At 69.1% G+C, this 56,704-nt stretch carries 49 protein-coding genes, 1 tRNA gene and 4 pseudogenes (1 of these 54 cut by a window edge); 25 read left to right on the top strand and 29 right to left on the bottom strand.

Annotated elements, in window-relative coordinates; all coding sequences use genetic code 11:
* From AB0F13_RS20815 to AB0F13_RS20835, 5 genes are all read right to left on the bottom strand, one after another.
* Positions 1 to 3,468: the 5' portion of a hypothetical protein gene (locus AB0F13_RS20815; RefSeq protein WP_362084160.1), read on the bottom strand. The gene continues 777 nt to the left of window position 1, outside the view; the window shows 3,468 of its 4,245 coding nt (coding positions 1-3,468); its start codon is at positions 3,466 to 3,468; its stop codon lies beyond the left edge, outside the window.
* A gap of 3 nt (positions 3,469 to 3,471) precedes the next feature.
* Positions 3,472 to 7,161: a hypothetical protein gene (locus AB0F13_RS20820; protein ID WP_362084163.1), complete on the bottom strand. Its 3,690-nt coding sequence runs from the start codon at positions 7,159 to 7,161 to the stop codon at positions 3,472 to 3,474.
* Between the two features lie 160 nt (positions 7,162 to 7,321).
* Positions 7,322 to 8,545 (bottom strand): GDSL-type esterase/lipase family protein, encoded by a 1,224-nt coding sequence (locus tag AB0F13_RS20825; protein ID WP_362084166.1) that lies wholly within the window; start codon positions 8,543 to 8,545, stop codon positions 7,322 to 7,324.
* Between the two features lie 76 nt (positions 8,546 to 8,621).
* Positions 8,622 to 9,260, bottom strand: a complete 639-nt coding sequence (locus AB0F13_RS20830) for an NAD(P)H-binding protein (RefSeq protein WP_362084168.1) — start codon at positions 9,258 to 9,260, stop codon at positions 8,622 to 8,624.
* Between the two features lie 5 nt (positions 9,261 to 9,265).
* Positions 9,266 to 10,141, bottom strand: coding sequence for an EamA family transporter (locus AB0F13_RS20835; protein ID WP_362084171.1), 876 nt, complete (start codon positions 10,139 to 10,141; stop codon positions 9,266 to 9,268).
* Between the two features lie 112 nt (positions 10,142 to 10,253).
* Between AB0F13_RS20835 and AB0F13_RS20840 the strand changes: the two genes are divergently transcribed.
* Entirely contained in the window at positions 10,254 to 10,751 is a 498-nt protein-coding gene (locus AB0F13_RS20840; RefSeq protein ID WP_362084174.1) for a MarR family transcriptional regulator, read from the top strand.
* Between the two features lie 130 nt (positions 10,752 to 10,881).
* Here the strand turns inward: AB0F13_RS20840 and AB0F13_RS20845 are convergent, their stop codons facing one another.
* Complete coding sequence (locus AB0F13_RS20845) at positions 10,882 to 11,115, bottom strand: hypothetical protein (RefSeq protein WP_362084434.1); 234 nt, start codon at positions 11,113 to 11,115, stop codon at positions 10,882 to 10,884.
* Positions 11,116 to 11,635: 520 nt separating this feature from the next.
* Here AB0F13_RS20845 and AB0F13_RS20850 point away from each other — a divergent pair.
* Complete coding sequence (locus tag AB0F13_RS20850; RefSeq protein ID WP_362084177.1) at positions 11,636 to 12,583, top strand: glycosyltransferase; 948 nt, start codon at positions 11,636 to 11,638, stop codon at positions 12,581 to 12,583.
* Between the two features lie 175 nt (positions 12,584 to 12,758).
* Positions 12,759 to 13,388, top strand: a complete 630-nt coding sequence (locus AB0F13_RS20855; RefSeq protein ID WP_362084179.1) for a hypothetical protein — start codon at positions 12,759 to 12,761, stop codon at positions 13,386 to 13,388.
* Between the two features lie 101 nt (positions 13,389 to 13,489).
* Here the strand turns inward: AB0F13_RS20855 and fabV are convergent, their stop codons facing one another.
* Both fabV and AB0F13_RS20865 read right to left on the bottom strand, forming a co-directional pair.
* Positions 13,490 to 14,704: an enoyl-[acyl-carrier-protein] reductase FabV gene (gene fabV / locus AB0F13_RS20860; RefSeq protein WP_362084182.1), complete on the bottom strand. Its 1,215-nt coding sequence runs from the start codon at positions 14,702 to 14,704 to the stop codon at positions 13,490 to 13,492.
* Positions 14,705 to 14,953: 249 nt separating this feature from the next.
* A pseudogene (locus AB0F13_RS20865) lies at positions 14,954 to 15,106 on the bottom strand (site-specific integrase); the annotation flags it as partial.
* A 147-nt stretch (positions 15,107 to 15,253) separates the two neighbouring features.
* Between AB0F13_RS20865 and AB0F13_RS20870 the strand changes: the two are divergent.
* Complete coding sequence (locus tag AB0F13_RS20870) at positions 15,254 to 16,567, top strand: serine hydrolase domain-containing protein (protein WP_362084185.1); 1,314 nt, start codon at positions 15,254 to 15,256, stop codon at positions 16,565 to 16,567.
* A gap of 286 nt (positions 16,568 to 16,853) precedes the next feature.
* Complete coding sequence (locus tag AB0F13_RS20875; RefSeq protein WP_362084188.1) at positions 16,854 to 17,954, top strand: PP2C family protein-serine/threonine phosphatase; 1,101 nt, start codon at positions 16,854 to 16,856, stop codon at positions 17,952 to 17,954.
* A 96-nt stretch (positions 17,955 to 18,050) separates the two neighbouring features.
* Here the strand turns inward: AB0F13_RS20875 and AB0F13_RS20880 are convergent, their stop codons facing one another.
* The 6 genes from AB0F13_RS20880 to AB0F13_RS20905 form a co-directional block, all read right to left on the bottom strand.
* Positions 18,051 to 19,193, bottom strand: coding sequence for an ATP-grasp domain-containing protein (locus AB0F13_RS20880; protein WP_362084191.1), 1,143 nt, complete (start codon positions 19,191 to 19,193; stop codon positions 18,051 to 18,053).
* Between the two features lie 138 nt (positions 19,194 to 19,331).
* Positions 19,332 to 20,543, bottom strand: coding sequence for a cytochrome P450 (locus AB0F13_RS20885; RefSeq protein ID WP_362084194.1), 1,212 nt, complete (start codon positions 20,541 to 20,543; stop codon positions 19,332 to 19,334).
* Positions 20,544 to 20,600: 57 nt separating this feature from the next.
* On the bottom strand, positions 20,601 to 21,332 hold the full coding sequence (locus AB0F13_RS20890) for a class I SAM-dependent methyltransferase (RefSeq protein ID WP_362084197.1): 732 nt from the start codon (positions 21,330 to 21,332) through the stop codon (positions 20,601 to 20,603).
* Between the two features lie 27 nt (positions 21,333 to 21,359).
* Positions 21,360 to 22,610 (bottom strand): MFS transporter, encoded by a 1,251-nt coding sequence (locus tag AB0F13_RS20895; RefSeq protein WP_362084200.1) that lies wholly within the window; start codon positions 22,608 to 22,610, stop codon positions 21,360 to 21,362.
* Between the two features lie 43 nt (positions 22,611 to 22,653).
* Positions 22,654 to 23,094, bottom strand: a complete 441-nt coding sequence (locus AB0F13_RS20900; RefSeq protein WP_362084203.1) for a pyridoxamine 5'-phosphate oxidase family protein — start codon at positions 23,092 to 23,094, stop codon at positions 22,654 to 22,656.
* A gap of 72 nt (positions 23,095 to 23,166) precedes the next feature.
* Positions 23,167 to 24,477 (bottom strand): SUMF1/EgtB/PvdO family nonheme iron enzyme, encoded by a 1,311-nt coding sequence (locus tag AB0F13_RS20905; protein WP_362084206.1) that lies wholly within the window; start codon positions 24,475 to 24,477, stop codon positions 23,167 to 23,169.
* A 714-nt stretch (positions 24,478 to 25,191) separates the two neighbouring features.
* Between AB0F13_RS20905 and AB0F13_RS20910 the strand changes: the two are divergent.
* A pseudogene (locus AB0F13_RS20910) lies at positions 25,192 to 25,495 on the top strand (aldo/keto reductase); the annotation flags it as partial.
* On the opposite strand, the gene AB0F13_RS20915 reads toward AB0F13_RS20910, so the two are convergent.
* Positions 25,452 to 26,534 carry a DUF5937 family protein gene (locus tag AB0F13_RS20915; protein ID WP_362084209.1) on the bottom strand — a complete coding sequence of 361 codons (1,083 nt, stop codon included), beginning with the start codon at positions 26,532 to 26,534 and terminating at the stop codon, positions 25,452 to 25,454. The pseudogene AB0F13_RS20910 and the gene AB0F13_RS20915 overlap by 44 nt on opposite strands.
* Positions 26,535 to 26,623: 89 nt before the next feature.
* On the opposite strand from AB0F13_RS20915, the gene AB0F13_RS20920 reads away from it, so the two are divergent.
* Positions 26,624 to 26,697, top strand: a tRNA-Met gene (locus tag AB0F13_RS20920).
* Positions 26,698 to 26,862: 165 nt separating this feature from the next.
* Here AB0F13_RS20920 and AB0F13_RS20925 read toward each other — a convergent pair.
* A complete protein-coding gene (locus AB0F13_RS20925) occupies positions 26,863 to 27,138 on the bottom strand; it encodes a hypothetical protein (protein ID WP_362084212.1) in 276 nt (91 codons plus the stop codon).
* Positions 27,135 to 27,857, bottom strand: coding sequence for an HNH endonuclease family protein (locus AB0F13_RS20930; protein WP_362084215.1), 723 nt, complete (start codon positions 27,855 to 27,857; stop codon positions 27,135 to 27,137). The genes AB0F13_RS20925 and AB0F13_RS20930 overlap by 4 nt, the downstream gene beginning before the upstream one ends.
* 367 nt (positions 27,858 to 28,224) lie before the next feature.
* On the opposite strand from AB0F13_RS20930, the pseudogene thrS reads away from it, so the two are divergent.
* Positions 28,225 to 29,457, top strand: a pseudogene (gene thrS / locus AB0F13_RS20935) (threonine--tRNA ligase); the annotation flags it as partial.
* A 320-nt stretch (positions 29,458 to 29,777) separates the two neighbouring features.
* Here thrS and AB0F13_RS20940 read toward each other — a convergent pair.
* On the bottom strand, positions 29,778 to 30,401 hold the full coding sequence (locus AB0F13_RS20940) for a LysE family translocator (protein WP_362084218.1): 624 nt from the start codon (positions 30,399 to 30,401) through the stop codon (positions 29,778 to 29,780).
* A 302-nt stretch (positions 30,402 to 30,703) separates the two neighbouring features.
* Between AB0F13_RS20940 and AB0F13_RS20945 the strand changes: the two genes are divergently transcribed.
* Positions 30,704 to 31,483: a ferritin-like domain-containing protein gene (locus tag AB0F13_RS20945; protein ID WP_362084221.1), complete on the top strand. Its 780-nt coding sequence runs from the start codon at positions 30,704 to 30,706 to the stop codon at positions 31,481 to 31,483.
* A 191-nt stretch (positions 31,484 to 31,674) separates the two neighbouring features.
* Here the strand turns inward: AB0F13_RS20945 and AB0F13_RS20950 are convergent, their stop codons facing one another.
* Positions 31,675 to 31,869, bottom strand: a complete 195-nt coding sequence (locus AB0F13_RS20950) for a DUF2795 domain-containing protein (RefSeq protein WP_362084224.1) — start codon at positions 31,867 to 31,869, stop codon at positions 31,675 to 31,677.
* 316 nt (positions 31,870 to 32,185) lie between these two features.
* Here AB0F13_RS20950 and AB0F13_RS20955 point away from each other — a divergent pair, with 316 nt between their 5' ends.
* On the top strand, positions 32,186 to 32,692 hold the full coding sequence (locus tag AB0F13_RS20955; protein ID WP_362084227.1) for a DUF5709 domain-containing protein: 507 nt from the start codon (positions 32,186 to 32,188) through the stop codon (positions 32,690 to 32,692).
* Between the two features lie 42 nt (positions 32,693 to 32,734).
* Here the strand turns inward: AB0F13_RS20955 and AB0F13_RS20960 are convergent.
* A pseudogene (locus tag AB0F13_RS20960) lies at positions 32,735 to 33,335 on the bottom strand (SDR family oxidoreductase).
* Here AB0F13_RS20960 and AB0F13_RS20965 point away from each other — a divergent pair.
* On the top strand, positions 33,288 to 33,530 hold the full coding sequence (locus AB0F13_RS20965; RefSeq protein WP_362084452.1) for a hypothetical protein: 243 nt from the start codon (positions 33,288 to 33,290) through the stop codon (positions 33,528 to 33,530). The pseudogene AB0F13_RS20960 and the gene AB0F13_RS20965 sit on opposite strands and share 48 nt — an antisense overlap.
* Before the next feature lie 257 nt (positions 33,531 to 33,787).
* Positions 33,788 to 34,276 carry a YbaK/EbsC family protein gene (locus AB0F13_RS20970; protein WP_362084230.1) on the top strand — a complete coding sequence of 163 codons (489 nt, stop codon included), beginning with the start codon at positions 33,788 to 33,790 and terminating at the stop codon, positions 34,274 to 34,276.
* 25 nt (positions 34,277 to 34,301) lie between these two features.
* Here the strand turns inward: AB0F13_RS20970 and AB0F13_RS20975 are convergent, their stop codons facing one another.
* Both AB0F13_RS20975 and AB0F13_RS20980 read right to left on the bottom strand, forming a co-directional pair.
* The gene (locus AB0F13_RS20975; protein ID WP_362084233.1) at positions 34,302 to 34,919 is read right to left on the bottom strand and encodes a LysE family transporter; all 618 of its coding nucleotides are present in this window, start codon (positions 34,917 to 34,919) and stop codon (positions 34,302 to 34,304) included.
* Positions 34,920 to 34,993: 74 nt separating this feature from the next.
* Complete coding sequence (locus AB0F13_RS20980; protein WP_362084236.1) at positions 34,994 to 35,767, bottom strand: 2OG-Fe dioxygenase family protein; 774 nt, start codon at positions 35,765 to 35,767, stop codon at positions 34,994 to 34,996.
* 156 nt (positions 35,768 to 35,923) lie between these two features.
* Here AB0F13_RS20980 and AB0F13_RS20985 point away from each other — a divergent pair, with 156 nt between their 5' ends.
* The 6 genes from AB0F13_RS20985 to AB0F13_RS21010 all read left to right on the top strand — a co-directional run bounded on the left by AB0F13_RS20985 (position 35,924) and on the right by AB0F13_RS21010 (position 40,458).
* Positions 35,924 to 36,112, top strand: a complete 189-nt coding sequence (locus tag AB0F13_RS20985; protein WP_362084239.1) for a DUF4232 domain-containing protein — start codon at positions 35,924 to 35,926, stop codon at positions 36,110 to 36,112.
* A 59-nt stretch (positions 36,113 to 36,171) separates the two neighbouring features.
* Entirely contained in the window at positions 36,172 to 36,978 is an 807-nt protein-coding gene (locus AB0F13_RS20990; RefSeq protein WP_362084242.1) for a class I SAM-dependent methyltransferase, read from the top strand.
* 375 nt (positions 36,979 to 37,353) lie between these two features.
* On the top strand, positions 37,354 to 37,710 hold the full coding sequence (locus AB0F13_RS20995; protein WP_362084245.1) for a hypothetical protein: 357 nt from the start codon (positions 37,354 to 37,356) through the stop codon (positions 37,708 to 37,710).
* Positions 37,711 to 37,792: 82 nt separating this feature from the next.
* Complete coding sequence (locus AB0F13_RS21000; protein WP_362084248.1) at positions 37,793 to 38,377, top strand: TetR/AcrR family transcriptional regulator; 585 nt, start codon at positions 37,793 to 37,795, stop codon at positions 38,375 to 38,377.
* Positions 38,374 to 39,789, top strand: a complete 1,416-nt coding sequence (locus tag AB0F13_RS21005; RefSeq protein ID WP_362084251.1) for an MFS transporter — start codon at positions 38,374 to 38,376, stop codon at positions 39,787 to 39,789. The genes AB0F13_RS21000 and AB0F13_RS21005 overlap by 4 nt, the downstream gene beginning before the upstream one ends.
* Before the next feature lie 156 nt (positions 39,790 to 39,945).
* A complete protein-coding gene (locus AB0F13_RS21010; RefSeq protein WP_362084254.1) occupies positions 39,946 to 40,458 on the top strand; it encodes a hypothetical protein in 513 nt (170 codons plus the stop codon).
* Between the two features lie 253 nt (positions 40,459 to 40,711).
* Here the strand turns inward: AB0F13_RS21010 and AB0F13_RS21015 are convergent, their stop codons facing one another.
* Positions 40,712 to 42,064, bottom strand: coding sequence for a nucleotidyl transferase AbiEii/AbiGii toxin family protein (locus AB0F13_RS21015; protein WP_362084257.1), 1,353 nt, complete (start codon positions 42,062 to 42,064; stop codon positions 40,712 to 40,714).
* A 454-nt stretch (positions 42,065 to 42,518) separates the two neighbouring features.
* On the opposite strand from AB0F13_RS21015, the gene proP reads away from it, so the two are divergent.
* Positions 42,519 to 44,024 carry a glycine betaine/L-proline transporter ProP gene (gene proP, locus AB0F13_RS21020; RefSeq protein ID WP_362084437.1) on the top strand — a complete coding sequence of 502 codons (1,506 nt, stop codon included), beginning with the start codon at positions 42,519 to 42,521 and terminating at the stop codon, positions 44,022 to 44,024.
* Positions 44,025 to 44,096: 72 nt separating this feature from the next.
* Here the strand turns inward: proP and AB0F13_RS21025 are convergent, their stop codons facing one another.
* Positions 44,097 to 44,750 carry a hypothetical protein gene (locus AB0F13_RS21025; RefSeq protein ID WP_362084260.1) on the bottom strand — a complete coding sequence of 218 codons (654 nt, stop codon included), beginning with the start codon at positions 44,748 to 44,750 and terminating at the stop codon, positions 44,097 to 44,099.
* Between the two features lie 1,056 nt (positions 44,751 to 45,806).
* Between AB0F13_RS21025 and AB0F13_RS21030 the strand changes: the two genes are divergently transcribed.
* From AB0F13_RS21030 to AB0F13_RS21040, 3 genes are all read left to right on the top strand, one after another.
* The gene (locus AB0F13_RS21030) at positions 45,807 to 46,313 is read left to right on the top strand and encodes a DinB family protein (protein WP_362084263.1); all 507 of its coding nucleotides are present in this window, start codon (positions 45,807 to 45,809) and stop codon (positions 46,311 to 46,313) included.
* Between the two features lie 226 nt (positions 46,314 to 46,539).
* Positions 46,540 to 47,097, top strand: coding sequence for a hypothetical protein (locus tag AB0F13_RS21035; RefSeq protein ID WP_362084440.1), 558 nt, complete (start codon positions 46,540 to 46,542; stop codon positions 47,095 to 47,097).
* A gap of 67 nt (positions 47,098 to 47,164) precedes the next feature.
* The gene (locus AB0F13_RS21040; protein ID WP_362084266.1) at positions 47,165 to 47,635 is read left to right on the top strand and encodes a hypothetical protein; all 471 of its coding nucleotides are present in this window, start codon (positions 47,165 to 47,167) and stop codon (positions 47,633 to 47,635) included.
* Positions 47,636 to 47,798: 163 nt separating this feature from the next.
* On the opposite strand, the gene AB0F13_RS21045 is transcribed toward AB0F13_RS21040, so the two are convergent.
* A complete protein-coding gene (locus tag AB0F13_RS21045; RefSeq protein ID WP_362084269.1) occupies positions 47,799 to 48,818 on the bottom strand; it encodes an amidase domain-containing protein in 1,020 nt (339 codons plus the stop codon).
* A gap of 329 nt (positions 48,819 to 49,147) precedes the next feature.
* Between AB0F13_RS21045 and AB0F13_RS21050 the strand changes: the two genes are divergently transcribed.
* The 3 genes from AB0F13_RS21050 to AB0F13_RS21060 all read left to right on the top strand — a co-directional run bounded on the left by AB0F13_RS21050 (position 49,148) and on the right by AB0F13_RS21060 (position 52,895).
* Entirely contained in the window at positions 49,148 to 49,924 is a 777-nt protein-coding gene (locus AB0F13_RS21050; RefSeq protein ID WP_362084272.1) for a MerR family transcriptional regulator, read from the top strand.
* Entirely contained in the window at positions 49,921 to 51,159 is a 1,239-nt protein-coding gene (locus AB0F13_RS21055; RefSeq protein ID WP_362084275.1) for a glycosyltransferase, read from the top strand. Before AB0F13_RS21050 ends, AB0F13_RS21055 begins: the two co-directional genes overlap by 4 nt.
* A gap of 278 nt (positions 51,160 to 51,437) precedes the next feature.
* Entirely contained in the window at positions 51,438 to 52,895 is a 1,458-nt protein-coding gene (locus AB0F13_RS21060; protein WP_362084278.1) for a tetratricopeptide repeat protein, read from the top strand.
* Here the strand turns inward: AB0F13_RS21060 and AB0F13_RS21065 are convergent.
* From AB0F13_RS21065 to rsgA, 4 genes are all read right to left on the bottom strand, one after another.
* Positions 52,879 to 53,577, bottom strand: a complete 699-nt coding sequence (locus AB0F13_RS21065; RefSeq protein WP_362084281.1) for a class I SAM-dependent methyltransferase — start codon at positions 53,575 to 53,577, stop codon at positions 52,879 to 52,881. The two genes, AB0F13_RS21060 and AB0F13_RS21065, sit on opposite strands and share 17 nt — an antisense overlap.
* Before the next feature lie 93 nt (positions 53,578 to 53,670).
* Complete coding sequence (locus AB0F13_RS21070) at positions 53,671 to 54,315, bottom strand: hypothetical protein (protein WP_362084284.1); 645 nt, start codon at positions 54,313 to 54,315, stop codon at positions 53,671 to 53,673.
* A 147-nt stretch (positions 54,316 to 54,462) separates the two neighbouring features.
* Positions 54,463 to 54,708, bottom strand: a complete 246-nt coding sequence (locus tag AB0F13_RS21075; protein ID WP_362084287.1) for a hypothetical protein — start codon at positions 54,706 to 54,708, stop codon at positions 54,463 to 54,465.
* Between the two features lie 901 nt (positions 54,709 to 55,609).
* Entirely contained in the window at positions 55,610 to 56,644 is a 1,035-nt protein-coding gene (gene rsgA, locus AB0F13_RS21080; protein ID WP_362084290.1) for a ribosome small subunit-dependent GTPase A, read from the bottom strand.
* Between the last annotated feature and the right edge of the window lie 60 nt (positions 56,645 to 56,704).

Consider the following 56,704-nt stretch of genomic DNA (forward strand, 5'->3'; position numbering starts at 1 on the left):
GATGCCGCATCGGGTGACCAGCTCCGCCGGCAGGTGGCTGCCCGGGTCCAGGACGACGGCGAGGAGTTCGTCGTCACCCGAGGAGAACCAGGGGCGCTTGAGATACACCCGGATTCCGGCATGCCCGCGGACCTGGGTGACCTGGTGCCGTGCGCGGTCGACGGTGCGCTTCCAGCCGAAGGTGGGCACGATGTGGCTCACCTCGGGCGGCTCGGGGCGGCGGGTGCTGGGCACCGCCCAGCCGCTGCCCAAGGGCCCGGTACTCACCGGCCCCTCGCTGGTGATCAGCTCGGTCCGGTCGGTGATCGCCGGGTGGAAGTACTCCCGGAAGCGGGTGGTCGCGGTCGGGGTGTAGGTGATGTTGCGGTGCCGGGTGTCGCGGAACTCGTGGCGGACCTCGTGGCCGAAACCGCCGAGCCGGAGTTCGCTCTCGAAGGGCTCGACCGTGACCTCGCCGACGTGGGCGTGTCCGGTGATCTGCTGCGGTGCGGGCTCGGTGACATCGTCATGCCACTCGGTCCACGTCGCGTCGAGATCGATCCGGCCGGTGCTCCTGGCGTGGGAGTGCACGGTGCCGAGGATCTGGGCGAAGGTCTTCCCGGCCTCGCGGAGGAACGTCAGCTCGCCCAGGGCCGGTGGCTCCAGGGGCCTTTCCACGGCGTGCGTCAGGGTGACGTCCACCCATGGGGTGATCATCCAGTTCTCGCCGGCCGCCGCCGCGGCCGTCAGCTCGTCCTTCTTCTGCTGCGGCAGCCGCACCGGATCGTTCCACAGCGGCGAGCCGGTCAGGAGCTGCCAGATGCGGAACACGTCGAGGTCCGCGGCGTCGACCCGGCAGCTCATGCGGACGGTCGCGGTCTCCCCCTTGGGCAGGAAGACGGTCACGACGCCGTTGGGCGACGAGGCCGGCGGGCCGTTGCCCTCCTCGATCCTCAGCCGCAGGGGCCGGGCCTGCGGCCAGGTCCCTGCGAAGGCGTACGTCTCGTTGGGGTTCGCGCCCGGCAGCCCGCGCAGTGAGACGCCGCGCGCCAGGACGTCGGGCAGGTAGGGCAGCAGCAGCTGCTCGGAGTCGTGAATGACGTACTCGCCCTGCTGGAGTCCGCTGCCGCGCTGTACGGGGAGCTGGGTGAGCGGTGAGGTGTCGTGCGGGTTGTGCTTGACGACGTGGATCTTGTGCGTGGCCTTCAGGTCTCGGGTGATGCGCGGATCCTCGGCGAGGCGGACCACGGTGTCGAGGTAGGTGCCGTCCTCACGGGAGGCCGCGGCGAAGTACTCGCGGCGTACGGCGTCCGGCTTGCCGGGCCCGAAGACTCCGTCGTACTTCCCGTGCTGCTCGGCCATCAGGAGCGAGGACTTGGGCGGGCTCAGGTGCCGTTCGTCGAAGGAACGGTAGCGCCGGTCGGGCCCGTCGAGCGGATCACCCCTTTCGTGGTCCGGTACTTCGCCGTTCCTCCGCGTAGCCCACTCCAGCGGTGACATGGGCGCGCCGTGTTCGTCGACGGTGCTGCGGATCACCAGCCGGGGTTCGGACTCGCCTTCCAGGAAGGGCCACTTCGGTACGATCGCGGGCGGCGGAACGGGCTCCCACCGCGCGTAGGTGACCGGGTCGGTCGCGGTGCCCTCCACGGCCGGGGCCTCCGGGGCGAGGCTGTTGCCGGCGAGGTCGACGAGGCGGGCGCGCAGCCGGTAGGTGCGGCCGTAGCGCAGGGCGGGCAGGGTCCCGGCGGTCGGCCGGAACTTGGTGTCCAGCGGGAACGCGTCCGAGATCTCCGGGTGGGGCACCTGGGGCTGGTTGTCGGCGCCGATCGTGCGGCCGGGCGGTGGCGCGGCCAGGCTCCAGCCGTGCCAGCCGAAGAGCGCCTGGTGGACGAAGAGCTGGTTGGCGCCGGTCTTGTCCCAGGTCACGGCGGTGGCCTTGACGTGGCCCTCGTCGGGGGCTGCCGCGATCGGGACGGGGGGCTTGCCGGCCCGCCTGATGGCGTAGTCGCCGGTACGGGCGCACAGCGGGAACCATGCGGCGACGCGCCCTGTCGCATCGTCGACGACCCCGACGTCTACGCGGTAGCCGCGGACCAGATGGGCGGCGTCCAGAACCGCCGATGTGAGCGTCCGGCCGTCGGGGCCGACACCGGCGGTGTGGCGGGCGTCGGCCTCCATCTGGTCGGCCAGCGAGGAGTCACGGCCCTCGTAGAGGACGGTGAGGCCCGCCCCGTGCAGCGCGGGCAGTGCCGTGGGGTCGCCGGCAGCGGCCTTGGCCGGATCGCCCGCCCGGGTCAGCAGTTGGTCGAGGATGCGGGAGAACTCCACGTACTTCATCGCCGCGCCGTCCACGTCGAGGTCGAGGGTGTGGACCTCGTCGACGCCCAGCTTGAGCATCCGGTGGCCGTGGAGCCCGTCGTCGGCCGCGTACGCCTCGAAGCGCCGGCCTTGGGCACAGCGCAGTGCGGTCCACGGCCGCAGGCTCTCGTCGACGTTGAGCTGCCCCTGCGCGGCGGTGAAGGTCACGCGCGCCTGCCACTGGTCGGCGAGCCCCGGCGGGGGTGTGACCAGCAGGTCGAGAGCCAGGCCGAAGCGGCGCAGCAGTTCGGGGTAGTCCGCGAGCAGGGCGCAGGCCGCGTGGAAGTCGAGGTCCGGCGGCGTCGGGGGGGCAGGGGCAGGCTCGGCGGTGGCCCCGTCGTCCCGGCGGGCCGGTGGCGTCGGTGTGCGGGGCGGCGTCGCCCGGTCGTAGAACCGGTACATCTCCGCGAGGCCGAGCAGCGCGTGGTCGTCGTGGTACTGGCGCTTGGTGCGATCCATGTACACCGGCCGGTAGGGGTTCACGGCCTGGGTGGCGGCCGGCTCGTCATTGCCGGTCCTGCCGTGGATCAGGTCGTCGAGCCGGCCGTAACTGGTGGCGACCTCCCTGGAGAAGGTCCTGATGGTGCCCGTGAGGTTGGACAGGAGGTCCTGCGGCTGGGGATGGTCCCAACTGCCCTGCGCCGAGGAGGCTTCAGTGGCGGTGGCGCCGACGATGCCGAGCTCCTGGGAACCACCGCCGGCGGGAAACGCCCGGCGCCGCGCCGTGGCGGTGACCGCGGCCTCGTACAGCGTGCTGATCTGCTCGTGGACGGCCTTGCTGGGGAAGGAGCGCAGGGTGGGCGGCCCGGCGGGCCCGGCGGCGAGGGCGCCGGTGGGCCCGTTCACCTTCGTCTCGGGGCCGAACAGCTGCGGCCACAGTGCACTGTCGGCCGGCGGGAAGCGGCCGGTCCGTGGCTCGGTGGGCACCACCACGGTCCCGCCGGGCCCCTTGAATTCCACCTGAAGGGCGGCCGCGTAGGCGCGAAGGGTCGCGGGCCAGTCCCTGAAGCCGGGGAATGCCTTGAGGGTGGCCCCTCCGGTCAGGCGCGGGCTGACCAGGACGGTCAGCCGGAGCTTTCCGTCGGCGGCTTGCCCGTCGGGCAGTACGGTCCACCGGATCGTCTCGGGCATGGGTCAGCTCACTTCCGCGAAGGCGGTGCAGTACTCGGCGACGGGGTCGCGCCGGATGCCGGTGACCGGGTCGGTGTAGGGCGCCATCATTTCGGCGAAGGTGACCGGCCGGCCGGCATCGGCCGCCTCACCGGTCAGTACGGTCAGTGAGCTTCCGGAGCCCACGAACCGCTTCTCGCATTCGATCGTGACCGACTGCGACCAGAAGCCGATGTGGACGCTGATGGAGATCCGGGCCCGGCCGGAGACCGTGTTCGGCGGTTCGAAGGTCAGCTCCAGGCAGATCTCGATGGAGGCGGAGATGATGCCGAGGACGTCGACTTCGCCCCGGGCCCGGAAGTAGCCGGTGAGCCGGGACTTCCCCGAGGCGAGTTCGAGGCGGTAGTAGATGCCTGCCATCACCGACAGGCTTCCGCTGGCGACTCCGAAGTTCATCGACAGTGCGGCGCCGAATTCGAGGGCCGCCTCCAGCACGGCCACCCGCTCGGGGGTCAGTACGATGCCGAAGAAGCCGCCTCCGCCGAGCAGGGAGACCGTGAGGCGGAAGGGGGCCTGCCGGGTGCAGAAGAAGAACCCGATCTCCACGGTCCGGCCGACGAAGGGAAGGTCGAGGTAGGCGCCCAGGCGCAGGTTCTCCAGGCTGAACACCCCGATGGCGAGGTTCGGCAGCGGCAGGGCGTAGCGGGCGGTGATGCCCGAGGGGGTGACCTCGATGCCCGGCGGGTCGCTGAAGCCGTCGACCGGGATGAGCCGGCGCAGTGTCTGGACGAAGGACAGGGGCCCGATAAAGTCGACGCTCTTGAGGACGACGTCGATGTCGGGCTTCTTGCCGGCGCGTGCGCTGAAGCGGACGTGTTTGAACGACAGCCGCAGGGCGTTGAACGAGGGCACCAGGAGAAGGCTGAACCTCTCCAGGCTGCAGGTGACATCGGCCCCGGCGGACAGGTCCCGGCGCAGCGATCCGCGCAGGTCGACGACGATGGAGAACCGGCCGTCGGCGTCCGGCACGAAGACCGGGTCGTCCGACGGGTACTTCTGGATCGTCGGGCTCCATTCCAGGCGCGCGTTGACGGTTTCGGGGAGCTTGGCGCCGAGGGCTGCCTTCTCCACGGCCTGGCGGAGCGAAATGACGCCTCCGGCGGCGGTGGTCCAGGTCGCCACCTGCTGCTGGACCCGGGTCAGCAGGGCCCTGACGCCGGGGTCGGCATCGGCCGGCAGGGTGCCCAGCAGGTCGGTCAGCGCCGCGGCGAAGGCGTTGAAGGCGTCGTCGACGTGCTGCATGGTGGTCGTAGGAGGCTCGGTGCGCCCGGGGAGCCTTTGGGCGATGAAGTCGCCGACGGTCCCGACGAACTTCTCCGCGGCGTCGACGACGCGGCGCGCCGCGGCCGGATAGCGGTCGATCTCGTGGCTGATCAGCTCGCGGACACGGCTGAGGTCGGAGAGGAAACCGGTGACGGCGGTGATGGTCTCGGTGAAGAAGTTCGGTACTTTCAGGGGCTTGTCCAGCCCCTCCACCAGCTTGATCACCTTCGCCAGCGGGATCAGGCCGAGCAGATTGGGGCCGACCTTGTCCAGGAGGTCCAGCGGGCGGAAGAACTGGTCCGGCTGGAACGTGCCGTTCGCGATGAGTTCGAGCGGATCCTTGCCCACGGCGGCCGCGACACCCGAGACGGGTCCCGTCAGGCGGGACAGGCCCGCCACGATGATGCTGGGTGCCGCCAGCCCGCCGGAACGGTCGCTCTGGTTGCTGAAGTCCATTGTCAGCGGCGCGTTGGCGGGGGTGAGCAGGTTCAGGAAGACCTGGCCCTTGTTGGCCTTGCGGACGGGGTCGCCGATCAGGTCGAAGCCGGAGAGGGCATAGCGTTCGGCGTAGCCCACCGGCACGGTGGTGGCGGTGCCGGTGAGGCGGCTCACGGCGGGCACGTCGGCGTAGGCCCAGCGCAGCTGCGGGAGGAACTGGGCGTTCTTCGAGACGGCCGGATCGGCGGGAGCGGTATCGGCCAGGGCGGGCGGTGCCGCCATGCCCCACACCATCTGGGCGACGTCGAGCCGGGTGTCGTCGGGCTTGGCGGTGGGCGCGAGGGCCACGGACTGCCCGAGCAGGGCGGCGCTCGTCTCGGCGGGGAGCTCGACGGCAGCGGCGGTGGTCGCGGCCGTGGGGGGATTCATGTCCTTGCCGTTGTACTCCGATACGGCGGCGGCGAGTTCGCTGCCGGACGCCTTGGTCTCGTCCAGGAATTGCAGCGGTGTACGGAACTCCACGATCCGCCCGCCGTGGTCGACGGCCGTGACCTTGAACTGGTACGGGCTCTCGGAGCGCGTCGCGGGGAAGAATTTCTTCCGGTCCGCGGGCGGGACGAGATCCGGTGTCACCACGGTGTCGATGCGCACGCTGGTGAACGGGAACAGCATGTTCGCCAGAGGACTGGTCGCCTCGGAGCCGGCCGGCAGGCGGACTGCGGGGTCGTAGGTACGCAGGGGCTGGCGGACCACGACGAATTCCCGCTGGTTCAGACGGGCACCGCGAGGGTCGTCGAATTCACGCTCGGTGACCCTGACGTAGGCCGCCTTGTGCCCGAACGGAGCCAGGTATCCCTCCCGCATCACCCTGACGTAGTGGTCCCGGCCCGTCGTCGCGCGGTGCCGCCACTCCGAGAGGGAGATGCCCCTGGGCCGCTCGGGCCATGTTCCGAGGCTGTCCAGCCAGCCGCCGACGGCCGAGAGCATCAGATTGTCCACGTCGACGGGCTTGGGGGCATAGGGCTTCCCGTCGGGCTTGACCAGTGCCGCGTTGGACGTGAGCTCCACGATGTCGTGCCGGTCCTCCGGCAGCAGCGCCTGCCGGAAGGGGGGCGGAGGTTCGGCGGGGCCGGGGCCCCGCCCCCCTTCCCTGTCCCACACGGCGCGCACCTTCGCGCCGTTCAGCCGTGTGTGCCACAGCTCGACACGCTCGCCCGGCCCAGGGTTGTCGATCGCCCCGCGGTGGGTCCAACGACCCTTCTGTGAGGGCGAAAGGTAGAGCCGGTAGGGCAGTTCGATGCCCGTATTCGGGTGGTCGGGATCGGCGAGCGGGTCCTGGGGACCTGCTGCTGCCGCCGCGTCCGTGGGGGTCCCGGGGACGGACGTCTCGATCACCGCTCCGGCTGCGGCGGCGGCCGCGACGGTGGCATCCAGGCCGTATCGTGCCGTCAGTTCGGCGGTGGTGCGCAGCAGCCGGACCAGGGCGATGGTCCTGACCGCCGGGTCCGGGTCCTGACTGTCGCGCTCACCGGCGTCACCGGCCGTCCCCTCCGCCGCGTCACCTGCCGGCCGGATCGTCATGCCGACTGCCGTCTCGGGCTCACGGGCCGCGTCGACGACACGCAGCGGGAGCCTGCGCATGGCGTCGAGGAGCCCGTCCTCGGTGTAGTCGACGGAGTCCTGCGGCCCGACCTCGAAGACGAGCACGCTCCTGCCGCTGATGAGCGAATCCACCGGCAAGTCCCTGGCTTCGCCCGGCACCTGGTCGTTGAACGCCTGCTCCACCACATGCTGCGGACCGAATGTGACGACCAGCAGGCCGTCCCGCTGAGGGTCCGCGCGAACCAGCCGCCGCCTCCCCGTCGTGTCATCGAACTTCAGCCCGGGGAAGCCGAAGGAAAGGTCCATGAGGTCGGTTCCGCGCAGAACGCGGATCGGTGCGGGTGTACTCATCTCGCCCCCCTGTTGCCGTACGCCGGGCGGGTGCTCGTGAAGTGAGCACTGCGGTCCGGGACATCACCGGGACCGGCCGGGTACCACATGTCACATACCCCGAACAGCGCACCGCCCATTAGGCCGAATGAGCGTTCTTACGGCAGCGGCCCACGCCGTTTCAGGCGCGCCCGTCGGCGAACGGGCCGCCGGAGGCGAAGGCCAGGGCGGCGAAGCGTTCGCCGATGCGGCGGTGTGCGGCTGCGTCCGGGTGGAGCTGGTCGGGCAGTGGCAGTTCGGCGAAGTCCGCCTCCCCGTAGAGGTCGCGGCCGTCGAGGTAGTGCAGGTTCGGGTCGTCGGCTGCCCGCTGCTCCACGAGACGGGCCAGTTCGTCCCGGATGACGTTGAGGGTCAGCTTCCCGCCGGCCCGTTCCGCGGGGTCGCCCGCGGCCCGGAACTGGAGCCTTCCCGCGCTGAGGTTGCTGAAGTCCGGGGCGCTGGGGCCGGGGGTGTCCTCGTGAATGGGGCACAGGATGGGCGAGACGACCAGGAGCGGAGTGGTGGGGTGGCCCTCGCGGATGGTGTCGAGGAAGCCGTGCGCCGCGGGGCCGAAGGCGCGAAGTCGCATCAGGTCGGTGTTGACGAGGTTGATGCCGATCTTGACGCTGATCAGGTCCGCGGGGGTGTCACGCAGGGCGCGGGCGGTGAACGGATCGAGCAGGGCGCTGCCGCCCAGGCCCAGGTTGGTCAGTTCCACGCCGCCGAGGGAGCCGGCCAGCGCGGGCCAGGTCGTGCTGGGGCTCGCGGCGTCGGAGCCGTGGCTGATCGAACTGCCGTGGTGCAGCCACACCTTGCGGTCCCCCGTCGGCAGGGGCTCGACGGGGGCGTCGGTGCGCAGGGCGACCAGCTCGGTGATCTCGTTGTACGGCAGCCAGATCTCGACGTTCTTGACGCGGTCGGGGAGGCCGGAGAACCGGGCGGTGCCGACGGGGCCGGGCCGGGTTTCCGCGGACCCGGTGGTCATGTCCACCATCAGGACGTTGCCGCCGGTCACACCGGATTGCCCGGCCGGCCGGCCGTCGACGAGCAGGTCGTACACGCCGTCGGGGCGGGGCGGGGCGCCCTGGTAGGCATTCTTGGTGCGCAGTGCGTCCAGCTCGACGGCGGTGGCCCGGGTACGGAACACCAGCCGTACGCCGGAGGGCTGGGCCTCCGCCATGGCCAGCTGCCCGTCGGCGCACTGTGCGCGGGCCCGGGCGGGCAGCCGGTGTGGCAGCACCCCGTGTTCGGTGCGCTCCAGATCCAGGGCGCCGCGCAGGAGGTCCACGGTGATGGGCGTGGTGATCCAGTCCGTCGCCGGTGCTGCCGTGGCGGCGCCGGGGACGTCGTCGAGCCGGTCGTTCATGGTTGCATTCTGCTGGCCGGATGCAGGGTCCGCCCAGTGGTTTTCCCACCGCCCGCCCATGGCCTGGAGGCAGAACCTAGTACGCCACCGTGAATCTGGTCCGGTGGTGGCGGGGCCGCTCGGCCTCGTCCAGTAGGGCCACCGCGAGGTCCTCCATGGAGATGGCCGAGTTGCCCTCGGGGTCCAGGAGGAGTTCGTCGGCGCCGAGGCGGTAGGCGCCGGTGCGCTCCCCCGGTTCCAGCCGGGCGGGCGGGCTCAGGTAGGTCCAGTCCGCATCGGTCTCGGTGCGGCAGACCGCGAGCTGGTCGGTGCAGGCCTGGGCGATGGGCCGCCAGGCGGGGGGCACGAAGTCCGGGTCGTCGAGGACGGTGCGGTCGGTACCGGGCACGGTCAGGCTGCCGGCGCCGCCGACGAGGACGAGCCGTACGCCGCTCCGGGCGGCTCCGGCCAACAGCGCGCGGGTGGTCCCGGCCAGCTCCGCCTCACTGCCGGGCACGGGGCGGGTAGCGCTGATCAGCACGTCCTGGCCGGCGATCGATTCGGCCACGTCCGAGGCGTTCGCGGCGTCTGCCACCCGGACGGTGACCGCGGAGGGCAGTTGCCCCGCACGGGACGGGTTCCGCACGACGGCGGTCACTTCGTGACCTCTGGCCAGCGCCTCGGCCACCACTCGGCTTCCCACATTTCCAGCTGCTCCGAACACGGTAACGCGCATGGTTCTCAGTTCCCTTGAATCGATCGGTCGGTGAGTACGGCCGGCCGCCTGGCCGGCGAGGTGGTCTGTGCTGCCACGAGTGCGGCAAGGACGACGAGCCCGCCCAGGATCTGGACCGGGGAGAGTTCCTGGCCGAGGGCCAGCCAGCCGAGGGCCGTGGCGACCACGGGGCTGAGGAGTCCGAGGAAGGTGACGTTGGTGGGCGGCAGGGCCCGTATCCCCCGGAACCAGAGGGCGTAGGCGACGGCGGAGCCGATGCCGGCGAGGTAGCCGTACCCCGCGAGGTTCGCGGTGGTGAGCGTCGCGGGCGGTGGCCCTTCGACGAACAGTGCCACGGGCAGCAGCAACAGGCCGCCGGCGGTGAGCTGCCAGCCTGTGGACGCCAGGAGGGGGGCCGGTGATGTCCATCGTTTGCTGAGGACGACGCCGGTGGCCATGACCACCGCACCGCCGAACGCCGCGGCCACCCCGAGGCCGTCCAGCCGCGCGTCCGCCCGGAGTACGAGCAGACTGACGCCCGCCACGCCCAGGACGCCGGCCGCGGCCGTACGCGGAGACAGCCGTTCGCCGAGCAGACCCGCCGAGAGCCCGGCCGCCAGCAGGGGCTGTACCGCGCCGATGGTGGCCGCGACCCCGCCGGGCAGCCGGTACGCGGCGATGAACAACAGCGCGAAGAACACCCCGATGTTGAGGGCTCCCAGAACCATCGCCCGCCACCACCACACCCCTTGTGGCGGCCGCCGGGTGAGAGCGACCAGCACGAGGCCGGCCGGGAGCGCCCGTATCACCGCGGCCAGGAGCGGGCGGCCGGGCGGCAGGAGTTCTGTGGTGACGAGGTAGGTGGTGCCCCAGATGACGGGCGCCAGCGCGGTCGTCGACACGACCCTGGTTCGATTACTTAGCACTAAAGCAATGTACCTCAGCGCTAAGGCATCGACCGGCAGTGTGCGCCGGTGATGTATCTCACCACTAAGGCATTGTTAGGATGTCGACGTGGCAGATCACGTCGACCATGTACTGGACCAGTGGGCCGAGCGGCGCCCGGACCTGGACGTTTCACCGATGGCGGTCATCGGGCGCCTGCAACGGCTCTCGCTGCTGATCACCGCCGAGCTGCGCCGCACGTTCAGCGCGCACGATCTCGACAGCGCCTCGTTCGACGTCCTCGCCACACTGCGCCGCAGCGACCCACCGCACCGGCTGACGCCCGTCGAGCTCATGAGGTCGGCCATGGTCACGTCGGGCGCCATCACCCAACGCCTCGACCGGCTCGAAGCACGCGGGCTGGTCACACGCACCCCGAGCGAATCCGACGGGCGCAGCGTGCATGTCTCCCTCACCGACGAGGGCCGGTCCCTCATCGACAGGGCCCTGCCCGATCACATCGCCACCGAGAACCGGCTGCTCGCCGCACTCGGCACGACTCAGCGCGACGACATCGCCGACGCCCTTCGGGACCTTCTGGAATCACTGGGCGACACGAGGAAATGACGCCGGCGCAGTAAGGACCGAACACGGGCCCGGGCAGCGCGTTCCGGCGCGGGCCCGGGCAGCGCGTTCCGGCACCGCTCCCCCGCGGCGCTCCCGGACCGGGGGGATTGGCGCGGCAGCCGGGGGGGCGTCAGGCGTGGTCCGCCAGTTGTGCGTACCCCTTCGCCCGCGCGCAATGCGCGCAGCAGAAGAACAGGCCGTCGGTCTCGTGGCCGTGCCCCAGAATGCGGCATCCACAGTTGTCGCAGATCGGCGCGAGCTTGTAGGCCGCGCACTCAAAGCTGTCGAAGATGTGTACCGCTCCAGCCGCACGCACTTCGAAGGCCATGTCGTAGTCGTTTCCGCACACCTCACACTGCGCCATGCTGAACCTTTCCGGCTGGGCTTGCCGCCGGAAGCTCTGTGCTTTCCGGCGCTCGGTCGCCAGGATGCCTCTGCCGGGCCCCAGTGCTCCGTAGCGCCACGGTGAGGCGAGGAGAACTTCGTCCATGTCGCCCGTCCAGCCGGGACCCGAGCCGATCTGGGGTTCGATTGCCGCTGTCCCGAGTCGCGGCCTGTGGCAGCGCGCCTTAAGTTGTTACGACTGGGTGACCGCCATCACCCCCGGCCGGGACGCCGGGCGACACCTGGCGGAACTCGTCCGGAGGCTCGGAGCCCGGCGGGATCGCCGAGCCGCCACGGCGGCTGTGCCCGTGCAGCAGGTCTGACGGGCCCGGCCCGCCCCCGCCCCCACTGACTGCCGACGTCGCCAAAAAATGCCAGGTGGCAGGTGTCATGGCCGCCTTCGAACAGCTGCGAGCCGCCCGTCGGCAAGGCAGGCAGTGATGCCCCCCAGCCGCGTGCGTCGAGGGAGGGACCGCCCCGAGTCCGGAGGACAGAGCAACGTGACGATCAAGACCTTTTCCGGATCCGATGCGGATCCCCCCGAAGAGCTCGCCGCCGCCAAACAAGCCTGTGCGACGACCACCGGTGCGCCCCTGCGGGTGTCCGTCGTGATTCCGGCCCGGAACTGCGCCGCGACGATCGAGGGTGTGGTGACGCCGATCGTCGAGGAACTCGTGACCGCCCGCATCGTCGACGAGGTGCTGGTCGTCAACCACGACTCCTCGGACGCCACCGCCCGGCTGGCGGCCGGGGCCGGGGCACGGGTGATCGATTTTTCGGCCTCCGGGCCGATCACCGAGGTCCCGGACTCCGGCAAGGGGTCGGTCATGTGGAAGGGCATCTGGGCGAGCGACGGCGACATCATCGTCTTCATCGACGGCGATCACCTGAGGTTCGACTCCTCGAAGGTCTCCCGGCTGGTCGGGCCACTGCTGCGCGACCCCTCCCTCCACCACATACGGGCCTTCTACGACCATTACGAGGGCGGCCGCACCACCGAGGCCATGGCCCGTCCGGTGCTGTCCCTGCTGCACCCCGAGCTGGGTGGCATGCGTCAGCCGCTCAGCGGCGAGCACGCCACCCGCCGGTCCACCCTGGCCGAGCTGGTGTTCCCCGTCGGATGGGGCACCGAATTCGCCATCCTCGACCAGATAAGCCGTCGTCACGGCGCCGCGGCCATCGCCCAGGTGGATCTGCACTACAAGGAGCACACCAAAGGAGACTGGGCGCACATCTCGCTGCAGGCTTTCGAGCTTCTCTACGTGGCTCTGCGGACCGAGTTCCGCGCCCAGGGGCGGACGCTTCCCGAGCACTGGGGCAGTGTGGTCATGACACCCGGCGACCGGCCCGGCGAGGCCAACCGGCGACCGGCCCGGACAGCGGAGATGCCACCGCTCATGAGCCTGCCGAGCTGGCCGGAGCGGGAACGGCAACGCTTGCGTCCCTGATCCGGAGCCCCGGGCAGGGATCCGGAGCCCAGCCCCGGGCAGGCACCGCGACGCGACGGCGGGATCGGAGCCGTGGTGAGCCGCCGGAGGCTTGTACGCCAGGGGTACGGGAGGGTGCGATGATCACGAGACGTGCGCACGGGGTGTACGGGGAATTCGTATGGGGGTGGCGGGCGTGGAGACCTGGCAGGAACTGTCGTCAGCAGTCGAGAACCATCTGGCAGATGCTTCGATCGGCGAGCGGTGCATTTTCGCCGCAGGCGTCGCTGAACGGCTGATGCGGCGGCACGAAGGGCTGCCGGAAGAGGACCAGGAGCCGTTCACTCTGAGCCTGCGACCACTGCTGGACTCGGTCTGGGAAGGCGCTCTGGGCGACTCGACCGCCTTCACGCATATCAAGCGGGGTGTGGGCGAGTTCCTCCTCAGCGACTACTGCCACAACGACGGCCAGGACGGGCCCGACGAGGCGGACGAGTCCACCGCCGCCGCGGTGCTCCATGCGGCCGAGACGTACCTGTACGGGTGCGCCGACTTCGCGACATGGGTCAGTGAACGAGCCGTCCAGGCGGTGGATCAGCATCTCGAGTACCTCGCGGACCAAAGCGACGACGGCATCCTCGACGACCCGGACGAGGCAGTCACGAGCGAGCTCCTGCGTCAGCTGCGGGACCTCGAACTGATCGCCGGGTACGGCAAGGAACTGCGCCAGTCGAGCCGGGGGCTGTCCATCGACACTTCGGCCCGGCTCAGGGCAGAACTGCGGGCGCCCCTGTCACGCCAGGACCTGGACACTGCCGATCAGTGAGGGCGTCAGCGGCCGGACTCGGCGGGAAGGCGGTGGCCGGCACCCCTCGCGACTCGCGCCGATCAGCGGAGCGTTCCGCATGGCGGTTCTCCGTGCCGGGGTCAGGGTGTGTGGCCGGGCCAGGGGATGTCGGTGGCAACCGCGGCGGTGTAGTCGATACCCGGCACGGAGAATCCGTACAGGCGTTGGACTTCGGCACGGAACCAGGCGAGGTCGGCGAGGTCCGCGATGGTGTCGGTGGTGGCAGCCGCCCAGCGTTCGGCTACGGCCGCCTGGACGTCGTCGGTGAGTTCCCAGTTGTCCAGGCGGATCCGGTCTTCGTCGTCGAGAGCGAGCGGGGCGGTGCCGGTGAGCTGGTCCCACAGGGCGGCGAGCTGGTGTACCGGTGGGACCAGGTTCTCTCCGAGGACGCCACGCAGCAGGCCGGTGTACAGGGCGATGCCGGGGATGGCGGTGGAGGACTGGGTGACGGCGGCGCCGTTGACGGAGGTCACGGCCCGGCCGCCCACCGTTTTGTCGAGCCGCTCGTTCAGAGTGCGGGCGGTGGCCTCCAAGTGGCCCTTGGCCGCGCCGATGGTGCCCTGCCGGTAGATCGCCGCTGTCAGCGGCGAGCCGATGTACGACAGCGCGGCGGTGGCGAAGCCGTCGGCGAGCAGGCCCCGACCGGCGAGGTGGTCGATCCAGCGTTCCGAGTCCGCGCCGCCCATCACGGCCACAGCCTGCTCGACGTCATCGCCCTCGGCCGGCCCGGTCTCGACCTCGCCGACCTGGGGAACGCCCTGGTCGTCGAAAAGGAGGGTCTTGGTGCGGTTCGCCTGGCCGATCGGCTTGAGGACGGAGGCGTACGTGGTGCCGGTGCCGGGGTCGGTGCGCCGGGGCGCGGCCACCGAGTAGATCAGGTAGTCCAAACTGCCGCCGAAACGCTGCTCGATGAGGTCGGCGACCTGGTTCTTCATCGTGTCGGAGAACGCGTCGCCGTTGAGGAAGACCAGATCCCGCCCGGCGGTGCGGGCAATGTCGGCGGTGGCGGCGGTGCGGTACCAGCCGGCCGTAGCGGTACGCCGTTCGGTGGGGGCCTTCTCGAAGGACACCATGATGCCGCGGATGCCGGCACGCTTGAGTCCGGCGAGAGTGGCCGCCAGGCCGTATCCGGCCGAGGAGCCGATGATCAGAGCCACCGGCCCGGCACCCTCCTGCACACCGGCAGGGTCGGGGCATGCCTGCCACATGTCGGCCACCATCTGCTCGCAGCCCGCCGGGTGGGAGTCGAGGAAGAGGAAGCCCCGGTTGCGGGGGATGAGAACGCGCTCGCTCACGATTGCAGTCCTTGGGTCGGCTGGGACATGGACGCGGCGACCAGCCGGGCCGCCACGTCCCGCAAGTCTGCGACAGTACGGACCCGGAAAGTGGCCCCGCCAAGGACAACGATCACGAGCCGGTCTTGGAGTATTTCCCCACTTCCAGCAGAGCGAGAAGTAGCTGCGACCAGGCTCGGCATCACCGTGCAGCGCTTCGCTTGCACCCCCTGATCCGCTGCCGGGCCGGACGAACCGCCCTGCCCGCCCTCAGCGTCGGCTGTCGCCCGGGGCGAGCAGGCTGGTGAGCTCGGCGATGGCCTTCGGGGACGGCTTGAAGTAACGGCGGACGTTCTCCGGCCTCTTATGTCTCGACTTCGCCATCAGCAGCAGCATCAGCAGCGAAGCGCCCTGCTCGCCGAGCACGAAGTCCTCGCGCGCCTGGCCCCTGCGGCGGGAGCTGTCCGGACGTCTCAGGGGTGAGCTCGGGGCGGGCTCGGGGTGATCACCGATGGTCCCCACGCGTCGGGTCCAGAAGAGTGAGCGGCTGTTCGTGGATTTCCCTTCCTCATGGCAGCCATCCTCGGGAGCAGTCCGATGCACCACCGCCGTTCCACCTTCCACCGCATGGCCGTGACCGGTGTGGCCCTCGCCGCCATGACATCCGGTGCGGGCATACCCGCCGCGACGGCCGCCGCCGCGGCTTCGCGGCCGTCCGCTGCTTCCGTCGCCGCCTCGTTCGACCCGGCACCGATGCGGGGCCTTCTCGCCCGTCTGCCCGATCCCGTCGTCACCAGCGCACTGGTCAAGGTCAGCGGGGACGGGCCGGGCACACCGTGGACCGGTGCCGCTGGGAAGGTGCCGCGCGACGCCCATTTCCGCATCGGGAGCGTGACCAAGGTTTTCACCAGCACGGTGATGCTTCAACTGGTCGCCGAGCACCGGATTGCCATCGACGCTCCCGTCCGGCGCTACCTTCCCGATCTGATCCCGTACGAATACAGAACGGTCACCGTGCGCCAAATCCTGGATCACACCAGCGACTTGCCCGCCCCGGCCGGCATTCCGGGACCTGCCGATGGACCCGGTTGGTGGCTGAAGAGCATTGCCCCGCAGGATGTAGTGGGCAAGGCATTCGCAGCCGCAGCCGCAGCGAGGCGGGGAACGTCGCGACCGCCCAGGCCCGGCAGCATCCAGCAGTACAACGGCGTCAATACCTTTGTCGCCGGCCTATTGGTCGAAAAGGTGACCGGCCGAAGCTTCAAGGACGAACTCGACCGACGCATCATCCGGCCGTTGGGGTTGCGGAGCACCAGCCTTCCCTCGGCGGACGACACATCGATCCCCGCGCCTCACGCCCGCGTGCGTGTCGGTACGGACGAGGTGACCGAACAGAGCCCATGGGCCTGGGCAGAGGGCGGAATGATCTCCACCGCAACTGATCTGGACCGGTTCATGACCGCTCTGTTCCGCGGCCGGCTTCTCCCTCCTGCCCAGCAGAAGCTGGCGTTCACCGTCCCCCATGTGCCCAGCGCCCCGGCCAACAAGAACTGCATCAACGGAACGAGTTGCTTCAGCGCCGGCGGCCTGATGCGTATCAAGCTCGACAACGGCACCACCGTATGGGGCAAGACCGGCTCCCGGCCCGGCTGGACCAACGGCACATTCGTCACGTCCGACCTGAAGCGCCGCGTGATCTACTCCATCAACCCCACCGGCACCGCTTCGGAACTCCCCTACGTCCTGGCCATCATCAACACCGCCTTCGCCGACAGCCCGGACCCGGCGGTCTCCGCCGACACCAGCACGCCGGCGACGGCATACGGCACGGCGGGCGCTCGTGAGCACGCCGCCCGCCAGTGGGAACGTTCAGCCGCCGGCTAGGGTGCTCAAGCTCGTCGAGGAGGAAGACTCCGGGGCGCCGGGGCCGGGACGATGCCGACCGGCCACTCGTCCGGCGCACTGGCGTGCGAGTCCGGTCCCGCACAGCGTGCAGCCGGCCGCCCCGGCGAGGTCGCGCCCCGCGGCCCGCGCCCCGCGAGTGTCCGGTATCGGTGAACGCGGCGATGCGGCGGGTACCCATACGGCCGCCCCATGACTGGCAGCCGTGATCCGGCCCGACGATGCTTGAGCGTGTTGAAGGCACGACACGAAAGAGCGGGAGCGGTACGTGAGGGCACCGAGTGCGGGGCGCACCGCCGTGAGGCGCTGGTGCCTGCGCCGCCTTCAGCTGCTGCCCCTCCTCCTGCTCGCAGGAGGCGCCCTCCTCGACTACCGCACCTCTCCGCATTTCAGTGCCGAGGCCTTTTACACAGCCGCGCCGATGACGGCCGCCGCACTGCTGTCGTTGCGCGCGACGATCCTGGCGGGCCTCGGCGCCTGTGCCATCGACTTCACGCTGCTCACTCACTTCGGCTTCATAGGGGATTCCGGTGGGCGGAGCGAGCTGGCAGCGGTCGCGACCGTCTCGGCCTTCGCCGTCGTCGTCAACCGCCTCATGTACTACAGCGACGTGCGGCTGCAGTCCGCACGCGAAATCGCCCTCGCCGTGCAGCATGCGGTGCTGCCGCAGCCACCGGCTTCCATCGGGCCTCTGCGGATCGCCGTGCGCTACCGGTCGGCTGTGAAAGGCGCCCAGATCGGTGGTGACCTGTACAGCGTGCAGGACACGCCGTACGGCGTGCGCTGCCTGGTCGGCGATGTACGGGGCAAGGGCATGGGCGCGGTCAAGGTGGTGGATGTGGCGCTGGGGGTTTTCCGGGAGGCCGCAGAGGAGGAGCCCACGCTCGTCGGGGTCACGGCCAGGCTGGAACGGGCGCTCGTACGGGAAGCGGAGCGGAGAGCGGGACCCGAGCGGACCGAGGGGTTCGTCACCGGCGTTCTGGCCGAGATCCCGCTCTCCGGTGACGGGCTGCGGCTGGTCAACCGCGGTCACCCGGCGCCCCTGCTGTTGCACGGTGGTGTGGTGCGCAGCGCGGAACCGTCCGAGCCGACCCTCCCCCTGGCCCTGGCGGAGCTGGGCCCCGACGGGGACCGGACCGATACGGTGCCCTTCCCCCCGGGGACGACTCTCCTCCTGTACACCGATGGCCTCACCGAGGCACGGAACCATGCCGGGGTCTTCTACGACCCCGGCGTCAGGCTCACCGGGCATGACTTCTCCGGGCCGGACGCGCTCCTCGACGCTCTGCTCACCGATGTGAGCCGCCACACCGGCGGCCGCATCACCGATGACATGGCCCTGCTCGCGGTCACCCGGGGCAGGAGCTAGGGAGGGCCAGGGACTGGCCCCGAGCCGTCATCCCGCCTTGCTGGATGGAACACGGTCAACTGCCGTACGGGATCGTCAACTTCGTCCAGGGTGGACCTACTCGTCACCATGGACGTTCGGCTGATCCGCCGACGTCACCTCGAAGGCGATCCGGTCCCGGATCTGTTCAAGGCGGGCGTCGACTTCCGCCCCTGACGCACCTTCGATCACGACAAAACCATGCCGGTCGGCCGACCAGCACACCGGCGCGATCTCGTCCCCGGGCTTCACCGAGAGACGCGCTGCAATAACTTCTTGAGCGGAAACCGCGCCCTCCCACCCTGATACCGAAACAAGCCGACCAGGCGGCTCAACAATGATGTGTCGCATTCCAGCGCTTCTCGAAACGGCGGGCATGTGACTCGGCTCGACCCCCAGGGCATCGTCGACATACATTCCGTAGAGTTCCAGTCCGGGGCGCACATATTCAGCCATCGTTGGAATGAAAGCACCGCCCGGTCGTGCGTGGATCTCTCCCAGCACAACGCCTGCCTCAGTCAGCCAGAACTCGACATGAAAGAGTCCCTGGGTCAGGCCCACGGCGAGCAGGGCCCTCTCCACCTGCTCCTGTACGTCTTCCGACTGCGCAGCGGAAATGTCGGCAGGGATGCGATGTCCGGTTTCCACGAACCGCGGCCCCACGGACTTCTGCGCCAACGCAACGATGACGGGGCGGCCACCCAGCGCCAGGCCGTCGGCAGAGTATTCCGGGCCGGGAACGAACTCTTCGACCAAGAAGGGCACGCCCTCCGGGCGTCCGACGAGCGCCGATTCCAACTCGTCCGGCGAGCGAACCAGGTCGACGTTGGCGCTGCCCATTCCGTCCCGCGGCTTGACTATCCAGGGCCCGGGCGCGGTCTTTTCCAGGAACTCCTGCGCCTCCGCCCGCCCCTCGGCCAACAGTGAGGCAGGTTGCGGCAATTTGGCTCGCCGCAACTGCTCCCTGCACAGGTCTTTGTTCCGGGTGATACGCGCAGTCAGCCTACTGACACACGGAAAGGCTAGTGCCTCACCCACGGCGGCAAGTGGTTCGATGCAGAGATCGCGGAAAGCCAGTCCACCCACGATATTGGCATTGAGGGGCCGCAACGCATCGACGGCAGCGGCCGGGTCTTCCACATCACAGGCGACAACGGAGGAAAAGAGCGATATGTCGGCGTCGGTCAAGTTCGCGGGCCTGTCCGCACCGATCAGCTGCACGCCACGATCTCGGGCTTGCGCGTACAGACGCTGAATCTGATCACGGCCATGGGGAGACCGAGGACCACAGCCCATCACAAGAACAGCCGCTGACATGGGGCCTCCAGACTTCGCGGTCATCTGCCTAAAGCATTCTGCTTACCATTGCACAGGAACTTCCGAAAGCCCACCGATCAATACTCCGCTCCGCCTTGTGATTTTTTCCACCGGAACGGCGAGACGAAGTGCAGGGAAGCGCCTCAGCAACATCCTGAAGGCCGCTGCGAGTTCAAGGCGGGCGAGCGTCGCTCCCACGCAGAGGCGAGGTCCATGACCGAAGGACAGATGCGGGTTGGGATCCCGCGTGATATCGAATGCTTCTGGGTTCGAAAAGACCGAACCATCACGGTTCGCGGCCAGCGTCGACAGAAGAACCGCCTCGCCCGGCTTAACGCTCGTCCCCGCGATCTCCAGGTCTTCCCGGGCATACCTGAGGAGCGGAAGATCCGGTGACGAATACCGCAGAACCTCCTCCACTGCAGTGTCCGCCAGAGCTGGCTCGTCGTACAGGGCAGCGCGCTGCCCCTCGTTCGTCAGCAACAGCACTGCACCTTGTTCGACCTTTATCGCTGTGGTCCGGTAGCCCGCGAAGAGCAGGGAGGCGGCCACGTAAGAAAGGTCATCCAGCTTGGCTACGCTGCCCGGATCCTGTGGGGACAAATCCATCGTCCCGGAAAGAACCAGATCGCTGATCAAGTCCTCGCCAGGTGAGGTGAGTTTGTGCTGCGCAAGCTCGCGCATGTACTCCGACATGTCCTGGCGAGCATGGGTCGACCGCTCGAAGTCCGTCATGTTCGAGATGCCGTCGAACCACGCCTGAAATCGGTCATGGTCTTCGTACGGGACACCGAGCAGTTCACAGATGACGAGCAACGAGAGAGGCATGGACACGGTTTGGTGCAGATCAACCGGCGATGAGAGCTCGGCCATTTGGTCGAGAATGCGCGCGAGAATCTCCTCGGTCCGGCCACGCAGTGCCTTCATCCGCTTCGCCGAGAATGCCGGCGTGAGCCTGCGTCGGTATCTGGCGTGGTCCTCCCGCTCGGATGCATAGTTTCCGACAGGGCCTGCGGTGCTCAACGCCGACTTGCTCAGGAGTGGCGCCTCGCCGGGGACGGGGTGAGCGCGACCGAGCCGAGCGTCCGCGAGAAGGGGGCGCACATCCGCATAGCGGGTGACGAGCCATGCTTCGTCCCCTGCGGCCGTGAGCACCTTTACCGGCGACCCGCTGTGCTGCATCGCACGGAGTTCATCCGGCAGATCGAAAATACCACGCCTCGCAAACGGCAGTCTGGGAAGTGTAGTTTGCATATCAGCTTCACCTTTCAACCGCACAGGGACCACAGGATGCTGTTGTGCCTGCAGGAATCAGCTCTTGCGGTAGACCGCCACATATTCACTGGATGCTGCGGTGAAAGGCTCGGCACGCCAGCCACCCGACCGTGAAACACGAGTGAGACCTGCGAATTTCGCCATCAGGTCGAGTTCCGAGGGCCACACATATCGATACGACATCGGGTAGAACGTATTCCCGCCCTCCCTGAGCACGATGCTCTGCAGTTCGACCCGCTGCTCTGCCCGGTCATGCCGTCGCGCGGAGATGATCGCGCTCTGCTCGCCCACCTGCCGTGTGCCGGTGCTCTGCTTACCGCAGTACAGATCGTGATCGGGGACGATGGCCTGGACGACAAACAGGCCGCCGTCGGCCAGACGTTCCGCCGCGTTCTGCACGCATCGGATCTGGCTCTCCTGGGTGGGCAGCAGGAAGAACGTCTCGCTGATGCAGTAGATGAGATCGAAGGTGTCTTCGACCCGGACATCGGCAAAATCTCCGATTACTACCTCGACGGCCTCATCACTGATGTTGCGTTCGAGCCCGGCGGCCATTGAGGGGGAGCCTTCAATGCCCACTACCTTCAGGCCGCGACGGGCCAGGGGCAGCGCGACACGCCCCGTTCCGATACCCAACTCCAATGCCTTGCTGCCCGGTGCGAGTTCGGCAAGAAAGCTGCTCGCCTCGTCTTCGTCGTGCCGTAGAGCCCAGTCCATCGAGTCATAGTCCGGACGCCGTTCCCCATACGCGGCAATGTCGTAGTCCATTACGTCTCTCTTTTTCTTGAGCTGTTCTCAGGCCTGTCCGTCCGACCGCTGCAGCACAGACCCCGGCTGCGATCCAAGAATTCGCACGGCGATCAGGGACAGTGCAAGAGTGATGAAAGCCGACAGGAAGATGCTGCCTCTTCCCCCGACAACGTAGATCAGTGGGCCGGCTGCCACCAACCCCAACGGAGCGGCCAGCGTGGAAACGGTGGACCATAGGGTGATGACCGGTTGCTCCTCTTCCTCCGAGAGAAAGGTATACAGGTATGAGTACGCCACAGGTGTAAACGGCGCATAGATGACACCTGCGACAAAGAATGCGATCGACGCCGCCAGAACACTCTGTGAACTTGCAAGCCCGATCATTGTTCCACCCCAGCCTGCAATAATGCCGATCAGAAGTGGCCGCTGGGGCACCGACCGCAGATAGTTGGTGGCGAGCGCGCCCAGGATCGCGCCCGCACCGAATAGCGTCCATACAATCCCCAGAGCCCTGCTGCTGCCTTCCAGCGGACCGTCGATGAACAACGGAAGTGCGACTTCCACCGGCATGTAGAACAGGTTGTAGAAGAACACGATGACGAGCAATCGCCACGTGATGGGGAGCCTGCGGAGTACGCTCAGTCCGGATTCCGCTTTTTTCGGACCTGTGGATATCGATGGTTCACGCGGTACCGCCAGAAGCGTGGCGACGAGCAAGGGGAGGAAGGTCGCGCCGTCGATCACCAGGGCCCACTCCGGGCTGAAGACGGCAGCCACCACTCCGCCCAGGGCAGGTCCTGCCACGTATAGGGCGAACTCCTTGACCGTGGCCAGCAGTCCGTTCACCGCATATCGCCCATGGCTCGGCACCAGGCTGACCGCCGCCAGCCTGGTGCCGGAGGCCGCCAGGGAACGCAGACACGAACCCACGAGCAGCCCACCGATCAGGATTCCGATACTGAGTGATCCACCGGCAGCTGTCAGCCCAAGAGCGACAAGGGTGATACCGCGCAACAGGCAGTCCGCCACCAGGGAAACCTTCACCGGAAGACGGAATCTGCCCAGACTGAAAGGTATGGCGAGACACGTGGAAGAAACATAGGATGCGGCCGCGGCAAGGGACACCGCAAATGCGGCCGGCAGGCTGCCGTGAATCTTGAGAGCCACCAGTGGAATCGTGGCGATGAGCATGCCGTCACCGACACTGGAAAAACCGATGCCGCAGAGAAGGAAGGCTAGGCGCGGATTCCTCAACGCCCGGCTGTATGACATCTCCTGCTGTGCGGACTGCGGCATTTGAATTTCACCCTATGCGCCTGGTGTTTGCTTGGCGGGAGATTCAAGAACCGCCAATGGAAGGCTTGAATGACTGATCGGAGATCCAGAGCGTATCAGGAACCAGTTTCGCCCACCATATGTCTTTCGCGGCCCCTTCTTTGGGTGGCCTGAAGCGGTCGTCCCAAAGGCTCTCGTCCGGGCCCAGATACCTCACGAGTTTTCGACGGGCTCGATCGAAATCGAACTCCACGACTGAACCATGACCGCGTGCGATGACCTGAAGCGTCCGTCCGGTGCGTATGTCGCAGGTGTCGACGACGAGCTCGAATGCCGAATCGGAACGAAGCCGATCCGTCAATCGGGACCACTTACCACTGAAAATCCAGAAGGCCTCGTCCTCCCAGAGGAACCAGACCGGCCGGACGATCCGTTTTCCGGTGGCGACACGCGCAACCAGTGGTTGGCGAAGGAATTTTTCGACGTCGAACGGTACGTCCGTCATAGGTTCGAGGACGTGGGCCTGCCGCTTGATCTTTACAGTGGGCAAAGCAGGGTACCTCTGATCATTCTGCCGTTATGCAGGATATACGCAGCGGAAACTGATCTCGTTGTGCCGGTCGGTGATCAGATCCTTTCCGCGATAGTACGTGGTCAGGCACACCGGAGGCGACGTCCATGTTCCGCCGCGCAGCACAAAGAACGCCTCCTTCCTGTTCATGAACTCGATCGGCTTCCTGCCCTTGAGGAAGGGATCCATCTCTTCCTTGGTGTAGAAGTTCGTCGAGGTCATCTCCCATGTGTTGCCGACCAGATTGAGGGCACCGTACGGACTCGCTCCTTCCGGCAGCGCGTCCGCGGGCAGCACAGGGGATTCCGGGTATTCGGAGTGTGCCGAGAGGAGCAGCTCTTCGAGTTCGGCACGGTTCTTGGGCGAGACACCAAAGGCCCGCGAGACCTCATTGGCACACTCGGGGTTCCACTCGTTTCCCCAGGGGAAGATGCGCGCGTCCGTGCCACGGGCTGCCTTCTCCCACTCGTCCTCGGTGGGGAGTCGCCCGCCGGCCCACTTCGCGAACGCCCAGGCGTCGTACCAGTCGATTCCAACCACCGGCTGGTCAGGGGAGTTGAAGCGCGGGTCATGCCAGTGCGCCGGGGTGTGATCGTGGCCGATCGGCTGATCCGGGTGGTCGAACTCTTCCGAGTTCTGGGCATCGGCCAGGAACTCGGCGTAACGTCGATTCGTCACCGCGGTCCTGTCGATGTAGTAGGACGGCAACTCGACGGCCCGCAAGTGATTGTCCTGGTCGTTCATCTTGAACGATCCGAACTGCTTGTACACTTGTTGGATCTGTTGCTGCGACGCGCCGGCGATGAACGGTCCGCCCGGAACGAGCACTACATCGTCGTTGCTTCGCTGGCGTTTGCCGGTCGCCACCTTCTCGCGCAGCCCGGCGAAATGTTCGTCCTCAAGCCGGCGAAGAGTGTCCGGATCATCGCTTCCGAAGATCGAAATGAGAGCACGCTTGGTATAGGCGGCACCGAATCCAACCGGCTTGCTGGTGTGATCACGGGTCAGTTTGCTGGGCCACCCTGATATGCCGATCAGGTCCCGGACTGCCGTATCGACGCGCCTTTCACCTGCGGTGCGAATGGCCGTGAAGGCCACCTGATCGACAGGGTCGTGCGTGCCGTATGCGATAGCTTCCTTCGCGCCCTGGTCATCGGGGAAATGCTCACCGAGCAGCGCGATACAGGCGGCCCTTACCGGCCACTCCCTGTGCTCTCGCGCCATGTGGCAGACATCTGCAATCTTCCCCTCTTCGACGAGCTTCTCGGCAAAGGAGATCCCTTCCTTTACCTTCGTCTCATATTGGTGAGATGCCAACGCGGATCTCCTTCGTGGTCTTGGAGAAGTCTCGTGCATGGGGGCAGGTGCTGGAATCCGGTGATCCGCGTCCTGTGCCAGTGGAGAGGAATTCAGCGCGAGCTGGGTGCCACTGCCCGCAATAAGCGGGCAGTGGCACCCAGCTTAGAGGCTTAGGCCTCCCACTTTGCGGTGGTCTCGTCGTCGCCATCGCGCGACCCGAGGAAAGTCTCGTCCGACATGCCATTCACCTCCTCTCGCGGTGAGGTTGTGAGAAAAAAACTATGTGCACATGACATGGTGGTCAAGATCTCTGTATGTGGCGTGGTTCATAGTTTGAATTCTCTCTATATGCCTCTAGGAGCTCCACGAGGCTTTCCGGGTCTCAACAGGCAGACGCCGCCACAGGATGCCGGTGCGCCGGCGGAAGAGGACCCGTCGAACAGGCCCTGGAGAGCTCGGGGCAGGGCCGCGCCCTCAGACGCTGCGGGCGGGATCTTCGCGGCCTTCGCTCCCCAGTCGCTGCGCCCACGCCTCGCGGCCTGGCCGGAACAGCCGGTGCTCATCCTCGTGCACCCACGGCGGCACGTCGGGCCGGGGCGGGAGGCCGCGCCCGCGAGGGGGAGGCAGCAGGCAGGGCATGAGACCGGCCAGCCCTCTGCAGGCCGGGGGCAGACGCGAGCTGGAGGTACGCGGGTTCCCGCCGCAAGCCCGCGGAACTGCCCCCGGTTACTGTTCGCGATCGCCGGCGAAGGCCGGAAAGCCCGTGCGAGCGCTGCCGACGACGACAAGGTGCTCGCCGTCGTGCGCCCACGACGCGACGCCTGCACAGGTCCGGCTGGCGTGGACACTGCAGCAGGGCCCGCACGTGCTGGCCGTCCCGGGCACCGGCAATCCGGACCACCTCACCGCCGACGTGGCCGTCGGCGCTCTGCGGCTCACGGCGCAGGACATGGCCCTCCACGACTCGCTCGATCACGGCGTGGGCAGTACAGCTAGCGCAGCGCATTCCCCAGCAGGTCGGGGCCGAGCCGGCTGACAAGCTGGAGATCCAGCTCATGGAGCACGTATCGCCCTTCCCGCCGGGACTTGATGAGGCCGGCCTTGTTCAGGACGGTCAGGTGCCGGGACACCTCTGGGGGCGTCAGACCGTAGGCGTCGGCCAACTCTGTGGTCGAGTGCGGTCCACGAGCCAGCGTCCTGCACAAACGGAGCCGGACAGGATGTGCCACAGCCTCCAGACGCTGCTGGACCGTCTCCAGCGGAAGGGACGGGGGTATGTCCGGGAGCGCAGCCGGGTACTGGATGACCGGCCGGTCAGCGTGAGCATCCCGGATGACCAGGTGTGGCCATCCGAAGGCCGTCGGCAGGAAGACGAGTCCGGCTCCGGTCCCGGTGACCCGCCCGTCCTGCAGCTTGTCGATCACGATACGGGCGTGAGTGGTGTCGAGGGAGATGGCGGGCGACACCGCGGCGAGAGCCTGAGCCAGCCCCTGACGTCTGAGGATCTGCGTCTTGTGCCGGGCATCGGCAGCCAGCTGGGCCCGGACGCGCTGCCAGACCTCACCGAAGAAGGCCTGGTGGCATTCCTCCAGCAGACTTCTGAGCCAGACTCGCACCGCTCCTGGGTCCTTGAGCAACCGGTCGGCGAATGCCGCTTGCCGCATTCCGCGAGCTGCTGCGAGCTCCCGGGCTCGCTGCCGGTCCTCCGGATCGCGCAGGGGCGACGGCCTGGGGTGGCCGAAGGATGTGGAACAGGAGATCTCCACGGCGGCGGTCACGAAGGAGTCGTCGTCCAGGCGATCGAGTGCGTCCAGCTCTTCGCCCAGGCTGTCCGCGCCACCGCTCGGCAGGAAGAGGTCCGAGCGGGTGGAACGCCACAGGATGTCCGCCTCGTGCAGTCGGTCGGCCAGGTCCGGGGAGAGTGCAGCCGTGGTCCCGGTGGCCCATGCGTGCAGGCTGGGGTGGTGTGCGGGCTCGGCCAGGACGTGCAGTAGCGCGCCCAGCTCCGCCAGCGGGGAGACAACGAAGGAGACTCGCTCCGGCGGCAGGTCCGAGATGTCGATCAGCACACTCATCCCGCCAGTCTGCCGCCTTCAGGTAAGAGGTCGGACGTTGCCGCCGATTCGGCTGTACGGCGCCGATGCCGTACTGTTCACCGTACCGACGCGGGGTGGAGCAGCTCGGTAGCTCGCTGGGCTCATAACCCAGAGGTCGCAGGTTCAAATCCTGTCCCCGCTACTCATGTGTGAAGGCCCGGCCCTCGGCCGGGCCTTCACTGCATCCGCCCCCTCTGCCCCCCGCCCGGCGCCCTCGGACGGGCCGGGGAGACGGCAGCCGGCCGCCACGACATGGGAGTCGGCTGTCGGTTCACCGCACCCCGCTCGCGGCCGGCCGGGAGCGGGTTCAGGGCACTTCGGCAGCGCCGCCGGTGCGGATGGTCTCCAGTACTGCCTGGTGCAGGGATTTCAGTCCGCCCGGCGGTACGGGGCGGGGGCTGCCGGTGAGGGTGTACCACTCCTCGGCGCCGGTGTACTGCACCCGTACCTCGGCCGTCCCGTCCGGGCGCTGTGCGGTGGTGATGGTGAGGTCGCCGGTGATGACGCCGACGTCGTCGGTCATCGCCCCGCCGGGGCCGGCGGTCACCTCGTCCTGGTAGTGCTCGGGCTGCTCGCTGGTCATGCCGTACAGGTACCCAGCATGGTGGTGAGCATCTTCCGCTCGTCGTCGGTGATGGTGAGGCCATAGGTGGTCTTCACCGACGTCCAGGCGCGGCTGTAGACGCACCAGGCGGTCTTCGCCGGGGGCTGCCACTGATCCGGGGACTGGTCACCCTTGCTCCGGTTCGAGGCCGCCGAGACCGTCAGCAGCTGCGGGTGGACCAGATCGTTGGCGAACGCCTTGCGCCGTTCGGTGGTCCATTTGTCGGCGCCCGACCGCCACGCGTTGGCCAGGGGCACGATGTGGTCGATGTCGACCTCGGACGCCGCCTTGAGCGTCTTGCCGTCGTAGAAACTGTGCCATGTGCCGGAGACCGCCCGGCACTCGGCGTCCCGCTTCACCTCCTGACCGTCCCGCTCCAGAGCCGTCTCGCGCGTGTCGCACTTGTTGCCCTGCTGGGCCCAGTGCGGAAACGCCGTGCGGCTGTAGCCCGTCATCGGCCGCGGCTTGGCCACCGTCAGCTGCCCCAGCTGCTTACGGGCCTCGTCCGCCGACGGCAGGCCGGGCAGCACCTCACGTCCGCCCTTCCCCTCCCCCGCCGAGGCCGAAGCCGCAGGAGCCGCGGAAGCCGAAGCGGAAGCGGAAGCGGAATTCTGCGCGGCCGGCTTGGTCTTCTCGTCGCTCTTCCCGCCACAGCCTCCGAGCGCCACCACCACCGCGCATACCACTGCCGCGCGCACGGCTGCATCCAACTGACGCTTCATCATTTCCATGCTCTCCCCCCTGCCCCGATCGTCCCCATTCCAAGCTGCCCACCTCCGGCCCACCACCAAACGGCACAGAACACCCGATGGGCACTATCGCCGGTCCTTCCGGCCATACGGTGACCGATGCCTCGGGCACTGCTGCGGCCCCGGGTTGCCCGGTCGAAGAAATGCTCGTGCTCACCTCGCTGCTCCTCTGCTAGCGTCACCGGCATGAAGCGCGCTGCCATGACGACGACGCCGGAGAGTGTCCCGGCGCGCTGACAGATGTCTCAGTCCGAAGCCCCGGGGCGAGTGCCCCGGGGCTTCGCCTTGCGGTCGCTCGCCCGATGTCCGTGAGGAGACCACCATGCATGACCACCGCAAACTCGGCCGCGAGCTCGGCCTGTTCGGCACCGACCCGCTGATCGGCGCGGGACTGCCGTACTGGCTGCCCGACGGTGCGGCCGTGCGGCACGCCCTGGAGGAGTACATCCGCACCGCCGAGCGGCGGGCGGGCTACCGGCACGTGTACTCGCCGGTGCTCGGCAAGCGGGAGCTGTACGAGATCTCCGGGCACTGGTCGCACTACAGCGACGACATGTTCCCCCCGATGGAGCTCGGCGGTGAGCAGTTCGTTCTGCGCCCGAGCCTGTGTCCCCACCACGCGGTGATCTACCGGTCCCGCTCCCACAGCTATCGTGAGCTGCCGCTGCGCATGGCCGAGCTGGGAGGCATGTACCGCTCCGAACTCTCGGGCGTCCTCGGCGGGCTGACCCGCGTCCGGGCCATCCAGCTCAATGACGCGCACATCTTCTGCACCCTCGACCAGGTCGCCGAGGAGGCACAGGCCGCCCTGGAGATGATCCGCCGGGCGTACGGGGCGCTCGGCATCCGGCCTGCCCGTTACCGGCTCTCCCTGCCGGGCCCCGGCGGGAAGTACGTTGCGGCCCCCGAGATGTGGCAGCGGTCCACCGCCCTGCTGACCGACGTCCTCGACCGCTCCGGCCTGCCCTACGAGGCGGCCGGGGGAGAAGCCGCGTTCTACGGCCCCAAGATCGACGTCCAGGTCGCCGACGGCGCCGGCCGGGAGTCCACCCTGTCCACCGTCCAGATCGACTTCCACCAGCCAGAGCGGTTCGACCTGCACTACATCGGCGCGGACGGTGCGAAACACCGGCCGGTCATGATCCACCGCAGCATCATCGGCAGCGTGGAGCGCGCCGTCGCCCACCTCATCGAACAGCACGGCGGGGCGTTCCCCGCCTGGCTCGCCCCCACCCAGCTGCTGATCCTCCCGGTCTCCGACGCCGAGCTGCCGAACGCCGCAGCCCTCGCCCGGCGATGCGCCGGCCTCGGGCTGCGGGCCGAGGTCGCCGGGCCGGAACGCGGCACCCTGGGCGCCCGCATCCGTGAGGGGCGCCTTGTGCCCTACCAAGCCGTCATCGGCGCCAAGGAAGCCGCGGACGACCACGTCGCCCTGCGTCTGCGTGACGGACGCCGCCTCGCCCCGCAGCCCGCCGACGACGCCGTCACCCGCATCGGCGCTCTCATCGACGCACACAGCACCGACCTGTGGGACAGTGCCGCCTCGTAGCGGTGTCAGGGGCCGTCCGGTGCCCTGGCAGTTCCCGGGAGACACGGCGACCCTCAGGCGGCCGCCGTGAACCTGCCGGGCTACCGGGGTTCCGCTGCGGCTCCCGGCCGCCGCACGCCGTCGGCACGGAGGCGGCGGCCAGGAACGCTACGGCGAACAGGCGCCTGCGCACCGCCCAGACCGTAGCCGAGCCGACCGCCCCGGGACAGGGTGCGGCGGACCGTGCCGTGGCCGGTCACTGCTTGGTGAAGCCGAGACGGTGGTACCACGCGACCGCCACAGCAGCGTCCACCGTGTTTCAGCGGAGCGTTCGCAGTGGCTCAGTCCACTGCCACCCTCACCGAGATGCCCGCCAGCACCGTCCCCATGACATAGCGCTGCATGGTGAGCCATCGGGGCCTGCGGCGCAGGAAGCCGGAGATGGAACCTGCGGTCATGGCGATCAGGCCGTTGATCGTGATGGCGATGACGACCTGGGTGAGGCCGAGCACCAGGCTCTGGGCGGCGACGGATCCGCGGTCCGGGTCGACGAACTGCGGCAGCACCGACACATAGAGGATGGCGATCTTGGGGTTGAGGAGGTTGGTGACCAGGCCCATCGTGAAGAGCTTGCGCGGTGGGTCCGGGGGAAGAGGGCGAGGGTCGAAGGCCGACATCCCGCCGGGCTTCAGGGTCTTCCAGGCCAGCCAGGCCAGGTACGCCGCGCCGGCCAGCTTGACGGCCGTGTAAACGGCCGGGACGAGGCTGAAGAGGGCGGCGATGCCCGCGACCGCCGCCAGGAGATAGACGAAGAAGCCCGCGGCGACGCCCAGCAGGGAGATCAGGCCGGCCCGTCTGCCCTGGGTCACCGATCTGGAGATCAGGTAGATCATGTTGGGACCTGGGCTGAGCACCATGCCGAGGGCCACGGCTGCCATGCCCAGGAACGCGTGCGTGCTGACCATGCGGCTCCTCAGGAAGTGACTGTTTCTTGATCACCGCCATTCAACCGCACTGCCACTCAGGCACATTGGTCAATTCCGATCAGAACGTTGCTCCGGCGCAACATAGTTGATGTGGCTGTAACGTTTCGCGCGGCTCCACGGCCCACGACTCCGGCCGCTTCGCCCGCCGGATGGGTGCGTCCGCACTCCCGCCTTCGGATTGCCACGTGACGAACTCGAGACAGATCCTGAACAAACATTTGATTGGCTCGTCGTCGAAGCAGGCAAGGCGGCACGACGAGCAGGGCGGGCGGGACGACCACATGAGCACAGGTGGATTCGCGGAGTGGACGGAGCACTTCGTCGCGGAGGCGGAGCGCCGCCGGCAGGCCGGTGACCCCGGCTGGGCGACAGGTGCGGCCCTGCCCGAGGCGGTCTGGCGGAGCCTGCAGCGGTTCCAGGCCGGCGAGGACGGCGACGGGGCGAATCTGATCAGCAAGGCGGATGCGGCCGGTGACGACGACTACGCCGAGGCGGTCCGCCTGTTCGTCGCCGAGGAGCAGAACCACGCGCGCCTGCTGGCACTGCTGCTGGCGGCCGGCGGGCGGACCACCATCGACACGTGCTGGAGCGACCGGGCGTTCGTCCGGCTGCGCCGGCTGCTCGGCCTGCGAATGGAACTGCTGACGCTGATGGTCGCGGAGCTCGTGGCCGTGCGCTACTACCGCGCCGTCCGCGACGGCTCCGATGACCCACTGGTGTCCGAGGTGGCGGCCCGCATCCTCGCGGACGAGGAACGCCACATCCCGTTCCACTGCCGCCGCCTGCGCGCTTCGGTGGCCGAGCTGCCCGGGCGGCCACTGCGCCGGCTGACGATGACGGGCTGGCGCGGTCTGATGCTCGGCGCGACGCTGTTCGTGTCTTTGGACCACGGGTCGGCACTGGGGCGGCTGGGAGTGAGCCGCGGCCGCTTCGTGACCGAGGCGATGGCCTCGACGGGCGCGGTGGTCAAGGATGTCCTGGACGCCGCCAGGCCCCTGGACGTCCCGCCCGTGGCCCACACGTGTCCATCTTCCCGGCCGACGCCCGTAGCCGCGGCCTGATGCCCGGAGCGGTCACCCGGCGGACGCCGTGCCGGCGTCGCCGAGCCGTACGCCCGGTGCGGTGATCTGTTTCTTGTTTCAGGGTCAGGGTCAGGGCCTAGGCTCCGCCGCTGACTACCGCCCGCTCCCGGGGCGGGAGCGGGCGGTCGTAGCCCTGGCGCCCTTCACAGGTGCCGCCGCCACGGAAGGCTTCACTCGGAACCGAAGACGGCCTTCTGCACGTCCGCGGGGCTGTCGAAGCGCTTCTTGTCGAGGTGGGAGATCTTCTCCACCATGTCGTCGCCCGCCTTGTTCTTCTTGGCGACGGCGACGAGCTTCTCCCGGTCGGCGGGATAGGGCGCGCCCTTGAGGGCCTTCTGGAGTGCGATGGGGTCGGTCTCGGCCATGGGGGTCTCCTGGATGAGTGGACAGTTGTCGGTTGCCGCGCGGACGGGTCCGGAGGCAGCCCTCCCAGTACCCCTCCCATCGCACCCCAATCGCCCTTTTTGTCGCAAATATGAGCGACCGGGTCCCCGTGTGGTCCACCGCCGGGCGACTGGGCACCGATGGTCGCCCCATGATGGACGAGCCCCCTTCTGCCGGAAGCCGGCCGCGAGGAGAAGGAGCGGACGCCGCGCAACGCCGGACGCGTGACGGCCGGTCGGCCAAGGCCGACGTGACCGCGGGCTGCTGCCGCGGGTCGATGAGGAAGGAGAGCGCCGTATGCCCGATGACGCGATGGGAGACGAGGTCTACCAGCCCGTCGACTCGGACACCCCCGACAACCCCAACGAGCTCGACCTGGAGAACGCGCTCGACGGTGACGGGCTCGACGAGACGCTGGACGAGGGCTACTCGCCACCCGAGAAGCCCCTGGCCGTGGACCACTACGGCACGACGGCGCGGGAGCAACGCGAGGGCGAGACCCTCGAACAGCGCCTCGCCGAGGAGGTGCCCGACGTCGCTCCGCCCGAGGGCGACGGCATCGGCGACCAGCTGGGCACGAACGGCGAGCTGGTGGACGCCGAGGCCGGCGACGAACGCACGGGCCGGTTGGTGGCGGCCGACGACGGGTTTCCCCGCCGCGCCAACGACGTGGTCGCCCATGACGTCGGGATCGACGGTGGGGCCTCCTCGGCCGAGGAGGCCGCCCTGCACACCACCGCCGACCCGGAAGCGTACGACGGCCTGGAAGAAGACCTGGGTCGCGCAGAGGGGGACGAAGAGTGAGGACGCCGGGGTGCTCGGCCCCGGCCCCTCGCGCGGCGGGAATCAGGGCAGAGGGGTACCGCCGGTGGCGTTGAGGACCTCGGCAGTGATGTAGCTCGCCTCCTGGGAGGCGAGGAAGACGTACGCGGGCGCCATCTCAGCCGGCTGGGCGGCGCGGCCCAGGGGGCTCTGTTCCCCGAAGTGCGCGGTGTCCGGGAGGGTGGCCGGGATGAGTGGGGTCCACACCGGGCCCGGGGCCACGGCGTTGACGCGGACGCCCCGCTCCGCGAGCTGGCCTGCGAGGCCCTGGGTGAAGGTCACGATTCCGCCCTTGGTGGTGGCGTAGTCGAGCAGATGCGGAGTGGGCTTGTACGCCTGGACGGACGTGGTGTTGATGACGTTCGGTCGTGATGGCCTCGATGCCCGCGGGCTGGGACATCTGGTAGGCGGCGTTGTTGACCAGCACGTCGATCCGGCCGAATTCCCGCACCGCCCGGTCCACCACCCGCCGGCACTCCCCCTCCTCCCGCAGGTCGCAGGCCAGGGCCACCGCCCGACGCCCCGCGGCCCCGACCAGGCGGGAGGTCTCGCCGGCTTCCTTCTCCTCCTCCGCCAAGTGGGTGAAGAGCACATCGGCGCCCTCACGCGCGAAGGCGAGGGCCACGGCCCGGCCGATGCCCGAGTCCCCGCCTGTGACGACCGTACGGAGCCCCTCCAGCCGGCCGGCGCCGCGGTAGGTGTCCTCACCGTGATCGGGGCGCGGCCTCATGTCATCGGTGTCGCCGGGGTGCGGCTGGTCCTGTTGGGGGTACTCCGGCCGGGGGTAACGCTCGACGGGGTCGACGTGGTCCTGTGCTGACATGGTTGATCACCTCCTGGCACCGGATACCCCGTCGGCGGCGGCGCAGACAGCCGCAGAGGGCCACGTACCCGGCTCGGCGGGCGGCCGCGCGCTCCCACCACAGGGCCTTGTTACCACCATTCCGCTTCGCGTCGTCGCAGGGCGCGGCAGGCGCCGGAGTGGCTGTAAAGAGCCGCAGTGCCCGGCATACTCATGCATACTGAAGCCTCTTTGCCGTCAGTCAACTTCCAGCGCGCACAGGGGTTGTTACAAGCATGGGATCGCACGAGACGTACGAGAAGCTGATCGCTCTGCTCGATGAGCACGGTGCCGAGTACCGGACGATCGAGCACGAGGCCGAGGGCGCCACGGAGGCCGTGAGCCGGCTGCGGGGGCACGAGCTTCATCAGGCGGCCAAGTGCATCGTCGTCATGGTGAAGCTGGGCAAGAAGGTGACGCGCTACGTGCTCGCCGTCGTCCCCGGTGACAAGCGCGTCGACCTCTCCGCGATCAAGGGCCTGCTCGGCGGGACGTACGTGGGATTCGCCGCGCAGGACGTCGCCGAACGGCTCTCGGGCTGTGCCAGCGGCACGATTCTGCCGTTCTCCTTCGACCCCCAGCTGGAGCTCGTCGTCGACCCGGCGCTGCTGGAGAACGCGGAGTTCTTCTTCAACGCCGCTCGTCTCGACCGGTCCCTCGCTCTGGCCACGCGCGACTTCGTCAAGATCGCCGAGCCGCGCGTCGAGGCCATCGCGCTCGCCTGACCTCACCGGGTGGCCGGGGTGAGGCTCACTGGGTGGTCGGGGTGAGCGCGAGAGCCACCCCGAGGCCTACGAGCACCGTACCGATCACCCTGTTCAGAAGGATCTGGCTGCGCAGCATCTTGGCGCGCAGCCGGTCGTTCGAGAAGAACAGCGCCGCCAGGGCGAACCAGGCCAGGTGGGCCAGGGACATGAACAGGCCATAGCCGATCTGGCGCCACAGCGCCGTGTCCGGATGGACGACCTGGGTGAAGGTGCTGAGCACGAACAGGGTGGTCTTGGGATTCAGCGCGTTGGTCAGAAATCCGGTCCGCAGCGCCTGCATCCGGGAAATCACCGCGCCCGCGGAAAGGTCGATGTCCATCTGCGTGCGCTTCGCGAACGTCCTGCAGCCGATGTAGACGAGATATCCGGCACCGGCCAGCTTGATGACCGTGAAAGCAGACGGTGAATGGGCGATCAGCAGCCCGACGCCCAGGATGGTGTAAGTGACATGGACCAGCACGCCGAGCGAAATTCCCACGGCGGAGAAGATTCCGGGGGCGCGCCCGTACAGGTAACTGTTGCGTACGGTCATAGCGAAATCCGCCCCGGGGCTGATGACAGCCAGGACAGTGATGAGGGCGACGGCGAGAAGTTCGGCCATTTCTCCGGTTCCGGCGATCGGGGACGAGTGGCGGAGGGCGGGGACGCCGGGCACCGGCACCCCCGCCTACGGGCTCATGGCTTGTGGCGATAGGTGATGACCAGGACGTCCCGGAGCGCGGGCCGGCTGTCGTCGAGCCGGTCGATGGGGGTGACCCCGTGGAAGACGCGCTCGTCGTTGACGATCGCCATGTCGAGGGCGTCGGCCAGCATGAACTTCTCGAGCGGGTTCTTCTCGAGGTTGTAGAGGGTGCTCTCACCGTTGACCGCGTTGGACCGCTTGACCATCAGCATCATCACGAAGGTCACGCCGTCCCGGTGCACCCCCTCGGGGGTCGGCTTGCCGATCTCCTCGCCGGAGACCTCGATGCGGAACTGGTGGGCCTCGATGTGCCACGCGGAGTACGGCGCCAGCCGCCCGAAGAGATCGCAGCCAAGGGTGAGCAGGCTGCTCATGGTGCTGCCGTGCAGCACGGAGTCCGCGAAGGGCTCGTAGTGGCGGGCTATGCCGCCGTTCAGCGTGTTGTAGTCGACGCCCTGATAATGCGGCTGGTGCGGCTCGATCTGGAACCCCTTGCCGCCGCGCGGTGCGCTTAACGTGGCGTGGCGGCGCCGGCGGTAGCGACCGCCGTCAGCCATGTAGCTGTCCAGCGGCATGTCGTCCCAGCTGTTCTGAAAGGATTCCCAGTCCGCCAGGGACTCCGCGTCCCGGCGGTTCAGCAGCTCCCGGACACCCTCGCCGGGCAGAAAGCAGTAACTCTTGTTCGAAACGCTTTCGCAAATTTCTTCCACGCCACCGGAGTAGGTGGGATGCGACACCGCGTCTCCGGCCGCTGTTGTACTGAGCATGTGAGTGCAATCCGTCTCGTTGGCGACGACAAGTACTCGGCAGATCATGGAGTCCTGCACTCCGAGACGTCAAGATCATGGCCGAATTCATGGGCTGCGCATGGCCGGAACCATTCCATGGAAATCGAATGGCAACGAAAGTCTCCTTGGTGGGAATTGGGTGGAACAGCGGCCTGCCTCCTCACCCGGCCCTGGGAACCCGCCCTGCGGCTGGTCAACTGCGGCGGCGCGCCCCGCACCGTCAACGGCTACCCGCGCGTGCGCGTCCTGGGCGAGCAGGGTCAGCCACTCGATGTGGCCGCGCACAACGACGTCAACGCCGTTGCCCGTATCGGCGGGCGCTGATCGCTCACGCGGAGAGGCACCGCGCGTACCGGTTGGTGAACCGGGGTATTGAGTACGGCGTGAGCGAAGATCGGCCGGCGTCGGCAGGGCTGGTGGGCGACGGACCCGCCACAGTGGTCTCGTACGAGCGGCCGGGGATGGCCGAGGACTACCGGACGTGGGACGACGCGGCCTGCTGGGTGCTGGGATACCCCTTCGTGCCGGTGGAGCTGGGGCTCGGCCCGGCCACAGGCGGTCGGCTGCTCGATCTGGGGTGCGGCCCGGGGGATTTCACCCGATGGCTGGTCGAGCGGTACCCGGTAAGGACGGTGGCGGTCGACGCGTCACCCTCGATGCTGGAGCTGGCTCGTCGGTACAACGCCCATCCGTCGGTGGAGTACCGGCTCGGTGTGGAGGACCGGATGCCGTTCCTGCCGGACGCCTGCGTGGACGCGGCCGTGTGCTGCTTCGTGTTCCCCGGCGTCAGCGATCGGCAGCGGCTGGACGGTCTGGTGGCCGAGGTCGCCCGTGTGGTGCGCCCCGAGGGGCACTTCACGGTCCTGGTCCCGCATCCTCATCACGCCGACGGCGTGCCGTTCGAAGGGTTCCTGCGCGGTGAGCGCGGGGCCTGCTACGCCGACGGGGATCCGCTGCCGGTGCGGGTGCGACGCCGGGACGGGACGTGCGCACAGATCACCAACACGTACTGGTCCATGAACGCCTACCGCAGTGCCCTCTCCCGTGCCGGGTTCACGGGCATCCGCGAGCGGTCCCCGGTGCTGGCGGACGCCGACGGCGTCGCCGATCCGGCTCTGCTCACCGCACGACCGTGGCGCCGGGAACGCACGACCCCGCCCTTCCTGCTGCTCACCGCACAGCGCGGCTGACGCCCGCCTCCGCGCCCGGCGCCCGGGCCGCAGGAGACCCGGGCCCGGCACGGGTCCCCGTGGAAGCGAGCGAAGGCCCCGTGGTGCCCGGCGATGCCGGACACCGCGGGCCCGCGTATTCCGTCAGACCGCCGTAGATGGGCCGGTGTTGGCACTCGCGTGAATGCGAAGCGAGCCGGTCACCGATACGTGGCGGAAGGCGGACCGTCGGCATGCGCGCCCTGCCGGCGTCCGCGCCGAGGCGCACCGACGAGCGCGGTCGGTACCGGCCCGTTCACCCCGCCTCTCCCACTGCGCCGGGGCGGCTACCGGCCCAGCAGGGCCGTAGCGCCGCGCGGAGGAGTAACGCGGTCACCGAGGGCTACGCGCAACGGTATGACTGACAATCAACTCACCGGCGACATGGGGCGGCTGGCCGGGGTCCGGCCCGTCCCCGAGGTCGTGCAGGCTCATCAGCGGCTCGAGTGCGAAGCCGCCGGCCCCAGTCGGCAGACTCAATACGCCCGCGGGGCCCTGACCGGGTACCTGTGGTCGCTGGGCCAGGGGCAGGTCGCACCGGTCACCGGCGGCGACTCCGCCGGGGCGCCGGACCTGGCAACCGTGACCGCCGAAGTGGACGCCACGCTTGCGCAACTGGAGGATTCCACCCAGCGGACGGTGCCCCGTGACTACATCCGCGGAGTGCACGACGCGCTCGCCTGGGTATGCGGCCATACCGACATCCGCCCCTGACCGATCCAGGAAGGGGGCGCGGGTCGGCTCGACCGGCACCAGCCACGTAGACACTGTCTACGAGATTTGGTAGACAGTGTCTATGAGTGAGCGCGACACGGGCCTGCGGGCCCGTCTGGTGGAAGTCGGCGTCGACCTGGTGACGCGCGAGGGAACGCAGGCGCTGTCCCTGCGCGAGATCGCCCGCCGGGCCGGGGTCTCCCATGGAGCTCCGCGCCGCTATTTCCCGACCCACCTGGCCCTGCTGTCCGCCATCGCTCGTCAGGGCTTCACCGATCTGGCCGCCGAAGTCACGGAGGCGGTCGGTGACGGGCAGGCGAGCCCCCGCGATCAGCTGATGACCCTGGGGCGCGTCCATCTCGACTTCGCGCTGACCAACCGCAGCATGTACGAGCTGATGTTCCGTCATGACCTGCTGGAGAGCGGTCGGCTCGGGCTGCGGGAGACCAGCCTGCCGCTCTTCGGCGTTCTCGTCGACCTCGTCGCCCGGGAGCAGCCACGCTCCGGGGCTGCACCGGCGGTCGCCGCGGGCGCGCTGTGGGCCAATCTCCACGGCATCGCCCAGTTGTGGGGCTGGGGCAGCCTCCAACTCGCTACAGGGACCGAGGACATCGAACCGCTGCTGCGCGCCACGCTGGACGCCCACCTCGGACCGGAAACCCGATGAGACCGAGCGTCCACCGGCACCTCACACTGGCCTGCAGCGTCATCGGGGCGATGATCGTCGCCCTGGACGGAACGGTGCTGACTGTCGTACAGCCCGCCCTGCAACAGGACCTGGACGCCTCGTTCGTCCAGGTCCAGTGGACCAGCACCGGCTATCTCATCGCCGTCGCGAGTCTGCTCGTCTTCGCGGGGCGCCTCGGCGACCGGTACGGCCACCAGCGGATGTTCGCCGTGGGCATTATGGGGTTCGGCGCCACTTCGGCGGGGATCGGTCTGGCGCCGGACGTCGGCTGGGTGATCGGCCTGCGCATCGCCCAGGGGATCTTCGGCGCGCTGCTGCAGCCGGCCACGCTGGGAATCCTGCGCGCCGCGTTCCCGCGCGACCGGCTCGGCATGCCCATCGCCGTGCGCACCAGCGCCATCGGGCTGGCGGCCGCCGCCGGTCCGGTCGTCGGCGGTGCACTGGCCACCCATCTGGGATGGCGGGCCGTCTTCTTCCTCAACGTCGTACCCGCGTCCGTGATCGGTGTGCTGGCCCTGGCCGTTCGCGTGCCCACTCCCCCGAAACCCTCCGGTGCGCGGCTGGACCTGCCCGGTGCCTGCCTTCTCGCCACCGCCCTGGTGTGCCTCGTGCACACACTCGTCGGCATACCGGAGAGCGGATGGACGGCGGCGACGACGCAGGGCTTCGTCGCGGCCGCGGTCGCCGGCGGCGCGTTCGCCTGGCATGAACGGCGTACGGCGAGCCCGCTGGTGCCGCCGGACGTGCTGGGGTCGGTGACCGTCGCCTCGGCGCTCGGCATCCTGGTGTCCGCGTCGGCGTCGATGTTCGGCGCCTTGTTCGTCTGCACCTACTTCTTGCAGGACGTTCTCGCCCTGGACCCCCTTCAGAGCTCACTGCGCGTGCTGCCCCTGGCCGCGATGATGGTGCTGGGCGCGCCCGTCTCGGCCGTCCTGTTGCGCCGGTACGGGCCCCGCCGGACCACCGTCACGGCGATGGCTCTCCTCGCCGTCGGCATCCTTCTGCTGTCCCGTCTCGACCGGGCGGCTCCGTCGGCGGCGATCAGTGGTTGCTTCCTCCTGCTGGGCGCCGGGTTCGGCACAGTGATGGTCACCGCCACAGCCGTCATCGTGCGTCATGCGTCCGTGGACAACGCGGGCGTGGCCGGCGGGCTCCAGCAGACCGCCATGAACGTCGGCCCGGCACTGGGGGTCGCCGCAGCGACGACGTTGATGGCCCTCTCCGCACCCGGCTCCCCCGCCGGTCGGCCTGATGGCGACGGCTCCCGCTGGACCGAGGGAGCCTTCGTCTCCGCGATGGCCTCCACGCTGCCGGTCCTGGCGGCCGTCGCCGTGACCGGTGCGCTGCTGGCGATCAGGCTGCCCCGGCGCGCCGGGGCGACGTCCGGCTGAGGACGCTGCCGGCCTCTGGAGCCGGCCCGCCGGCACGGGCTTCGGCGGACTTCCTCCCCGGCGCCGGTGCGCCTGGCAGGATGGCGCTCTCGGGGAGCGGGGCGCGGGCATGCGGTGTCCCGCTCCAGCCGATCCTGTGGAGTGAGGGGGACTCCTGTGACCACACGTCGACAGCAGGCCGCGGTGCTGGCGCTCGCTCGCCCCGCCGTCGCGGCGGTCGCTCCCGAGGAGCTGCCGTTGCTGGAGGCCACCGCCGCCGCCTGGCCGCGCCGTGCGCGCGGCGACGAGGACGAGCTGCTGGGATTCGGGCTCGACGCCTCCGTCGCGGTGGTGTCGATCGCCGCGGTCAGCGCGGCCCGGGCCGTGGTGCAGCTGCTCGGGACAGCCGTCGTCGACGCCGCTCGCGACGAGACCTCGGCCAGGATAAGAGTCTGGATGAGCCGGAAGGTCCGCCGGTCATGTGCCGACCGGCCGGGGAGAACCTCCACTGATGCGCCGGCACCGGGTGCCGGGCCCGACGACGAGACCGCCGAGCCGGCAGGCCCGTTGACCGCCGAGCAGCTGCGAAGGGTACGGGCGGTCTCCCACGACAGGGCGCGCGCCGCCGGTGTGAGCGCCGGACAGGCAGAGCTGATCGCTGATGCGATCGTCGGTGGATTGTCCTGGTGACGTCACCGCCACGCCCCGCCGGATCCGTTACCGGTCATGTCCTCGGCCCTGTGGCTGCGGTTCGTCGTCACCCCGACCGCAGTGGCAGGCAGTGTGAGCGGCCTGGTGGGTACCTGGTACCGGACGCTGCCCTCACCCGCCGGTACCCGAAGTCCGCCATCCGTTCGTCGAGCGTCCCCTCCGAGCGCTCGGCGGCGTGCCGCCTCTCGGCCCGCTCACGCACGTGCGACTAGGGCGTCCCGCCCGGAAGGGCTCAGCACTTGCGGAGGCCGGCTCCGGCGGCAACCGCCTCCAGGCGAGCGGCGATGTCGTGGGGGTCTCCATACTTGGAACCCGGCGCGTACAGGGGCTCGCCGAAGCGCGCTCCGCGGAAGGAGGCGGCCACGTCGGCGGCATCCTGGAGGCTGCACGTCCCGCGGCCGAGGAGTTCGCGGGTGATGACCACCGCGCAGACGGCGGGCAGGGACCGCTCGACGAGCCATGACCCGACCGAACCCATGCCGGACGTCGTCAGGACCGTCTCGCGAAGTTGGGCCGTCAGGTGCTCGAAAGCAGCGGCGAGCCGGGCGTAGGTGCCCGCCTCCGCAGGGGCGAAGGTGGGGGCGAGAGCGAAGGTCAAGCGGGTGGCGTAGGCCGTTTCCTGCCTTGCGGGAAGGCCCGGGTGGTCCTTGGCGAATTCGAACCAGTCGGCTTGGGTCGCCGCCCTGACGAAGTGGTCGAGCGGGATGCTGCCGGAGTCCCGGGGGTACTCTTCCGACGCCACGAGGAGGGGGTGCAGCAGGTCGTACGAGAGGTGGGTGCTCTCGGCGAGGAGCACCGCGTCGTACAGGTCCTTGGCCTCGGGGTACATGTCCGTGACCAGCCAGAGGAGCTTCCAGGCCAGGGAGAGCTCCGGGGTCGCCGCACGGAGGACGAGCGGCCGGTGGCCCGGCCGGCGGCGGGGTATCTCCGTCGGCGCCGCCGGTACGGGCAGAGGTTCGTTGAAGACGAAGTCGAGTTGCACCGTGCCCGGAGGCAGGCCCTCCGCCCCGGGCGCCCAGGGCAGGACAAGCCGTCGCCCCGGCACCCGGTCGTACGTCCAGATGGCGTCGCTGACCGCGCCGGCCGCGTCGATGCGTACGGCGCCGCCCTCGCACGACGCCACCTCGGCCGCTCGTGCGATGCCGTCGAGCATGGCGTCGGTACGGTCGTCGGCGAGCCCCCAGGAGTCGGGGACCACGACGAAGTCCAGGTCACCCGGCTCGCGTGCGGCGTCCCCGAACCATGCCTTGAGCAGCATGCTTCCGCGCAGCACCAGGTGTCCGGCCCACTCCGAGCCGGCGATCGCTTCGAGAACGTGCTCCAGAGCCTGCCGACGCGCCTCGAACCACGCCTCGCCGGTACGGGCGTCAGCGAACCGGGGTTCGCTCAGTCTCATGCCCATGGCGTGATGCCCGGCCGAAGGATCGAACACGGGGTGCTGCACGACCCCGTCGCCGGCTACCGGCCGCAATGTCGCCGGCAGGTCCTTCCTGGTCAGCGCCGACGCGTCCGGAGGAACCTGCGGCACGACGACGGTCTCGGCCCACGGCCCGTACGGGATCCGCTCCCATGGTGTCGCCGTCATCCGCCCGCCTCCTCTTTTCCCCTTGCGAGAGATGATCTTACCCGTGGGAATCCCGCCTTCGCGTACACGCTCCCCTGCCGAACATGCCACCCAAGTACCGTGAATCTTCCCCGACTTGAGAAGGTCACGCCCGACCGTCCCCGCCGTCTCGCCGGCCGTACCGGCCGCTCCGGGGGCAGGAGTGCCTGCCGTAGCGGCACCCGATGCGGTATCCGCGCAAGCGCGTGGCCGATCGACAAGCCAGGAATAAACTACGACGAACCGCCTATAAGTAGAGGAATACCACCTGGCATATCCACAGACCCCGCCTCCCGACCCCTGGCAGGTAACCATGAGCGCCGACCGCAAAAGAACGCCGAGGACACCGAAGCAGCCGAAAGCGCCGAGGGTGCCGAAAACAGGCGTGGCGGGACGCACGGCGCCGTTGCGTGGCGGCACCTCGGCCACCGACCGGATGCTGCGGACCCTGCTGCGCCGCCGCAAGGCCATGCTGACCATCGAGGACGTGACGGTCACGGACCGCCCCGAAGTGCACCGTGCGGTGTCCGCCGCCGCGCTGGGGAACATGATGGAGTGGTTCGACTTCGGCGTGTACGCCTATATGGCGGCCACCCTGGGCAAGGTCTTCTTCCCCTCCTCCTCGCCCGGCACGCAGGTGGTCTCCGCCTTCGCCACCTTCGCCGCCGCCTTCCTCGTCCGGCCCCTCGGCGGTCTCGTCTTCGGCCCCTTGGGCGACCGCATCGGGCGCCAGCGGGTGCTCGCCGCAACCATGGTCATGATGGCCGTCAGCACCTTCGCCGTCGGCTTCCTGCCCAGCTACGCGACGGCCGGCTTCGGCGCGCCCGTACTGCTCCTCGTCTGCCGCCTGGTGCAGGGCTTCTCCACCGGCGGCGAGTACGCCGGGGCCACCACCTACATCGCCGAGTACGCGCCCGACAAACGCCGTGGCTTCCTCGGCAGTTGGCTCGACTTCGGCACCTTCATCGGGTACGCGCTCGGGTCGGGCCTGGTGACGGTGCTCACCCCGGCGCTCGGCACCGACGGCATGACGGACTGGGGATGGCGCCTGCCGTTCCTCCTGGCCGGACCGCTGGGCCTGATCGGGCTGTACATGCGGATGCGCCTGGAGGAGACGCCGGCGTTCCGGGCGGAGACGGGGGCCGCTGCCGCGAGCGCCGCCGGGCCGGAGGGCGCCGAGGAGGCGCGACAGTCCGGCCACGGGCGGCTGAAGGAGATCTTCACCAAGCACTGGCACGCGGTGCTGATCTGCATGGGCCTCGTGGTGGTCTACAACGTCACCAGCTATCTGGTGACGTCCTACCTGCCGACGTACATGACCGAAACCCTCGGCCAGGACGCCACCACGGCACAGTTGCTGATCCTCGGCACCATGATCCTCGTGGCTCTGACCATCACCACTGTGGGCCGCTCCTCCGACCTCTGGGGGAGGCGCCCGGTCTTCATGGCGGGCAGCATCGCCCTGGTGGCTCTCGCCGCCCCCGCGATGCTCCTGATCCGGGCGGGCGGCGCCCTGCTCCCGGCCATCGGCTGCTTCGTCCTCGGGCTGCTGCTGGTGTGCTTCGCCGGCACCGCCGCCGCGACCCTGCCCGCCCTCTTCCCGACCCGCCTGCGCTACGGCGCGCTGTCCGTCTCGTACAACATCTCCGTCTCGCTCTTCGGCGGCACGACCCCACTGGCCGTCTCGGCGCTGCTGGAATCGACGCACAATGAGATGGTCCCCGCGTACTACCTGATGGCCGCAGGTGCGATCGGATTCGTCTCCGCCTTCTTCCTCCATGAGACGGCGGGCAGGCCCCTGCGCGGCTCGGGCCCGATGGTGGAGACCTCGGAGCAGGCCCGGCAACTGGTCGCCGACAGTCGCACCGAGGCGGGCCGGCGCGCGCGGGACATCTGGATGCACCTCAGGCACCCGGGGCACCGGCACCACGACAAGTCGTGACACCGCGTGCCCACGCGGCGGGCGGGGCCGACCGCCGGGGCACGCGGCCGGGCGTGGCGCGCAGGGCCCGGGTCAGGGCTTGAGGCGCTGCTTGACGTCCGCGACCTGCGGACCGGTGTCCTCGGCGGGGATCTTCCAGTGGTCCGGGGATTTCGTGCCGTCCGTGTAGACGACCCTGCCGCCCTTCGCCTGCGCCGGGGTGAGGTCGAAGACCTTCGCGCGCATCCGGGTGGCTCCCGGAGCGATGGCGCCGGAGCCGTCGTACGTGGCCAGGACGACCTTGCCGGCGTTGCCGTTGCCCGCGGGGATGCGCTGACCGCCCGGAGCGAGCCATTGCCAGCCGCCGCCGGCGGCGGGCCGCTCCTCGTCGGCGGGGTTCGCGCTCAGGGACTTCTCCCGCATCGTCACGACGGCGAAGGTGCCGAACTTCGAGGTGACCCCGGTGCCTTCCTTGACGTAGACGACGGTCGTCGGCGTGATCTCCAGGATGCCGACGGTACCGGCGCCCACGGTCCGGGAGGCCTCGCCGAGGCCGAGGGCGGCGGGCTCCCGCGGGGAATCCGTGCCGCCGCCTGCCGTGCCGCTTCCGGAACTCCGTGCGGCCGAAGGCTGCGACTGTGTCGCGGACGGCTCGTTGTCGGCGTTGCCGTCCTTCGAGCCGCCGTCGCAGGCCGCCAGGGCGAGGCAGGCGACGGTGACAGCGGTGGCGAACGAGGCCTTGCGCATGATTCCCCCCCGAGGTTCGGTACGCACCGTGACCGTACCGCCACGCCGACGGCCTCGGTGGGACAGTCGCAGAGTCGGCACGAATGGAGCGATGCTATGACGGCCTCAGTCCACCGACGCCATGCGGCGGTGCTGCGGGCGTCCGTCCACAGCACACGCGGCCCGGCCGCGGCCGCCCGCAGCCACGCCGTCCGTGGTGCCGCCCGACCGCCCCATGACCGCACTCGCTCCCCGGACGCCCCTGCCGGAAACGGTTCCCGGCGACGCTCACCGCGTTCACCGCGTTGCCGCACGTGCCGTCGAGGCGGTCGGCGACGCGCGCGTACCGAGGTGTCGACGTCGCCGGTGCCGGCGGCTGTGCGAAGGGAGCCGGCGATCCAGCCTCGGTCGTTGATGCCGGTTGCCTCTCCTCCGAAGCCCAGATCCGCCAGTTCGTGCGCGCCGGCGGGTCCGTCCCAGCGTGTCGGCGTGGCCGCCACGCCGTCCGGGCGCTGCTGTCCGCCCACGACCACCTCCCGGTTACTGACGTCGTTCGCCCAGGCCCGTGAGGTGTGACCCGGGGTCGGCGCGTAGGTGTCCGTGGTGCCGTCGGGGTGCCATGCGACGGCGGAGGTCATGGTGCGTCCGACGATCAGGCCCTTGTCGTTGATGGCGACAGCGGCTGCGCCGTCGTTGTGCGACGTCAGCTTCCGGAACCCCGTGCCGGGGCGCCACAGGTAGTACGCGGCGACGGTGGTCGGGCGCGCGTGGGGGCCGGCCTGTACCAGGTGGTAGGCCAGGAACACCACCGTGCCGTCGCCGCCCGTCCGTGCCGAGCCCTCGACGATCGTGCTCTCGCCGAGCGGAAGACCGGCCGGCGTCACGGCCCCGTCGGCGTCCCACACCACCAGAACGCCGCCCTCGCCCGGCCGGACACCCACGCCCCGGCCGTCATCGGCGATGTCGGAGGGCACGGCGTCCGGCGCTCCCTCCAGTGCCCGGCGTTTCCCCGTCAACGTCGCTTGTCATGATGGGGGCACGACACCCCGCAACTCGTCCCACTGAGGGGAACCAGAAGTGACCACGGAGCGAATCGGCCCGTCGCTGACCGCAGGCGAGCGGGAGATGCTGCGCGGCTTTCTCGATTATCACCGCGCGACACTGGCCATGAAATGCGACGGCCTCTCCGACGAGGAGCTGCGTCGTCAGTCGATGCCGCCCTCGACGCTGTCACTGCTCGGCTTGGTGCGGCACATGGCCGAGGTCGAGCGGGCGTGGTTCCGCCGGGTGATCAACGGCGAGGACATACCGCTCGTCTGGTCGGACGAGGGCGACTACCAAGTGGCGTACGACGCGGCGTCAGCCGACCGGTCGCAGGCCTTCGAAGCCTGGCAGACGGAGATCGGGCACTCGCGCCGGATCGAGGAGAAGGCGGAGTCGCTCGACGTGACCGGCTGCCATCCCAAGTCGGGTGAGGAGGCATCTCTCCGACTGGTGATGCTGCACCTGATTCACGAGTACGCCCGGCACAACGGACATGCCGACTTCCTGCGCGAAGGAATCGACGGGACCGTCGGGGCCTGAGAGACCACGGAGCAGCCGGGCCACATAGCGTGACCGCGGTACGGGGCCCGGCTGGGGCCCGGCTGGGGCCCGGCCGTGGGCCTCGACCGTGGGCCCCGACCGTTGGGCCCCGGCGGCTTCCGGCATAACCCGGTGGCTTCCGGCATAAAGAAGCGCTGTTCCCCTGAGTCCCGTGGACGCCTACTATAAAGAGTGCAAATCCGGCATTTCGAGGGGGTTCGGTCCAATGTCAACAGGGACTCTTCTCGCGATCATCATCCCGATCGCGGTGGTGGTTATCGTTATCGCCGTGGGGGCCTCCCTCGTCGTGCGCCGTCGGCGGCTGCGCGATCGTTTCGGCCCGGAATACGAGCGCACCGTCGAGGAAAGCGGCAACCGGCTGGCAGCCGAACGTGATTTGAGCGCACGCGAGAAACGCCACGACTCGCTGGACATCAAGCCACTGGAGAGCAGCGCCAGGGACCGGTACTCCCGGGAATGGACCACCGTACAAGGCGAATTCGTGGACCGCCCCGAGGACGCCGTCCAGGATGCGGACCTGCTGGTGACCTCTCTGATGCATGAACGTGGGTACCCGACCGAGAACTTCGAGCAACGGCTCAAGGACCTCTCGGTCGAGCACGGCCGCACGCTCGAGCACTACCGCACCGCTCATGAGGTCAACAGCCTCAGCATGAAACACGAGGCGACCACCGAGCAGCTCAGAGGCGCCATGGTGCACTACCGCGCCCTCTTCGACGAGCTGCTCTCCGACGGAGGCCAGGCGCGTCACGCCCGGGCGTGACCGCACACCGTGTCCGACCGACCGGTGCCGCTTTCCCAGTGCGGACACCAAGGCGGACGGAGGAGACATGCAACGCGAAGACATACCAGAACCCGACGAGAGCGGCCTGTCCACCGAGGACCTCGCCCAGGCCAGCAGCCAGGGCGTGGACGAAGAGGCAGAAGGCCGGTCCGAGGACGTGCCCACTTTCCCCGGCGAGAGCACGGAACCGGCGGCCGATGCCACCACATCCCCGCCCGAGGAGACAGCCGGCGCCACCGGGGACGAGACGCCGCAGCTCCTGACGGCGGAGGACGAGGACGACTACCGCTCACGCTGGCAGGACGTTCAGAACCGGTTCGTCGACGATCCCCGCGAAGCCGTGCACACGGCCGACGCCCTTGTCGCAGAGGTCATGCAGACACTGGCCACGACATTCGCCGAGCACAAGCAGGACCTCGAGGGTCAGTGGAACCGGGGCGAGGAGGTGAACACCGAAGATCTCCGCCAGGCTCTGCAGCACTACCGGTCCTTCTTCAACCGCCTGCTCACCACGTGATCGAGGCGGAAGACAAAAGGTGGGCCCCGCCAGAGGCGGGGCCCACCGTCATGTCCCGGGCTCCCCGGGGTTCCGGACCGTCTGCGGGGCCGAACCCCGAAGGTGCGTACTCACCACGCCATCCGGCGTCAGCCGGACGGTGTGCTTGCGCCCCGGCGGGCTGTCAGGTGCGGTAGGCGTAGTAGACAGCCTCGGGGTTGGAGGCCACGATGCTCGCCACCGACTTCCGGAAGGTGTTGGTGGAGTGGTACGTGAGGTACGGGATGCCGGCCCTGCTCCGATACGTGGTGATCATGGAGTGGTCCTTGGAGCCGTCACCGTCGAAGTCCATCTGGAGAATGTCCCCGACGTCCATCTGGTACACGTTGGCCAGGTTGGTCGCCCGCTTGGAGGACATGGTGAACCACGACCACTCGTTGGCGCCGACCCAGGAGTCGGACTGGTTCTCCGAGTTGTACCACCACTTGTGGTAGTCGGAGGAGGAACCCGCTTCGTCCTTCCAGCCGCCCGCCTTCAAGGCCTGGCTGATGAAGTTGGTGCAGTCCCCGCCGGCGCTGTTGAACTTCCGGTACGCCGGGTTGTAGCTCCTCCAGTACTTCTCCGCGTAGGACGCCATCGCGGCGTAGTTGTAACCGCCGGCCTTCTGGGTCTTCGGCACCGGCCGCGCGGGCCATGACGTGGCGGCGGGCTTGGCGCTGGGGTAGCCGCCGGTGTCCGTCGCCGCCGTGGCGACGACGGGCTGGTTGACCGCCCGCAGGCCGGGGTCCGTGGGCCGGATGCCGGCGAGCTCCCACTTGCCGTCCGAGGTGCGGTTGAAGCTCAACTCGTGATGAGCCTGGAAGCCGGTGGTCGTGGGCTCGTCGCCGCGGACCTTCTTGTACGTCAGCGTCGTGGACTCGGTGGCCTCGACCGTCGCACGGCCGCCCTTGACGGTGACCTTGCCCATCGTGACCTTGGTGTCCGCGGCGCTGTACGCCTCGCCCAGGGAGGCGAGGCGGCTCTTGCGGGACCGCAGCGAGGACAGGCCGGTGTCCTCGTCGCGCACCAGGCCCGCCGACACCCGCACCTTCTTGTCCTGCGGGGCTATTCGCCGGGCCGACTTGGCGTCCACCAGTGCCGCCGTGCGCTCAGCCAGGACGGCATCGGCGACACGACCGAACGATTCGGCCGTCGCCTCGTCCACCGTGTGGCTCTTCGACGTACCCGTGCCCAAGGCGTCGGGCAGGAAAACAGCCGACACAGTAACCGCCAGCACCGCCCCAACAGCGACTCTGACCGTCTTTCGTTTCACGAAGTATTCCCCTTATCACCTGGCCCGAACAGCCAGGACACGGAATCTTCGCACAAACATTCACAACGTTGGATATGCGGTCGGCTCACAAAACGAACACGAAATCACCACCCCCGGCACCACCGCCCGTCACCCGGTGAACACCGCCCCGGCGCCGAGGGCGGCGCTTGACCCTCCCCCTACGTCAGGCTCCACTCTGGACCGGAACGGAAGGCGGTTGCATGAGTTACTCGGTCGGGCAGGTGTCGGGATTCGCCGGAGTCTCGGTGCGCACCCTGCACCACTACGACAAGGCGGGCCTGCTGTCGCCCACGGACCGCACCCCGGCGGGCTACCGGCTCTACAGTGACGCGGATCTGGCGCGGCTTCAGCAGATCCTCTTCTACCGGGAGCTCGGCTTCTCGCTCGAGGAGATCGGCGCCATCATGGCGGACCCCGAGGCCAACGCGCTCGGCCACCTGCGGGAGCGTCACCGGCTGCTCAAGGAGCAGATAGCCAAGCTGAACAAGCTGGTCGAGGTCGCCGAGCACGCCCTGGAGGTGCGGCAGACGGGCGTCGAACTGACCCCGCTGGAGCGCTTCGAGGTGTTCGGCGAGGTCACCTTCGACCTCAGCTACGCCACGGACGCCCACCTCAAATGGGGCCACAGCGAAGGACACCGGCAGTCGATGGCCCGGGCCGCCGCCCACACCAAGGAGGACTGGCGGCAGATCATGGCGGAGGCCGCCGGGTGGCGGCAGCGTCTCATCGCCGCCTATGACGCGGACGCGGCCCCCGGCAGCGACGAGGCCATGGCGCTCGCCGAGGAGCATCGCGACCACATCAGCCGCTGGTTCACCCCGTGCCCTCCGCAGATGCACTGCCGTATCGCCGACGACTACGTCGAGGACGCCCGCGCCTTCGCCCTTGTCGTACCGCCCCACGAGCAGCGCACCGGCCTGGCCCCCTTTCTCCGGGCGGCCATTCACGCCAACGCCGAAAGAGACCGAGTCCAATGAGAATCCTCATCATGGCGGCCGGTTCCCGCGGTGACGTCGCCCCCTACACGGGTGTGGGCGTCCGTCTGCGGGAGGCCGGCCACCAGGTCGCCGTCGCCGCCCCCGAGTCCTTCGCCGGTCTGGTGACGGAGTGCGGCCTGGGCTTTCTCGGCCTGCCCGCCGACCAGCGCGGCCAGGCACCCTCCGAGGACGACTCCGCCGCGAAGCCGGGCGGCACCGCCGCCCTCCTCCGCAAGGCGTCGGCCTTCATCCGCGACCTCGGCCAGGGCCTGGCCGACGCCGCCGACGCTCACGCCGCGGATCTGTTGCTGCTGTCCACCACCACGGCACCGCTCGGCTGGCAGGTGGCGGAGGCGCGGAACCTGCCGAGCCTCGGCCTGTATCTGCAGCCCGTCGCCCCCACCGGGGACTTCCCTCCGGTGGTCGGCGGGAGCCGCTCACTGGGCCGGTGGGGCAACCGGGCCGCCGGCCGCCTCTCCCTGCGGGTCGTCGACCGCATCCACGCGGGCGCCGTCAAGAACCTGCGCAGCCGGCTGGGCCTGCCGCCCGCCACCCCCCGCGCGGTGCGCCGACGGCTGGAGAAAGCCGACTGGCCAGTGCTGCACGGCTTCAGCACCACCCTTGTCCCCCGCCCGGCGGACTGGCGCGAGGGACTGGACGTCGTCGGCAACTGGTGGCCCCACACCCCGGCGGATCACCGGCTCCCGGCAGCGGTCGAGGACTTCCTGCAGGCCGGGCCGCCACCGGTCTTCCTCGGCTTCGGCAGCATGGGCGCGGGCGGGGGCGAGCGTCTGAGCGAACTGGCCGTGCAGGCACTGCGCCGGGCCGGAATGCGCGGCGTGCTCCAGGCGGGCTGGGCCGGACTGTCGACGACCGATGACGATGTCCTGTCCATCGGCGAGGCGCCGCACGCTCTGCTCTTCCCCCGCATGGCCGCTGTGGTCCACCACGCCGGCGCGGGCACCTCGGCGGCTGCTCTGCGGGCGGGGGTACCCTCCGTCCCGGTGCCGGTCATGGCCGACCAGCCGTTCTGGGCCCGGCGCGTCGCCGCCCTCGGCGCGGGCACCCACCCCCTCCCCTTCGGTGAACTGTCCGCCGACCGCCTGGCCGAAGCGATACGGCACGCGGCGCAGGAACCGTCGTACCGCGATCAGGCCGTACGCGCCGCCGCCGCCTTCGAGGCGCAGGACGGCGCGGGCGAGGTCGTCAAGAAGGTCGAGACCCTGGCCGGCTAGCGGCTCCGTCCCGGGCAGTCACCGCGCTCCGCGGTCGCCGCCCACGTCTCCAAGCGGCAGGGACCACCCGCTCCTGGCGCTGCCGGCAGACCCGTCGCACCCGGAGCCGTCCGGCATACGGGGGGGCGGAATGTGCATCCGGGCCTGCGCGTGCGGGCAGGCATGTGTCTGCCCCGTGGCTGCACCCGGCAGCGGAAGGCACGGATGCTGGCCGTCGTCATGTCATGGCGGCCGAGCGAAAGGACCCGGGAATGGGAATGGACCGGCATGCTCAGGCGATGACGTGGACCGGCGCCGACTCGGTGCGGCACTACGAGAACGCGCTGGACTGCCTGCTGTTCTTCCGCGAAGAGGTCACGGTGGAAGTCGGGGCAGCGGTTTCCGCCGCCCCCCGCTCCGTCATGGGCAACGTCTTCATGGCGTATCTCGGCCTGCTGGGAACGGAGGAGAAGGAGGCGGCCGGGGCCCGGAAACTGTTCGAGGAGTTCCGCCGGGGCGTACACCTTTCCGACGTGACGCCCCGGGAGCGCATGCATATCGACGCCGCCTCCTCCTGGTTGGACGGTGACATCCATCGGGCCGGCCGCGTTCTCGGTGAGATCAGCGTGGCGTGTCCCCGGGATGCTCTCGCCCTGGCCGTGGGTCATCAGGTCGATTTCTTCACCGGTAACGCCGTGCTGCTGCGGGACCGTATCGGCGGCGCGTTGTCCGCCTGGGACGAGGACGACCCGCACTACGGACCTCTGCTCGGCATGTACGCGTTCGGCCTGGAGGAAGCAGGTGATTACAGGCGGTCCGAGGAGGTGGGCCTCGCGGCCGTACAACGCAACGCGCGCGATGTGTGGGGCATCCATGCCGTCGTGCACGCCTTCGAGATGCAGGGCCGGTTCGCGGAAGGAATCCGCTACCTCGACGAGCGTACGGGCGACTGGGCAGACGGCAATTACCTCAACGTGCACAACTGGTGGCACTACGCCCTCTACGCCCTGGAGGCGGGACGGACCGACCGGGTACTGGAGGTCTATGACGCTGCTCTGCACAACGAGGGGTCGGCCGGCGTGGCGATGGAACTACTGGATGCGGCGTCCTTGTTGTGGCGGCTGCACTTGGGCGGCGTCGATACGGGCAACCGCTGGGCGGCGCTGGCCGACGCATGGGCGGGACGACGCGACGGTGCCTATTACGTCTTCAATGACGTTCATGCCGTCATGGCCTACGTCGGAGGGGACCGTATCGCCGACGCGGAACGTCTCATCCGTGACCGGGAGGCCTGGATCCGGCGCGCGGGTCCGGGGGTCTCCAACGTCCCGATGACCGCTGAGGCCGGCCTGCCGGTGTGCCGGGCGCTCGTCGCCTACGCTCGGCGGCGGTACGACGAGGCGGTTGCTCTGCTGCTGCCTCTTCGGCACCGCTTCCACGCCTTCGGCGGCAGCCACGCCCAACGGGACGCCGTGCAGAGGACACTGGTGGAAGCGGCCCTTCATGCGGGGCACCACGAAGTGGCGCGCACGCTGCTGAGCGAACGCATCAACCTGCGTCCCGTATGCCCCTACAACTGGGGAGCTCACGCGCGGCTCGCCGACCGGCTCGGCGATGCGGCCGGGGCGGCCGCGGGCCGGCGGCGGGCCGCCGAACAGCAGGCTGCGGCGGCCCATGGCATCACGGGCCGATCGGCTCGGCGCGTCGATGGGTTTCCGGCGCCGACCGTCCGGGATCCGCCTACGGCTGGCCTTTGACCGGCAGGGCCCGCACCCAGGTGCGGTCGCTCGTCAGGTAGGTGTCCACGGCAAGTCCCGCCTCGGACAGGGCGAGCTCGAAGGCCTCCCTGGTCAGGGGACGTGAGAGGAATGTCTGGGTCCAGCGCGTGTCCGGGAAGACGTATTCGATGTGGACGGATCGCACACCGGGGCCGGCCGGATCGGAGGACACGACCCGCACGAGACCGTCGGCGGTCTTTCTCTCCCGCGGCAGGTTCTCCTGCCAGTCCTCGCCCTCGCGCTGGATCAGGACGCAACCGTCGTCCGCGACATGTCTCCGGCAGGCCCGCAGCAGCCCTTGACGCACCCGCGGGTCACCGGCGTGGACGAGGAACGATCCCAGCAGCACCACGTCGAAGCGTTCGTCGAGCTCCAGTTCCTCGATCTGGCCGCAGACGGTCCGGGCACCGTGCACCCGTTCCAGCATCTGGGCGGATTCATCGACGGCTGTCACGGTGAAGCCCCGCTTCACCAGCGGATGCGTCACGCGCCCGGCCCCGGATCCCAGTTCGAGGATTCGGGCCCGGGCGGGGACCGCCTGTTCGATGATGTCGGGTTCTTCGCCCACAGGAAGCCGTTGGTACAGCTCCACCGCACATCCGTCCGGTGTGATGGCTCCCGGCCCGGTCCCTTGGTGTCCCTCGCGCATCCGCCCGCTCATGCACCCATCGGAACACGGTGCGGGCGGTGAGGGAAGACCGCGGCGTCCAGGCCGACGGACGAGCCCGCCCTCAACCGGCCTTCACGAGGCCGGCTAGAGACCGACCGACGGGGTGTCGTAACCGGGCTTCATGCTCTTTTCCGCTATCGGCGCCTGGAGTACGTCACCCTTGCCGTAGAGAGCCACGGTGGCCTTCGCGAGGTTGTCCGTGCCGAAGGCGTCCAGGCCCGGGCCCTGCCACTCGACGAAGCCGGTGTGCTTGGCTCCGTCGCACTGCAGGCTCTGCTGGGCGCGAGTGCTCTTGAAAACAGTGGGCTTGCCGCTCTTCGGTGCGGAGGTGAGCGTGACCTCCAGGCGGTCCGTGGCCGACGTGCACAGGTAGTCGAAGGAGACGTCGACAGACGCCACGATTCCCTTGCCGAGGAATATCTTCCTGACGCTCACGGACGGCGCCTTGGCTGCCTCCGCGGCATTTCTGGAAGCCTCCTCAGCCGCCTTGCGGGCCGCCTCGGCATCCTTGGCGGCGGTGGCCCGGGCGACAGCCTCGGCCGCGGACTTCGATGCGGCCTCGGCAGCCTTGCGCGCCGCTTCCGCGGCCTTCGCGGCGTCGTCACCGTCGCTCTTCACCACCGGCTTGGCGGACACCGTGGTGGCCGCGGTGGCCGCGGGTACGGCGATGCCGAGAGCGACAGCGGCCAGGGCCGATACTCCGGTGGCACGAAGGGTGATGCGCTTCACTTACCTGCTCCTCTATTGCATATACGGAATGGAGAGAGGCGATACAGAGGCACCGTCACGTCCGGATACGACCGGTACAACCGGTTTCCCACGGTCGCCTCCCTCCTTTGGTCCCCACCGCGCCACGTAGGTCACGGCCGGGAAGTCTCACTCGGCTGGGGCGTCCGCCCACGCATCGCCCTTGCAGATGGCCGAGTTCCCGGCTCCGGTCATGCCGACCGTTGTCTCGCCCGAGGCGTCGACGGCGAAGGTGCCGCTGTGCAGACGGTCGGGGACCCACTCGTCCTCGGTGCGCCCGTATCCGGCGGCGCGTACGGCCTCACCGGCCACGGGGGCACTGGAGGCGATTGCGACGGGGGCGATGTCTCCCACCGGCTCGGCGAGTTTGGCCATCACCAGGGTGTTCCTTATAAGTCGTCGGTAGGTGGAAACTGCGAACGGCACAGCCAGCGCTAAGGGATCTGTGGCGGTGCGGTGACTGTTTGGCTTGCGCCACGGGCGAAGACGAGAAGGTCAGCAGGCGTTGTCGCCCACGCAGGAGGAAGGCAATGGCATAGGGCGGCGCGGCATCGCTCTCCCGCGAGCTGTCGTGTACTGCCCCGGCCCGGGCCTCTCATCGTTCAGCCCCGAAGCGCGGGGACACCGTCGCCGGTGAAGGCTTGGCAGGGAGTGGTCTGCGGATTGCGCAGCTGCGTCAGTCGCCCACTCGCCGGTGGTCAGCGATGACCTGCGGGGTGTGCCTCAGGGACCAGGTGCCGGTGGCCCGGGTGCCCTGAGGGTGAGGTTGCCGGCCCTCGCCCCGGCCTCGCAGCAGTGCGCGGCCACCGTATGTCCTTGTTCGCCTCAACCTTGACAATCCAAACGTTTAAGCACCAGTCAGGACGATGTGTCCCTCAACCGTGAGGAGTTTAACCCCACTTGCCCTGCAGCCGAGCAGGGCATTTTCAGCCACAATCGCCAGGTCCGTCACATCGGATCAGCGGGGCTCGCCCGTGCCGGTGATCGGCCCTTGACCTCAAGTGCGGTTGAGCAAGGAGGGTTGAGCCATGACCAAGAAGACGGATCGCGACGACATCAGCACACTCATCAGCCGTCTCCTCCGGGCCCTGGACGGCAGGAAGTTCGCGACGGCTGGCGCATCCGCCACATGTCCGTCAGGGTGATCTGGACCATGGGTCAGCCGCCCGTCCTGCCCGAAGAGATACAGCGGACGCTGCAGCTGTGACCCCCGTTCCCTCGGTCCGTTGTCCGCTCTGCGCACCTGTCTCCAGGTGCGCAGAGCAAAGGGACCGGCCTACGGGCGGTTCCTCCCGCGCATGGACTTATGGATGATCTTCCATTCGCGGGTCTTCTCCGCCCTCAGCCGGGCGTCGGTGCGTGAGGCGATCCAGTGCGCCTCGCGCTGGAGCTTGCGCCAGGAGGCCAGCCGCCGTCCGGGCAGCTCGCCTTCCTCGACGGCCGCCACTACCGCACAGCCCGGCTCCGCTTCGTGGGCGCAGTCGTGGAACCGGCACCGGGCCGCCAGCTCCTCGATCTCCGAGAACGCCTGGGCCAGGCCCTCCTCGGCATCGTAGAGGCCGACGCTGCGCAGCCCCGGCGTGTCGATGATCAGGCCGCCGCCCGGCAGGAGCAGCAGCTCTCGGTGGACCGTGGTGTGCCGGCCACGTCCGTCACCGGCCCGGATCTCCTGGGTGGCCATCAGGTCGGCTCCGGCGAGCGCGTTGACCAGCGTCGACTTGCCCGCACCGGACTTTCCGAGCAGGACGGCCGTCCGGCCGGGCCGCAGTCGTACCTCGTCCAGGCCTTCGCCGGTCATCGACGAGACAGCCCGCACCGTCGCGCCGGGCGCGGCGGCCTCCACCGCGGCGAGGTCCACCGAAGCGAGGTCGGACTTGGTGATCAGGACGACCGGCTGGGCACCGCTCTCCCAGGCCAGGGCCAGGAACCGCTCGATCCGTCCGAGATCGACCCCCGGCACGGCGGGTTCCGCGATGTAGACGACGTCCACGTTGGCGGCCAGTACCTGGCCGTGCGAGACGCCCGGGGTGACGCCGGCCCGTACGATCGCGGTCCTGCGCGGCAGGACCTCCTGGACCCCGCCCTCGATCGCCACCCAGTCGCCCACACAGGGCAACGCGACCGGATCGGCTGCTGCGGCCCGCTTGAGCGCGCCGCTGTACTCCGCGCGCAGTTCACCGTCGGCTGTGAGCACGTCGCACGTGCCGCGGTCGACGCGAGTGACTCGCGCGGGGAGGTGTTGTGGCTTCAGGGAGGCGGCGAAACCGTCGTCCCAGCCGAGAAAAGACAGGTCGTAAGAAACAGAAGCCAACGGAGTGGCGCCCTTCGGGAAGGCGGGCGGCCCCGGAGCTGTAGCTCAGGTGGACACCCG

Source organism: Streptomyces sp. NPDC026206 (assembly GCF_040638465.1).
Classification (GTDB): Bacteria; Actinomycetota; Actinomycetes; order Streptomycetales; family Streptomycetaceae; genus Streptomyces.

Excerpts from the sequence above, each read along its gene's own strand:
- AB0F13_RS20820 (WP_362084163.1), bottom strand. The coding sequence starts at position 7,161 with ATGAGTACACCCGCACCGATCCGCGTTCTGCGCGGAACCGACCTCATG.
- AB0F13_RS20825 (WP_362084166.1), bottom strand. The coding sequence starts at position 8,545 with ATGAACGACCGGCTCGACGACGTCCCCGGCGCCGCCACGGCAGCACCG.
- AB0F13_RS20830 (WP_362084168.1), bottom strand. The coding sequence starts at position 9,260 with ATGCGCGTTACCGTGTTCGGAGCAGCTGGAAATGTGGGAAGCCGAGTG.
- AB0F13_RS20845 (WP_362084434.1), bottom strand. The coding sequence starts at position 11,115 with ATGGCGCAGTGTGAGGTGTGCGGAAACGACTACGACATGGCCTTCGAA.
- AB0F13_RS20870 (WP_362084185.1), top strand. The coding sequence starts at position 15,254 with ATGGCAGCCATCCTCGGGAGCAGTCCGATGCACCACCGCCGTTCCACC.
- AB0F13_RS20885 (WP_362084194.1), bottom strand. The coding sequence starts at position 20,543 with ATGCAAACTACACTTCCCAGACTGCCGTTTGCGAGGCGTGGTATTTTC.
- AB0F13_RS20890 (WP_362084197.1), bottom strand. The coding sequence starts at position 21,332 with ATGGACTACGACATTGCCGCGTATGGGGAACGGCGTCCGGACTATGAC.
- AB0F13_RS20895 (WP_362084200.1), bottom strand. The coding sequence starts at position 22,610 with ATGCCGCAGTCCGCACAGCAGGAGATGTCATACAGCCGGGCGTTGAGG.
- AB0F13_RS20900 (WP_362084203.1), bottom strand. The coding sequence starts at position 23,094 with ATGACGGACGTACCGTTCGACGTCGAAAAATTCCTTCGCCAACCACTG.
- AB0F13_RS20915 (WP_362084209.1), bottom strand. The coding sequence starts at position 26,534 with ATGAGTGTGCTGATCGACATCTCGGACCTGCCGCCGGAGCGAGTCTCC.
- AB0F13_RS20925 (WP_362084212.1), bottom strand. The coding sequence starts at position 27,138 with ATGACCAGCGAGCAGCCCGAGCACTACCAGGACGAGGTGACCGCCGGC.
- AB0F13_RS20940 (WP_362084218.1), bottom strand. The coding sequence starts at position 30,401 with ATGGTCAGCACGCACGCGTTCCTGGGCATGGCAGCCGTGGCCCTCGGC.
- AB0F13_RS20945 (WP_362084221.1), top strand. The coding sequence starts at position 30,704 with ATGAGCACAGGTGGATTCGCGGAGTGGACGGAGCACTTCGTCGCGGAG.
- AB0F13_RS20950 (WP_362084224.1), bottom strand. The coding sequence starts at position 31,869 with ATGGCCGAGACCGACCCCATCGCACTCCAGAAGGCCCTCAAGGGCGCG.
- AB0F13_RS20955 (WP_362084227.1), top strand. The coding sequence starts at position 32,186 with ATGCCCGATGACGCGATGGGAGACGAGGTCTACCAGCCCGTCGACTCG.
- AB0F13_RS20970 (WP_362084230.1), top strand. The coding sequence starts at position 33,788 with ATGGGATCGCACGAGACGTACGAGAAGCTGATCGCTCTGCTCGATGAG.
- AB0F13_RS20975 (WP_362084233.1), bottom strand. The coding sequence starts at position 34,919 with ATGGCCGAACTTCTCGCCGTCGCCCTCATCACTGTCCTGGCTGTCATC.
- AB0F13_RS20980 (WP_362084236.1), bottom strand. The coding sequence starts at position 35,767 with ATGCTCAGTACAACAGCGGCCGGAGACGCGGTGTCGCATCCCACCTAC.
- AB0F13_RS20995 (WP_362084245.1), top strand. The coding sequence starts at position 37,354 with ATGACTGACAATCAACTCACCGGCGACATGGGGCGGCTGGCCGGGGTC.
- AB0F13_RS21000 (WP_362084248.1), top strand. The coding sequence starts at position 37,793 with ATGAGTGAGCGCGACACGGGCCTGCGGGCCCGTCTGGTGGAAGTCGGC.
- AB0F13_RS21005 (WP_362084251.1), top strand. The coding sequence starts at position 38,374 with ATGAGACCGAGCGTCCACCGGCACCTCACACTGGCCTGCAGCGTCATC.
- AB0F13_RS21015 (WP_362084257.1), bottom strand. The coding sequence starts at position 42,064 with ATGACGGCGACACCATGGGAGCGGATCCCGTACGGGCCGTGGGCCGAG.
- proP (WP_362084437.1), top strand. The coding sequence starts at position 42,519 with ATGCTGCGGACCCTGCTGCGCCGCCGCAAGGCCATGCTGACCATCGAG.
- AB0F13_RS21025 (WP_362084260.1), bottom strand. The coding sequence starts at position 44,750 with ATGCGCAAGGCCTCGTTCGCCACCGCTGTCACCGTCGCCTGCCTCGCC.
- AB0F13_RS21035 (WP_362084440.1), top strand. The coding sequence starts at position 46,540 with ATGTCAACAGGGACTCTTCTCGCGATCATCATCCCGATCGCGGTGGTG.
- AB0F13_RS21040 (WP_362084266.1), top strand. The coding sequence starts at position 47,165 with ATGCAACGCGAAGACATACCAGAACCCGACGAGAGCGGCCTGTCCACC.
- AB0F13_RS21050 (WP_362084272.1), top strand. The coding sequence starts at position 49,148 with ATGAGTTACTCGGTCGGGCAGGTGTCGGGATTCGCCGGAGTCTCGGTG.
- AB0F13_RS21055 (WP_362084275.1), top strand. The coding sequence starts at position 49,921 with ATGAGAATCCTCATCATGGCGGCCGGTTCCCGCGGTGACGTCGCCCCC.
- AB0F13_RS21060 (WP_362084278.1), top strand. The coding sequence starts at position 51,438 with ATGACGTGGACCGGCGCCGACTCGGTGCGGCACTACGAGAACGCGCTG.
- AB0F13_RS21065 (WP_362084281.1), bottom strand. The coding sequence starts at position 53,577 with ATGAGCGGGCGGATGCGCGAGGGACACCAAGGGACCGGGCCGGGAGCC.
- AB0F13_RS21075 (WP_362084287.1), bottom strand. The coding sequence starts at position 54,708 with ATGGCCAAACTCGCCGAGCCGGTGGGAGACATCGCCCCCGTCGCAATC.